The organism is Sporosarcina obsidiansis, assembly GCF_009651005.1.
GTDB classification, from domain to species: Bacteria; Bacillota; Bacilli; order Bacillales_A; family Planococcaceae; genus Sporosarcina; species Sporosarcina obsidiansis.
Map to the genome: position 1 here is coordinate 1 of NZ_WHVW01000016.1, position 55,975 is coordinate 55,975.

Sequence of the window (55,975 nt, forward strand, 5' to 3'; positions counted from 1 at the left end):
GTTTTTTAATTTCCGAATGTGAATTCACTAAATTGAAAAATGTCGTTTCAAACCTTTGCCTTTCCATCGTTATATACTGATCATTTAGTGCTTGCGTAGTTTTCTGCAATTCTTCCCTTTGTAACTGCAATTCTTCTCTCTGTAGTTTAAGCTCATTTTGATTCATCAGATTAGCTGTTATCAATAAAAGAAATGCGGCAGCTGAAACTAATGGTGTTGAACTATCACCAAAAGTACTTGCAAATGTATCACTAATGAAAAACGGCACTATAAAAGCGCTTACCAATAATAAAAAGCCTAATACAGTAAGAACGCCTGTCAAACTGAATTTCTCTTTCAAAACTCTTCCCCTTCTTCCCTCCGCATTCGTCGTACTTTCCCCTGATGCGTCACAATTTTATATTCACCGTGCTCTGGTAATTCCCTCACTTTCGCCACACCCTCCGAAATCACCACAACACAGTTGATCGGTAGTTCCATTATATCAATATTTAGCATTCCTTGGTCATTAATCGACAAATTTTCCATATTCACCAGGACCCCTCCTATGTGGTATACTTTGCTTGTCTAGGGCAGGAGGAATCCTGTCTTTTTATTTATTCACTTAGCCGAATACACTCAATGTTGTTTACGCGAAAATATTTCGGCATATAATCGTGCTTGTCCATCCACTCAAACAATACTTTATTCAACTTATCTTCTAACTCGCTTGAATCTTCCTTTCGGACGTCATCCAAATAACATTCTGCAGCCTCGCCTACTTCGGAATACACATTTTCGGCAATGTCCTCAATGATATAATCGACATTTACACCAGGCACAAGATTAATATTACTGATTTGCCCTACGTAAAATTGATAGCGATTCCCCTCATACTCATCTTTGCCTGCCTGGATAGCCTCTTCTTTCGTATCGTAAGAGCCGCAATTCATCCAAACCTCTTCATTGGTGTTGTAAATCCACTGATTTTCATTCATAATGATTCTCCTCTCATTTCCCAAACAATCCTTTATCCCGCTGCTTGATATAACCTTGATCAGCCTGATCCAATACAAGCAACGCGGTACTTAATAAATTTCTTCCAAACACTTCAGCAATATCCTCAATTGAAGCACCTTCACGCCATAACTCCCGAAATCTGATCACTTGATGGCCATCCCAATACCATTGCACATCTGCATTTTCGAGTAAGATATGGGCCTCTTCTTGCTTCAAACTGTTAACCATTCCTTTTCATCCTTTCGGCTACATTCTTTGCATACCGCAACTGCTGAAACATATACGGCGCATCATAGCTACCTCCGCCTGCCAGCCAATCGGCAATGCGCTTGTGTAAATCTTGTACCACTGGTAACGGCAGATCATCTGCCAGTTTGTTGATCTCGTAAATCGGATTTGTCATCATCTACTGCTCCTGTTATCGTTTTTTCGTTTACTCTTTTCTCAATCAAAAATTAGTTGTATGCTTGCTCCATATCAATCGTAATGGAGGCTTCAATCATGCGAATCAAGCGAAAAATCTATAAAGATGAGTTAGAAGAAATTATTTACAAAGTCTCAAGTCTGGAAGATAATTTGCGTATTCTTCGCGAACAACTCAAGTCTGGAAAAATTGACGTTCGCGAGATTAATGATAATTTGTTTATAATGGAACACAATTCTCAAAAAGTTATTCAACTAACCTTGGAAGCTGTTAAGAGTGTTGGTAAAGAGCTGAATTGACGATCTCATTTTCAACGTCATGCGTCCATAATTTACTACGTTTATTAATAGCCCCTCACGCTAAAACTGCAGCTACATCAGAAATGGTGAGTGTAGGCCGCTCCGTGCGGCCATAATTTTTTCATGCACTTCATCAGCGTAATGTTCAGTACCTCAATAGTTTCAAATCGTTTAGAATTTCATCGTAAATGCAATTTTCGTTAGCATATCTTTCTTGTTCGGACTCGAAAAACTTGAAGTCTTTTTCGTTATCAGAATGATTCTTTAGTCTACTAGCACGTTGAGCTTCTTCATTCGACTCATGCCGTTTTGTTGTGTACTTAAAGATTAATGCCTCTAGATTCATAGCTGTCACTCCTTATTGCGAACTTTTTCGATTAAGGGGATGAATTCGCTATGGTAATCCATCTCGACTAAGTCATCACCATATCCTTTGTAAAGGTTAACTGCACCTGCTTCACTTATGAGAAAGTCGTACTCATCGCGTAAGATAACAACACGATTAAATTCACCAGTTACAGACTCACTTGTTATTTCTGCGTTCTGAAAAATAGCCTCAACATTCATTTTTAAAAAACTCCCTCCTGCACATCTTCCGTCAAAACCGCATCAATACTCCCTACGCCTACCAAGCCTTTTGCCCTCACGCTTACCGTCCAATCGACCGTGATCATACCCAGCGTTTACCCCTGCTGCATATCCATTACTGCGACCGATCCAATAAAACAACATGGAAATGGTTAGAGCAGATCCTATAAATAAAATGTCGTACATTGCTTTCACTCACTCTCTTTCATAAATACCAACCAATGTGTCTTGCTCCGTCGGTTCCCGAATAACGGAGTTTGGCCAATTGCTCGCAAAACCTCCGGCAACGTCACTTGGTCCTCATTCCACTTGAAAATTAATGTACCGTTTGGCTTGAGCACCCTCATGCACTCATAAAATCCTTGACGAATATCGAACTGCCATAAGTCGTCGAGTCTGCCATACTTCTTGGCTAACCAAGAATCTTCTCCCGCATTAATTAAGTGAGGTGGATCGAAGACGACTAAGAAAAACGATTCATCCTCAAAAGGCATGTCTCGGAAATCTGCAACCACATCAGGTGAAACGATCAGTTGTCGACCATCGCACAACTCTTCGCTGATCTGCCGATTGTCCATGTACACAACATCTTGATTTTCTTTGTCAAACCAGAACATCCGACTACCGCAGCAGGCGTCTAATACTCGCTTCACCCCATCACCCCCAAATAATCCAAAACATACCCACGTTTACTTTTAACCGATTCACACATCGACTGGAAAGCGCCTATCGGAATAGACTTCCTGCCGCCCTTCTGCGCGTCCTCCCAATGCATCTCTAGGACTTTAAAAGAGAGAAGGTATACTTCATCTAGTTTTGTGAACGAGACTAATAGGAATGCCTGCGCGCCTTTCTGGTGCCATGATTTTAATAAATCAAACTGATGATCTGAAATGTTGTTGAGCGGAAAGCTTGTCTTGTTGGATGTCTCCTTTGCATCGAAAATGACTGCTCTGCCATCAAACACGCCTGAATAGTCCACCCATTCACCTTTTTGCGTGTATCCCGTAACCTTTCCACGAATATTGCTTTGTATCTGAACAGGAGTAGGCACTTTTCGAATGTCCGCTACTCCTTTATTGCGGTATTGCTGATTGGTCATGTCTATTAGTCTTTCAAGGACCGCTCCACGATTAGCGTGCGATCTGCTGTATGGTTTTCTCATCGCGCCACCTTCATCTGATAAGCCATTTCTTCATCTAGCGTGATCTGGCGTTTGAGAAATTCAGCTTCCGCAGCATCATGTTTCTTTTTGCAGACAGGACCATAACCATCATCGATACTCTTCTGAGTTTTCAGCTTCTTACCACATAATTTGCAAGTACTCATCAGACCACTCCTTTCACCTTGCGAATAGGTATACCGTGCTTATTGACTTGCGGATTGTGTTTCTCGCGCCAATGCACACGGTAACCTTCACTCCGTAGCTGTTTGATCTCCTGATTAGACAAATGCCCGAAAGCAACGAGCGGCTGTTTGTAATCGTCTTTTATCAGCATGGATAGCATGGCATCAACCGCTTACTAGGTCTGCGGTTTTCACAAATACCCCATTCCGCATTCTCCTAAAAATCTTTTTTTCGATAATCCCGACCGAACATTTTCACAATCGTTGTATTCTCCATCATGCGGGAGAAGTTCCGCGGATTAACTTTAGCTTCAAGTTCTGGAGCTGATAGGTTGGTCGTGTAAATCGTGCTCTTACCAGATCGGCTGTCAATCACTTCAAATAGTTTGGTCCACGTCCAGTTGTCTCCATCATTTTTCAAGTTGGTGTACTCTGCTCCCAAATCATCCAAGACGAGAAGATCCACGTTCGCAATATAATCCAGTAAATCGTTTTCCGAGAACTGCGCTTTCGAGTTGTAGGTGTCTTTAATCTTCGTAAGCAATTTGGGAACCGACAAGAACAACGCCGTATGCCCAACCTCGATCAACTTCTTTGCTGCCGAGAAGGAAAGATGACTCTTGCCTGTGCCGTAAGTGCCTGTCAGCAATAGGTTGTTGCCTGCTGTCGGATCAAACTCTTTCACAAAAGCAAACACGTCTTTTCTCGCTCGATCTAGTTCCGCAGAAGTTGGATAAAAGTTTTCAAACGTTGCTTTTAACAGCGACTGATTAACGAGCGAATTCTGGTCAAACACTTCTTTAGCTCGGTTCATTTTCGCTTTATGCTCGTTCTGTACGACTGCTAGTTCAATGGGTTTGTCCTGGCACTTACAACCAAGCGTAAAACGTTCCAGTTTTCCCTTTTCTGGCCCACCCATGATCGGCATCTCCACTAACCGAACTCCTGATTCACCACAGTCTTCACAGTCATATTCGTCAAGGATGTTCATCGTGAATTGCTGATTCATTACTTCCTGAATGCTTTTCAATTTCATCCCTCCTAGAATCCGTAGTCGTATTGGTAACCGTCTTGCTTGGGTTTAAACTGCCGCACATTAGCAGACGTCGATTTAGCTGTTTGACGTGCAGTTTCAGCAGCTTGCAAACGTTCAAAGTGATCAGCAATGTACTTTTCACAGTAGACAAATGACTTGATAGCCCCATTTGGTTCGCGCTGGTTATGTTCCGAGAAACATTGTTCTAGCAATTGGATTGTTTGTGGTAACGGCATACCACGGGCGACAATCCGGGCGATTGCTTCGTAGTCTTTCATATTCGGATGCGCTGGACGACCTTCATAGGCGGTTCGCAAGTCGCTGAATCTGTTTGCGATTTCGTCAACCGGATCGATTGCTGAATCCGCTGTAGAAGTAGTAGTAATATCTTGTTTAGCATTAATAACATAGTTCTTATTGTTCCGTTGCTGTTCCGTAGCCGTTCCGTTGCTGTTCGTTTGCTGTTCCGTAGGTGTTCCGTTGCTGTTCCGTTCCTGTTGTACTTCGTCTTTCTTATATGCTTCAAACCCTTGATAATGCTGATAATTCACAACTGTAAAGAGTGTTCCGAGCTTCGTTTCTTCTACAGTCAAAGCACCCTCTTTTGTAAGTTCATCAATCTTGTTCTTTATGGTGTGGAGAGAGTAATATTTCTCGGCATTCTTTTCGACATACAGAAGATCTTCTCGGATGTTTCGATAGGAGCGAAGGTATTGCCCCCTCCCGATGTGAATGCCGCCTTTTGTTACTCCTCGTTCTGAGAAGACGGCATTTCCGACGATGTAGAAGAAAATCCTGAACTTTGCTACGTCTTGCCAAATCTCGTGACCGAATATTTCTCTCGACATCAGAAATGCGCCACTCATTATTTCACCTCAATCTCTTACGGCACGTACACCAGCTTGCCAGTGGCAGCCTGTACCGCCTGTTTAAACTCTTGCTCATTACTATTCGAATCCGAAAGATGTAGTAAATGAATCTCCTGAACCTTTGATAGATCGTTAGCTTTCAAGAATTCCAGAACATTTTCTAAACTGAAATGTGACTTCATAACACGTTTCTTTAGAAAGCCCGGAGTACGTCCGCTGTTTACATTTTCAGAAAGAATTTTATAACTGTAATTACACTCAATCATTAAGTGTGTAATGCCTTTAAATTTGTATCTGCAATAGTAAGTGTCTGTGAGGAAAAGTAACTTTCCACCGCTCTGACTTGCCAACAAGAAGCCAAATGGTTCCGCTGTATCATGTTCTGTGTCAAACGGAAGAATGGTCCACGTACCAAGCTGAAACTGCTTCTTGTTCTCCACCGCTCGTATACGGTGATGCTGTATGCCGAGAGCTTCTTTTGTGCCAGGACTCATATAAATGTCTAAACCACGATCTGCAACCTCCTGGACAGCCTTGCAATGGTCCTTATGCTCATGGGTAACCAATACTCCTTCAATGTCACTTGTACGGAAATTCAACGCTTTCTGAATCGCTTTGAAAGATATACCGCATTCTAGCAGGAGGGAGGTGCTACCGTCTGATACCCAGTAGCAGTTCCCGGTCGATCCGGTTGCGAGCGTATTGATTTCGATCATCAGAAGCCAGGTCCGTTTCCAAATAAGTCAGCTTGTCCGCTTTCTTCCGGCGCAGCAGTCACTGGCACTTCTTCCGGTTCGTTCTTGACCTCTCCGGTTTCAGCATCAAATTCAGGAGCGTTCACATCGCTGTATTCAGCGTCAACGAACTCTCGTTGATTATTAGTCTTTTCAGCCGGCTGCTCTTCCGGCTCGATGTCCAGCAACTCCTGATTAGCATGCTGCCGAACCTCTCCCATATGTTTCGCAAAGCTTTCATCTTCCGCTTGGTCATATGTCATCTCAACAAACGCATTCCCGAAGTCTTTTGGAATCTTCTTTACGATGTTGTTCCGCATTTTCCGGATAATCATGGACTCCCTACTTTGCGGATCCTTCCACGCTGGACTGATGTATTGCTGTAGGTCTTCATCATCTAATGCAGCCATACCTAATTCCTGTACCTTTTTCAGAATTTCACGCTTTTTGGCATCGATCTCACCCTTCTGTTTCGCTGTTGCTTTGAAACGGCTTTCCGCAATGCCAAACGTCTCGTTCATCAGGTTATTATTGATATGGGCAATCAGGTTCCTAGAAACGTCCTCGCGCTCTGTAATATGGTATTCCACTTGACCACTAGCTTTTGTGATCGGATAAACCACTCTCACGACTTCGCCACGTCCTGTCGGCTCCCATTCAGGAGGAGACATTTCAATTCCTTTAAACTTCGGATACTCGAATTTATCTTCTGAACGGACCAACCAATATTGATGCACTTCCTTCACACCACGTCCGAAGTTGGAGAGTATGGCGTCGTTGCCATCCCCCTCAATCCCCATTTCGATCTGTTTTGTCCAAACATCTCGACCGTCTACTTTCCTTTTCACATTGCGCATTTGAAAGTACACTTCACGTGGATTAGCAGCTGAATTGAGTTTTAACGATGCGACTGTTAACAAATTTTGCGTGACATTACTCTTGTCTAGTTGTGGGTCACTCCATGAAATATTTTTTGAATCCAGTACCGCATTAATAGTCGAGATTGCGCTCATTACACATTGCTTTGCGTAATGATCCATGTTTAGCCCGTTACCTGTTAGTTGCTGCTCGATCATCGGGAAAAACGTGTTGCTGATTTTTGTAAGGGCTGTAGAATAGGTTTGTTTTTGTTCTGCTATTTGGTTAGTCATATTAGATAGCCTCCTTCATATCATTTGACTGGCTTTCAATCCGCAACTGCTTGTAATTGCTTTCCCAAGCTTCTTTAGCTTTTTCATAGCTGCCATGTTCGGAAATGAGCATATCCAATATGTTCTTTGGAAAATTATCAAAGCTTTGTGGAACAACCAAACTGATAAGCTGTGACTCCGTGTCTGCAATCTTCGTGACTGCCTCAGCGTTGTCAACAAAGATAGGGGCGCGAATCCCAAAGTGTTCTGTCAGCGTGTTGATGATGTCGATGCCTACATTGATACGAGCTGCATTATTTAAACCGCTTGAATAAGGCACACCTTCGAATGTCGTTTCACACACTTCTTTCAATCCACCATTAATTTGAGTTTCAAAAAGTTTGAAGCGAGCATATTTGAACTTGCTGTTGATCTTGCTTTCCAATAATTCGACCTTTGAACGGATAAATGACTCAGTGAGATACAGTTCCTTCTCGATATTCTCAAACTCCTTAGCGAGTTCAGCCTGTTGTTCTTCCAGTTCAGCAATTCGCTTCTTACTAGCTTCTGACTGTGTATGTTGGGCAATACTGGCATTCAATTCAGAGCGATTGGCTTTCAGTTCAACTATTTCTTTTTCAATAGCTGACACCGCTTCATTAGCGCTTGATTTCAGGCTCTCGATTTCATCTTTAACCTGCTGTATCTCCTGCTGCTTGTCCGTGTATTTTGGATCCTGACGTGCGTCTTTTATGGACTCTCTCAACTGTTGCAATTCAGCCTCCAACTTCTCAATCAGCTTTTCTTTTGACTGAATATCATCGGTGTGAGTTGGAAGTCGTTTTTCTAGCTTCTCAATTTTTTCGAGTAGTACAGCTTTTTCTTCTTTATAGGAAACACCGAGTTTGCTGATGTTTTCTAATTCGCTGGACTTTTTAAGGTTGAATGCTTCTAGTGCCTTATTACGAGCCTCTTGCAACTGTTCTTCTGGCAACGACTGTCCACACGTCGGACACTCGCATTGTTCTGTATGATGAAAACTCCCTGCATCCACAATCGTCCAAGATGCTCTCAAATCGTTCATCTTTTCATCCAGGCGCTGCACATCTTTCTGCAGAATGGAAACTTGATGCTTTGCGTCATCTGCCTTACGTTGAATGATGGAGATGTTAGATCGTTCTTCCTGAATGCGAGCCTGCACCTTGTGGCCTTGCTCTGTTGCATCAGCTTCTAACTCACGTTTAATCGATTCAAGATCCATTTCCAACTGGCGCAGTTCATTCTGCTTTGCCGTGATAGCTGATCCGTTTTTGATATTGTTAATTTGCGCAGAGGAAGCATCAATCTCTTTTTCTACTTTTGCAATTTCCACCTCTATTGAAGAGATATCTATAATTGCGTCCGGCAAAGAGTTATTCAGTTCATCAATTCGGACTGGAATCCGTTCCAGTTCTTTGTTGATTTCCGTCTTCCTCGCTGCAATCATTTTCCGATGATCCTCAATGGCTCGTCCTTTTAGAATGGCTGGAAGGTCTTTAAGCTCTTCGTTAAACGCCAGGACATCCTCAAAATCTATGTCGCCGCATACCTCGAGCAGTGTGTTACGGCGCTCATCCATTTTGGTCTGTTCGTTAAAGTAAAGTGGATTGGTTAAAAGCTTGAATACCTCTTCTTTTACAATCGAGCCGACCTTTTCTTCATACTCTTTTTTCTTTACTGGCACACCGTCAATAGAATGATCTGTTTCATGTCCAGTGAATTCAGGTATTGGAGCACCACGTTTCTTTGTCCAGGTCTCTTTGTAAACTTTTCGGAGTGTCAGTGGTACACCGTCTACAGCGAATGAAGCAGATACCTCGTGTTCTAGGTTGTTAATTTCCTTGCCGCCCTCCAATGTCTTAATAGAGAAATTCGTTTTGTTGTTACTGTCCTTGTTAAAAAGTAACCATAGGAAACCGTCAAAGATGGATGTCTTTCCAGTCGCATTATCGCCATACACCTTTAGGTCATTGCCTGATGCATCCAATTCGAGTGATTTGATACCCTTAAAGTTTTTGAGTGTCAGATTGAGTAATTTAATATTTTTCATCATTTTTCCTCCTCGCAATAATAAATGTCTTCCAATGGCAGGTTATTTTTAAAGAATCCTTCCGATTTGTACATGTCCCACTCTGCTTGCGTGTACTGAAACGCCCAATCCCGACCATGAATTTCGAACATCTTGTCTTCTGCTGTGTCTGGATAACTTGCATAGATAATTTGATGCCGACCAAATAACGGGTGACCTTGGCCAAATGTGAATAAATACTTGTTCATGATGTCCCTCCTTGTCATTTGAGGGGTTCTGAGTTAAAATGAACGTAACTTAAATAATCAGAACCCTGAATCCGCTGCTACCAACAGCGGGTTTATTTTGTTTTGTGTACCAATTCAATGGCACTCACAATCGTATCTACCTTCGACTTTTGAAGATCATAAGATTGTTTTGCGCATACCATCTTTTCAACCGATGAAGTTTGCGCGACATCATGAGCAAGATCATCAAGGATTTCCTGTTCATCTGATTTCCATTGCAGAAGCTTTTCAATCACCTGTTTCAAGTCATTCACCTCTTTCTTGTTCATTTCGCATCCCTCTCTTTCCGTAACTGATGGCTAGCTTCGTTCCACAAAACGCCCAAACCAAATGCGACGATTGGCAGTAAAAATGTTAGCACTAACAAATTGCCGTAGTCTGTCATCTTGTCAGCTCCTTTCTATAGTTGTCGCAAGCGGACGCCTAACACCGTTCGGCATTGCCGTTCCGCTTACGATCTGATGGTTTGTGAATCCCATCGAGTAGCCCAGGAACAAGAGTAGTATTTACCAGAAATAAAATTGGGAGGAAATTATTCGTTGGTAGATCCTGGACTACTCGACAGGAGCCAAAAGCTCCGTCGTGTGTTATAATAAAAACAATCAAATATTCTTCGCACAGCTGATTGACGTTACCGCGTCGATCGGCTTTTTTATTGCCACAATGTTGATTCCTGCAAGTTGCATTCTTTCTACAAACAGCGGTAGTTCTTTTCTAAGTTTGTCCGACTGCTTTTCAGTTTTCATGATTGCCTCCTATAGTAAGAAATTAATGAACCCACCGATGATGCCTGTTCCTGCTGCAGCTAAAATGTTAGTCAAGATCGCCATACCTTCCATACCAGTAATAAATGCGACCATTACGTCTGTTGAGTTCGTCGCAGCTGTCCATTTCTGCACCAGCGACATCAGTGGTTCTTTTCGGTCGTTCTCAATCCGCGAAATGTCCGCCTGCTCGATATGCAGGGCTTCTGCAAGGTCCTCTTGCGTCCACCCCTTCCGTTTGCGGCACGCTCGTAATATTGCGCCATATCCCATGTCCTCACCCCCTCTCGAGCGATATGTCAAATTGACATACTCTTTATCTCTAGGGTGTTGTATTCTAGTTGTAGACCCACTCTTACACCTCGTGTTACACTTCGCACTGCACCCTCTCAATCTAGTGGAGCAAACCCCTCCGCTCCGCTAGATCACATCCATTCAGTCATAATAATTTCTTCCAGTACCTTCGCTGTCGGCTGCCTCAACCAAATTCGCTTCCCGCCTTTTTCTCTTCGACGTTCATAGCGTCGTATACGCGGATCATTTAAGATATGATCCTCCAGCGTTTTTCGATTAAATGTAGTAGCCCTTATGATGTCGTTGATGTCCCAGAAAAGAATGATCGGCTGGGCTGCTTTATCAACCATTTCACCAAGCTGTTGATTCAACTTTTCTGCTGTGATGCCTGACATTTCGAAGAGCGTTTGAATCACTGTGCTTTCTGTTGACATGGTGTCACCTCCTATCCGACTTCTTGTTCACCTCTAGTTAACTCGTTATCTAAAAAAATATAGTCTGGATTTGACTTGAAAACAGCAGCGATTTTAACAGCTTGAGAATATGTCAACCCTCGCTTTCCGTTCTCAATCATCCAGTAATGTTCTTTTGAAATGCCTACTTCATCAGCAACTTGCTGGTATGTCATACCCTCACTTTCTCTAGTTTTTTTTAGTTTTTCTAAAATCATGGCTCTCGCCTCCTTTTGTTAACTTGAGGTTAACCATAGTATAGTTTACATATAGTTAACTTGTCAACTGTTTTATCTTAAATAATTCCCTTTTAGTTAACTTTAACTTTTCGCCTTCAAGTTATCTATTAGTTAACTTATAATGAATGTATAGAGAAGAGGTGGTAATTGGTGCTCGGAGAACGTCTGAAGAAGTTAAGAACAGAAAGTAAACTAACACAAGACGAGTTAGGTAAAAAAATAAATGTAACCAAAGTTTCTATTTCTGGTTATGAGAACGGCAACAGAAGTCCTGACACAGAAACACTTCAAAAAATAGCTGACACCTTCAATGTGACCACTGACTATCTTCTCGGCCGTTCAGACAATCCACGGAAAACAGCCGACGAAGAATTCGAAGTATTTGCCAATGATCCTGAACTCGAGCGCTGGTATCGAAAATTGCCTGAATCAGATGAAGAAGATATACGGAAGCTTCGTGAGATGTGGGATATTATAAGAAGAGATAAGAAATAGGTTATATAATTACCACGGTTTCTGACCGTGCTAATTTTTACATAAGTAATGGTAATATCTCACTAAGTTGTGGTAATGAGACAAATAGACGAGGAGTGGTTATATGCAAAACAAGAAATTATCCGTTTTCATTATCGCTTTGTTTTTACTTGTCAACCTCCCTATTGCAAACGTGTCTGCAAAAGAATCAGATCAAGATATGGATGTTTGGTTAAAAGAAGAAATGAATCCTCGGATTATTAAGATAGTTGGCAATTACAATAAATCATCGCAAGAAAACTGGAATGTAAACCTATCACAATATCTTATAGAAAAAGATAAGAAACCTGCTGCGAAAAAACTTAAGGCTTTTCGTGATGAGTTAAATGATCTAAAAAAAGAAGTTAAACAAATAAAAATTCCAGATACCGCTGACAAAAAAGAACGTAAAAAAATTAAACAGATTAAGAAGAATCTAACCAAGACACTAAAACGTTCTGACAAAGACGCGAATCGTTTAATAAAGAAATTTGACAAGGATAAGAAAGTAACTTCTATTGCCGCACGCAAAGTTGAAAAGAAAGCTATTTCAAAAGCAAGTGACGCCTTCGTATCGCTAAATGAATTTAATGATATGAAAGTGGATCCGTTAAAAATTGGTTTTGCTGAAAATATAGATCAGAAGGAAGCGGAAGCGATCCTTATACAACATGATGCTGAACAAAAAAAGATTGCAGAAATGAAAGAGAAGAAGAAAAGAGAAAAAGAAGAAAAGAAGGCTGCTGAAGCTGAGAAACAATTAATTGAGGAAGAAAAAAACAAAGCAAAACGAGAGGCGGCAAAAAAGGAAGCTAAGGAAAAAATCGATAAAGCTGTTTCTGAACTTATTTCAATGGGAGATGGATCAATTAAGAATATAAGACCAACGTCGGGTGACGACTGGATTGCCGTCTATGTCGAAGTGGATAACACATGGCATCTGTTTAGCCAGGAAGAACAAAAATATATGGCCGAAACGATTGGTCCTGCTGTAGAAAGTTCAATCGTAGAAACAGGTATTACAGATTATTGCGATGTTCATTTTATAGACGAGAATGGAATGACGGTAGCTTCCCCTAAATTTTTGGGCGGAGGTTATAAAATCAAAAATTAACACAGCCCTACTTGGGCTTTTCTTTACAACTCTAAAAGAACATACGTTTGTAAGGTGGTTATTTTATGTATCAAAACAGTCATTTAGAGGATTACATCCAAGAACTTTATTTCGGGTGGAACATTAATAGTCCGGAGCAGTTAAATAAATATATTATTGCAGATCAATCAAATATCGGTATCTATCTAACAAGTAATACCAGCGAGGCGTTTTATTGGGATGGTCGCTACTACATTTTTATTGATAGGAAACAAAATGATAGACAACGCTGGCAAGACTTCGGTCACGAACTTTGTCATGTCCTTCGTCATAGCGGACATCAAGGGCGCATGCCTCCCTTATTTCGACAGTTGCAAGAATGGCAAGCGGATAACTTTATGTTTCACTTCTGTGTACCGACATTTATGTTACACCGAATACGATTACCACCAGACCAACGAGCAGCTGTTGCTTTGATCTCTGAAACGTTTAATGTGGACTATCGCTTTGCGGAGATAAGACTAGCTCGCTATGTAAGTAAAATTAATCGTTCTATTAAGGGCTTTTCTTTTAGCAACCAAATCGAACTTACATTCTGATAAAGGAGAAGATTTCATGGCTCGCGTGAAAATGACCAAAACGAAAAAAGATAGTATTTATTCGTACAAGCAAGGTGCCACAAAGAAATATGCATATCGATACAAATACTACGATCAAAATGGCGTGCGGAGAGAAAAAAGCAAGCAAGGCTTTGATTCAATTGAAAAAGCCGAGCGCGCGTTAATAGATATTAAGGCTTCTATACTGGATGGTAACACAAGCTATGTTGAAAATGACAAGCTGACCGTCCGGCAGCTGAATGAAATCTATACAGAAGCCAGCGTCACAAATTGGAAGCCGACAACTGAAAGAATCCATACTTATATTATGGAAAATTACGTATTGGTCACAATTGGCCAAAAAAAGATTAAAAATGTGAGCAATATGACAATACAAAAAGAATTGATGGATCCTTTAATAAAAAGAGGATTTAAGGAAGGAACGCTTATCTCTGTATATAGACGTTTAAATGCCATTTTTACATTCGCAGTAAAAAATGAAATGTTAGACCGAAAACGTTTTTCGGCGCCTAATTTGAAGGGTGCCAGCGAGAGTATGAAGCGGAATGCACTCTCCGTCCGCGATGTGACAAGAATATTGGAAATCGCACGAACAAAGTATAAAATTACCCACTACACAGCGTTAAGCCTTCTATTTTTGACAGGCATGCGTGCAGGCGAATTACGAGCATTGATGTGGGAAAGCGACATCGATTTTGAAAATAACATAATTCACATTCGCAGAACCAAAGATCGCTTCGGACCGAGAACCCCGAAAACTAAAAATAGCTATCGAACATTTCCCATGTCCGAAAACATTAGGAGTCTTTTACTCGCCTATAAAGAGTGGTACGACCAAACCATGGCGTCCTACCAACATCGGAACCCTATTGGCTATGTATTCGTTACTTACGCTGGTGAGCCGCTTGGAGAGCGTTATTTAAAGCGTATTATTGACTTGATATGTGAAAGGGAGAAAATACCCCACTTTACCCCCCATTATCTTAGACATACATTCGTCACGATACAACTATCCAATAATATCCCGATATCCACTGTCGCCGCATTAATTGGAGACACCCCGGAAACAATTTACAAAGTATACGCCCACTCATTTGAAAAAGATGAAATTCAAGCATCTAACTTAATGGATCAAATTGTCGTTTTAAATTCATTCGAAAAATAAAAACGTCGGATTTGGGGTACAAATTGGGGTACATGGTATTTTGTCCGTTTGTATAAAAAAACACGCTTGATAAATACGCTTCGCTTCAACCTGTAAAACGTTGACAAACCAACGTTTAGACAAGAAAAAACACCCGTTTTCACAACGAGTGTTTCAACATTTTTAGGACAACCATTTCGGCGGTGTGTTTTTACTCCAATAAATATCACCTAACGTATGGTGTGCGGTAAATCCATCATCCGCCGTGTGATAATGGAAATTGTAGAAATAGCCGTCTTGTGGACGTTTTTCCGTGCGTACGTGAAAACGAATGACGTCCTGCTCTGCCGTTTTATCATACACATGAAAAATCTTTTCTGCGTAGTCGCCAGATGGTTGTTCAGTAATCGCTAGACGACGTTCCGCTGCATTATGTAAGGTAGTCTGAATCACCGCTTCTATTCTTGGGAAAATCTCCGTATCAAATTCATCCTGAATGACCGGTCCAATGCGTTGGCCAAATTTTTCATAAGTCAACAGACGCGCATGATCCAGCAATTGGTCTTCATCCGAATGAATGGGATAATCCGGTGTAGATAAAATATCTGATGGCGAATCGTCTAATTCAATGGAATACTGTGAATCTCCTGTCGTCGAATCCGTCTCATTCGGCTCATCTTTCGACTGGAAATTCAACCAAATTTCATGATTCGGTGTAATGGCCCCAAGCGTCAACACCGCGACCGATGCGATCATAAACCGCTGCAACCATTGCTTCATACTATCACTCCCTTCAAAATTTCGTCATACATCCTACTAACCTATACGAAAAGCTGGACAAAAGGTTTCTTCTTTCTGTAATTCATTGTACAATAAAGTGAAACTTCAATCAGCATTTTCACAAAAAGTTCGTTGATTGCAAGTTAAGCGGAATTCAACCAACCAACACGCAGGATAAAGGAGGTCGCACCAATGGACGTTAACTTCCTACTAGGAATCGGAATGCTCTTACTGACTCTATACTTGAGCTCCTTGAACTTCACACATTAATTAAGAGCTCGACTCATGCGAAAAAGACTGTACAAGCTACTATGGCTTGTACAGTCTTTTTCAATTGCTTATTTCTCCAACACACCGTAATGTACTTTCGTATATGGACGGATTTGCTGAATGAAGCCAAAACGCGCAAACATGGGCGATTGGTAATGATCTTTCAATACTACACGCCGCCTACATACACGCAAAGCCTCCGCCACCCATTCTTCCGTCAAACTATACGATGCCCCGATCTCGCGCAACGTTTCAAAGTTGGAAGACTCTTCAATTGGCGTCGTAAACATCGGATCTAAAAACACTACGTCACGCGAACTAGTCGGGCAAGATTTTAAAAACTCTACAGCTTCCGAATGAATCACGTCAATCCGCTCCATCGCTTCCTGCAGCAAAGGGAAATCAATTGGAAAACTACGTAGCCCTGTCTTCGTCAAAAAAGCCACAACCGCATCTGCTTCGATTCCCTCTACCTTGCCGTCTGCTCCTACCACACTGGATGCAATGATCGCATCCGATCCAAGACCTAACGTACAATCTAGAAACGAATCACCCGCCACTAACGCTGCTGCTTCGATTAACGGGTCTGTTTCTCCTTTTACTAGACGTTTCAGACGATATGTCGCAGAATTCGGGTGAAAAAAGAACGCTTCATCGGTGCCACGACGATAAAACGAATAGCGGTCCTTCCCCGCTACGAGAACATCACTTTCATAGATGCCCTGCAGTTTGGAAATGGACCGCTTGTTTCGTTCGACAATAGGGGCCTGTAAACAGTCTGCCGCCTCTTGCAACAAAACTACAGACTGCTCATCAGGTCTCCCCGCTGTCGTAATGATCACGTTCACTGACTCACAACATTCGTCAAGACATCGACGAGGTGATCTTTAATTTGTTCTTTCTCAAATTTCTCAATTTGTTCACGTGGCACGAAGTAGACCAACTTGCCTTGATCCCAAATCGCAATCGATGGTGAACTTGGTGGAATTTCTGGGAAGTGCGCACGTAATGCTTCCGTCGCTTCCTTATCTTGTCCAGCAAATACCGTTAATAAATGATCTGGCTTCACTTCCGCAACTGCTTCGCGAACGGCTGGGCGTGCCAAACCTGCTGCACAACCACAGACTGAGTTAATCACGATGATGGCCGAGCCTTCTAACTCTCTTAGTGTATCTTCTACTGCTTCTGCTGTTGTGAGTTCGGTGAAACCTGCATTTGTTAGTTCTTCGCGCATGGGGGTTACGATTCCGCGCATGTATTCGTCGTATGCGTTCATTGGTGATCTCCGCCTTTCTTGGGGGTGAAAAATATTTGTTTGGTGCTTCTTTTTAATAGTATAGGATTGGGGGGATTATTTCACGTGATTGAGATGGTGGTACTGATTTTGTGTATAAAGATAATAAATATCTTGAGGTTTATACACTTTACATACGTTAAATAAGAAATACATTTGTTAGGGTAATCATTAATCTCAAAAACTTTAGGTACGTGTTATTGAGATGCAGCTTTACGTGCGATACGTCAAATATTATGTTATAATTAGGTATATATTTTGGTCCCCACACCGACTATAAGCATATAGTCAAAAGAGGTGATAGCATGAATTGGGATAATGAATACCAGTCCAGTAACTCGAATAATGAACGGCAGAATGGAGAAGATTACATGGTCGTAAATGAAAAGGAGTTGCAAAATATGAATAAGATTAAACAAAAAAAGGATAAGGATAAAGTTCGTGAAGCACTAATTCAAGCATCTATCAAAGATAATTATGAACTATTAAAGCGTCTTTCAAAAAACTAATCGATGATGAATGAAATTTTATATTTAGACAAAGAAGATATAATCGAATCACACTTGGCTGGTTTCCGACAATTTGGCGGAAAAACATATGGAATCGATGAATCATGTGTTGAAAAGCGTGTGATTGAACCACAAACATCATACTGGGGAGAAGAGCAATACCCAGGTCTATTCCGGAAAGCAGCTGTGTACATGTACCGAATTACAATTTCCCATTGTTTTTCAGACGGTAATAAAAGGGTAGCGTTTCTTTGTACTGACTTATTCCTAAGATATAATCAATTTAAATTCTCCGCCACCACTGATGAACTCTATGATTTTTGTTTGCGAATAGCCAATCATGCGACTAGACCTGATCTTGATATTATCGAGGAATGGATTCGATCTAATACAGTTCCATTTACTTTAGAAGAACCCTACAATTAACTTTTGACTGAACATTAGTTAATTGTAGGGTTCTTCTTTTTTGGTTTACGAACGTACGCTTGTGTATCATATTTTCGTTTGTTACTTACATAGGTACTTAATTTTCCTGCAGTTCATCATTTTTTTTAGAGGAAAGAAAAACAGATTACGTAAAAGCGATAGATTTACTAATAACTATTATTATTATTATTATTTCAAGACTTGATACTATACACTCTTCTAACCCTTTCATTTAATGGTATATTATTACCAGATCTTTGATTTGTATGAAATTAACAGCCTTCGCTCTTTAATCTTTCATAAAAATATTCTAGACCTTTTTCAGTAACAAAAGTTTGATGACGCGGATATGACCTACAATCCCTAGCGATAACCTCTTCTGAAAAGTATACTAGATACTTATGCTTTACTGCTTTGTTAGTTGGAAGTTTTATATCACCGCTAGTTACATAGAGTAACCCCCACTCCAGTAACTTTTTACGTAATTGCTTTTGAGTGATCTTAAAACCTCTTTCTGTAATTTGTTCCACTACTTCTTTGAATGTTAGGAAATTATATTTCTCCAAACGAATCGTCTCCTTTTCCTAATAGTTGATATGGGTGTTAACAAACTCTTCTACCTTTGCTAATAAAAATCCAATTCTAAATAAATTTCTTTTTGAACTCATGTTAGTCATGAAATAAAGCAATTTAACTAAATATCTTCTCCTAAACCTTGATAATTGGTAGATAATCTTAGTTCTATCATACCATCATTTGGATTCTTTTTTTATATTAATAGACAAAATTTACAGACGCATCCTTTTATGTAATTGAAATTAAAAAATAACCCCTATTTATGTCAACTAGCAATATAAATAAGGGTTATTTGAATGTAGAGTGCCATTAATAAAAAATCATAAATATTCATCACGCAAGTATTTCTTTCACAATGTATTTCTGCTTCAGTTTTAATAAGAACATACGTTTCTTTATTATATCATTTCCCCAGCTAGAATGGTATAATTAATAGACAGTGACATATAGCGGATGGGCGGTTGGCACTCCCTTTTGAAAGGGGGTGTTTATATGGTGACATACGAAGCAATGAACATGTTATTCCAATTTGGGATGTTCCTCGCGACAGCGGCAACAGCCATTGTAGCGATGATTGCTTTATACACCAACAGAAAAAAGTAACCACCCACCGCTGACGACCATGAAAGCAGGGTAGTTACTTCTTATGAAAACTCCTTGATCACTGGCCAACCGCTCTTCTAGCGGGTGTCAGCTGTATTGACTGGGTGTTGTCGCACCCGGTCTTTTTTAGTATATGTTCAGTTTATCACATTTATACGAATTCTACACCTTGGTAAACTTTTAAAATTTATATTTGCGAAAGTAGATAAGGAACCATCGTAGTTCAATAAACAAATATACTAATTTTCCACGATTATTAACTTTCATTCACTTTTAGCAAAGGAAACTTTTGTTTCGTGCGTTTAGATTATCATTATACGATGGTACCTTCAATTGGTGTCACTAGCTATCCCCTTTACTTAAACAGTCATGATTTTTTCTTACCTTTGCCTACCTGCTCCTGAAAGTTTTCTTTATCCTTTCTTCGTTCGTTAAAAAACACCCATCCAGCGAACACTGTTACTGCAATCATAAACAGGTAAACAAACGATTCCCAGAATAGGAGTGTCTGGATCACATCCCATATAGAAGCACCGCGGACAAATACATCGTATGGATCAGCGTTGCGATACACGATAGGCAGCTTGTCTCCGATATCGTATTGCTGATAGGTATGTCTCGTCACGTCTTTTACCAGCTGAATATTATGCCCTGCCTGATCTTGGAAGGAAATGGTCAGTTCATAAATCGAATCTTCATATTTGCGATAACTAGTATCTGAAAACCGATCGAAAATCATGGCTTCCGTCTCCGTTTTTCCGATGGGCTGCAATTTTCGAATGAAATTCCATAAAAAGCGTCCGAAGAAGATTGAAAAAATCAGGAGCACGACGCCTACAATCCGCCACGCTCTTTGTTTTTCATTCCCTTTTCTTTTCCTTCTTCTTTTCTTTTTCCGTTTCTTCTGTCGTTTCCCATATGTCTTTTTTTCCAACCGATCGAATCCAGGAATAGATAGCACCAATGCAACTAGGCAACAAAAAGCTAGGAACCCGAATATGGAAATGGCGAACAGGTAAAACAAACTATCAAAGATAAAATCACGGATCGTCGAAAAGTTTTTCGAGCCTGTCGAGTATCCGCTGATAGAATCTCCAATTTGGATCTCTTCGATCTGACTTTTGGAAATTCGGTTGAGGTAAGGGGATTCCTCTCCTCCTGGCAGTATGACCCGCACATAATACGAGGGGGGCCTAAATAAGCTCTTTGCTCCTGATTTCTCAACGACGATTGCGTTTTCCGGTTCAGCCGAAGAGATATCGTACTCTTCCATGTACGAGTCCACCATGATCCATGTAAGAAGACTAAATAATAAGGTGATGGCCGCCATCCCTGCTAATTCTTTTACACTTTCCATATTCACACTCCTCGAACTCTAAAGAATATAGGTGTAGATTAGTAGATACCTAACTAGCTACTTTATAATAATATACCTGGTCCTTACACAAATTTGAAACATTGCACGTCCTACTTCTTTTCCACACTGGCAGAAATATCATTTTCATTTAAAATAAAATTTTCGACTTGGACTTGCCATGCATGTAACATGATACGCAAAAAAGTAACCATCCGCCGCTACCCAAGTAGGTGAGATGATTACTTTTTAAAACTTTTCTTCTACTAGCCAACTGTGTTTTCTATTGTTGCGAGCATAATTATATTTTTTCATTTATTCTAGAATTTGAAATGTTTTTTTGCGCATCTTGAGTTCTTAATTTATTGGAAAATACTTGTTCCGCATAGCTTGGATTTGTTAATTGTTTGTATCGATCTGTAGCTGCTGAGGTGGATTCATTTATTTTTTTATTGTTTCTAATTGGTTGGAAATTCTTCAATGCGTCAGAAACTGTACTTGAACCGAAAAATTTAAGAAACATCTAAATCCGCCTCCTTTCTTATTATTGTAACAAACTATCTAGCATTAATAAAATGTGATCTTCTGAAGGTATTACACGCTTATCAATAATCGTATGTAAAATAAAATCAAAATCCCCTTCTGCCTCGCAGATAAGTTTAAAATGTAGGTCTACGTATCGTCTATGTTGCTTTTCCTTATGCGTGTTAATATAGTCTTCCATATAAATATTGTTTGAGTTTATCTTCTCTATATGTACTGTTTTAGCGTTTTTTATAAAAATATTTAGAGAAGGCACTTTATAAAAAACGGTTGAATAATGAACAGATTTAAACAGCTTCTTTTTTTGTATTTTCACTTTCCACTTTCCGATAGCTTCACTTATATTTTGTTCATACCACTGGTTATTTTCACCTTCATACTTTTCACGATAATAATTATTAAAGTAGTAAAAAAACATTTGCGCTGTATATTTGTCCATCTTCATTTGATTTAATTTATTAATGTCATACCCTACATTAACATTATTTATATTAGCTATAATATTTTTTTGTATCCACTCATCTAATACTATGGGTACTTTAATTTTTGTTGGAGTTAATTTATTGATTTTTGCGTACTTAGAACGCACATCAAAGACCATATTAAATTCATACAAACTATCTTCAGCTATCGTATGTCGTTCAATCCTAAATAAACGGATCCCAATAATCCCATCAGTGCTTTTCAACCGACTTTCTGCTTTTCTTTTTAGTTTATGAATTACTTGTGCAGTTGGATCATCAAATTCATCCAAAAACTTATATTTAAACCGAAACGTAAAAAAGGGTTCTACTAATATCACACCTAAGATAATCATCGTTCCAGCAACAAAAAATCCCAAATAAAACGATTTAGCGAAAACTGGGGTTACACTAATCCAGTTCACAATAGACGCTGTTGCCATCCCAATTATCAATAGTAATATAAAAAATGAAATCGAGGCTTTCTTTGAATTGAAAATAAGTAAACGTACTCTCTCCCACATTTTTTATTAACTCCAATGCTATGTTGAATTTTTTCTTAACTACTAGTTGAACGCATAATCCACCTTCAGACCCGTAAGCCGTTACAGTGCAATCCATTTTACTAAACGTGATGCAGAATCCATCTTCTATCTCGAATTCTATTAATTTTATTGTATCATTTGTTTAGACCATACGAGAGAATAAATTCTCACTGTTCCAACTGAGTGTAGTTCAGATGGATGTGATTCGTCAAAACAGGGAAATTGAATTATACTCGAGTACAGAGTCGATAGGTATCATGATGTTGTTAGGGAAAATTGAATTTTGCTAGCGATTTTGGGGAAGAAAATGAATTTTAATAGTAACTGTTTAGACGTAGTCATGTCCTTGAAAGCTTTTAAAAAAGAAAACGCTCCCTTATGCATTCAAGTAACTCCTACAAAACCGATGAATCCGCTGTTTCGTTCATAATTTTTCACCACCTGAATTGCCTTTTGAGGATTTAGGATTTAGTATTTAAAATACTATGATAAATATCTAGACGTAAAACAACCCTGATTGTTTATACTTTCATGCGGTTTCTCATGCTTTAAATTAAAATTAAGGTACTAGGTCCCGAAACAATTCAGAATTGTGCGGGGACCTGGTACCTTATGAATTCTACTTACTATCTAAGATAGGCAGATTATTTTTTATTATTTGCTTTTCTTCAATACCCACTAACTCGAAAAACTCTTCATTATTCGATTTATATTTCTCATTATTCGCGGTCATTAATGTAACTAGTACTCCAAAGATTACGGATAATAATACTCCGATTGGGCTAATGAAATGCATTGGTAGATCTATCAGAATACCAATAGAACAATAAACCAAACCTACTATCATTGAGGCGATAGCTCCCATGCTATTATACTTTTTCCAGTACAAGGACATTAGAATTGGAATTGCTACCATTCCTGTAAATGTGGAAAGGAAAAGTAATGAACTTTGAATATTTCCAATGAACATAATCCCTAAAAGCAATGTCGACAGCGCAATTAGAAGTAAAAAAACTCTAGAGATGTATATTTTATATCTGTCTCCCTTGTCTTTTGCCCAATACCTACTTACAACATCATTCACTATTATAGATACTGCTGAATTCCATACCGCAATCATTGTGCTTATTCCAACCATTAACAGTGTCACAAGCAAAAAACCTTGAATGACAGGGCTTGCATAACTATTTATAAGAAGTGGTAATGATTGTTCGGGGTTTGCCAAATTAGGAAAGACAACTCTCGAAAGCATAGTTGCAAGTACAACTATTCCATAAAGAGCAACGATAAAGAAAGTGTTTAGCAACATTGCTTTGTATGCGATGTTTTCATTTTTAGCTGAAAATATACGCTGACCGTACCAAGGGGCAGCAATATATAGAAAGGTAATTTGAAGTCCCCATGTCATCGCTGTTAAAAAGTTAACATCTGTATCCATAACTGGAGCCATAGAGAGTAACTTGGGTTCAAAAACTTGCGATAGACTCCCGAAGCCCCCTGATGCATTATAGGCAATGAACAAAATAGTTGGTATACCTAGTAATATTAAGATAAAGGCAACGACATCTAGACCTATCGCGGTCATTAGCCCACCTGTAATGCTCAATATTAAACATACTAATACTAGGGCGACTGAGAAAAATATCGGATCTACTCCGAGTAGCACGCTGCCGATTACAGTAAGCCCTGCTAAATATGAGGCAGGAGCCAACCATGTATAGAATAATGTAATGATTGCACTGAAAAACCGAATGACCTCACTGCCTTTTTCGTCTTTAAATCTTCTATCAAAGTACTGAGGTATAGTCGAAATATTCAGTCTCCTATATTTCTTAGCTACCGTTAGCGCGTACACTAAAAATACTACTATAAATATTATAGATGTATACCACATACCAACCGTTCCAAATAAATAAGCAACGGAAGCTCCACCGATTAGTGTCGCGGTATTAAATTCTGCTGCAACCAGTGTGCCTGTAAGTGCGAATAAGCCTGTATTACGACCTGCCAAATTATAGTCCTGATAACTTTTCATGTTTTTCAGTGTCGCGATGGAGACCATTACCAGTATACCGAGAAATAATAAAACCATAATATATTTTATAACCATAGAATCCCTCCATTTTTTTGTAAAGAAAAAGCTAGTAAAGAGGAAGTTTACTAGCCTTTTCTATTTCATTCATAATCTACTGTTCATTTTAGTCTAGACTGACCCAGATACTTTTGACCTCTGTGTAATTTTCCAGAGCATAAGATCCCATTTCTCTTCCGAACCCCGAATTCTTATATCCACCAAAAGGTGATGCAGGATCCGTTGCATTATAACAATTAATCCATACAGAACCTGATTTTAATCTATTAGCCATGTTATGAGCCCTAGTTATATTTTGAGTCCAAATGCCAGCACCTAAACCATATGCAGAGTTATTGGCACGTTCTAACGCTTCTTGTTCACTTTCCACTTTAGAGACCACCAATACGGGACCAAAGATTTCTTCTTTTGAAATTCGCATATCGTCTTTTACATCCGCGAAAATTGTAGGTTCTACAAAGCATCCTTGATCCAATGCTTTACCGCCGCAGATAAGTTTAGCGCCTTCGGCTTTTCCTAATTCAATATAGTTCATCACTTGGTCTTTTTGCTCTTGTGACACAAGCGAGCCCATAGTATTACCTGATTGTAACCCCGAACCTAATTTCACATCTTTCGTTAGAGAAACCAGTCTTTCCATAAACTCATCATAAATACTGGAGTGCACATAAGCTCTTGATCCAGCACTACAAACTTCGCCTTGGTTATACATAATACCTGCAAATACTCCGTTTGCAGCTTTTTCTACATTTGCATCATCCAAAACAATATTCGGGGATTTTCCACCAAGTTCCAAAGTTACTCGTTTCATTGTATTCGCTGCTTCTTTCATAATAATTTTCCCTACTTCAGTAGAACCCGTGAAGGCAATCTTGTCTACCGAAGGATGTTTCACTAATGCGGAACCAGTATTTTCTCCATGTCCATTTACAATATTTATTACTCCTTTAGGGAAACCTGCCTCTTGAATTAATTTAGCTAAATAAAGTGCAGATAGCGGTGTCTGTTCTGCCGGCTTTAATACTACTGTACAGCCTGTTGCAAGGGCTGGCGCAATTTTCCACGCAGCCATCATGAATGGGAAATTCCATGGTATGATTTGTCCAACTACACCAATGGGCTCATGCCGAGTATAATTCAAAAAGTTACCATTAACTGGGATGTGTTGCCCAACCAATTTACTTGCCCATCCGCTGAAATATTTAAATTGCCCAATAGCATTTGGTAAATCATTTTCCAAGAGCTCAGACATCGGTTTACCATTATCTAAGCTATCGATTTCGGCAATATATTGTTTGTGTTCTTCAATTAATAAAGCGAGTTTATATATCAAATCTCCGCGTTCCAGTGGGGTCATCGTAGACCATGGACCGTTTTCGAAAGCATTTTTAGCAGCTTGTACAGCTCGATCTATATCTTTTTCGGAAGCTTCATGAATATCTGCTAAGACTTCATTGTTTGCAGGATTTAATGTGTGAAACGTTTTCCCATCAGTGGAAGAAACAAATTCACCATTAATAAACAACTTTTTTTCTTCTTTAAGAAAATCTGATACTACTTGAGATAGCTTAATTGTTTGTATAGTATTCATGAAAATCTCTCCTTTTATTTGGTTTATATAGCCTTATTCAAAATTGCTACTATGTCCTTTTTAGTGGCGCGGCGCGGATTCGCTCCCATATATAGTTCATCATTAAATGCAATATCCGTTAGAACGTCAATGCTCTCCTTACTTACACCGATTTCACCTAGTTTCTCAGGAATTCCTACTTCTTTAGTTAATTCTTTTACTCTTTTCACGCCAGCTTTGGCAGCATCCTCAGTAGACATTCCCGAAGTATTAACACGTAAAGCTTGAGCGATATCTGCAAATTTCTTTGGATTGGCAATCCAATTGTATTCAAGAACATAAGGGAGAAGTATTGCATTTACAATCCCATGGGGAGCATCATATTGTGCTCCAATAGCATGAGAAATACCATGGACCAGTCCAAGACCCCCGTTCGACATACCAATCCCTGTTGTAGTGCTAGCTTGGATCATTCGATTCATAGCAGAAGTATTGGTTGTATCCGAAGAAGCTTCTAAAATAGCTTCACTGATTACACGAACCGCATGAAGGTTTAATGCGTCTGTTATGATAGATCCGTTGCGTGAAACATATCCCTCAATAGCATGTGTCAGAGCATCCATCCCAGTTGAAGCAACAAGCGAACCAGGCATGCCTACTAATAATTCACCATCTAGAATTGCCGCCTTAGGAAATAACCCTTCACCGAAAACCAATTTTTTTGTTTTCAATTCGCTATTGTCTACAGTAATAACACTGGCATGTCCACCTTCACTGCCTGTTCCAACTGTTGTAGCAACAGCGAATACTGGAAGTGGTTCATTGGTATAAAGATCAAAGCCGAAATATTCGTCGATAGATCCTCCATTTGTGAAAAGTACAGCCAATGCTTTTGCTGCATCCACAACACTGCCTCCGCCTACTGCGATAATATTCTGAATACCGTCATTCTTATATTTCTCATAAATTGCGTTTGTTCCAGTTACGTTTGGATTAGGTTTAATATCATTAAAGATTTGTGATTTACTTTCTATATCCGGAAGACTATCAATAACTTTCTGAAGAATACCAGCTCCTTCTATACCTTTATCTGTCACGAATAAAAAGTTTCCATCTAAACCATATTTCTTAATCGCGTCCTTCAAAGATTTTAAACTTCCTGATCCTGTATAAAGTGTCGTTTTCGCCATAAACTCCATATTGTTAAATTCATTCATTGATCTGCATCCCCATTTCCTTTATTATTTGACTCTCTTGATATAAATCTACTGCTTTAAGATAAAATTTTACGGATTTCTCTAAATCATGAATTGAAATAGATTCATCAGGTTGGTGTGCTAGGGCTGTATCGCCAGCTCCAAAGATTAAAATGGGACAATCAAAATGTTTTCTAAAAATAGAACCATCTGTGTAATAGTTAGCACCTTTACTTTCCATTCCTTTTCCATACATTTCTTGATTTACTTCCTTTAACTTCTCAATGAAATCGCTTTCATTTTTGTTTTTTAAAGGTTCTATATTATGAAGAATAGTGTAATCTGCTTTAAAACCAAGCTGTTCTTTTGACAAGTTTTTTAAAACACTGTCAATTTTATTCATGATGGAATGATTTTGTTTAGCTGTCACTGTGCGAAAATCTAAATTAACCGAACAAGAGTCGGGTATTACATTTGTAGCAACACCACCATTAATTATATTAATACTTTGAGTCATGGTTCCCAATAATTCATCTATATCATTTAATTTCAATTGTTTTATTTTAGTTAGAATACTGATCATTGAATCAATCGCATTAATGCCTTCGCTTGGCATGGATCCATGAGCCGTCTTTCCATATGTCTTAATTTCAATCCATAAAGCACCTTTATGCGCAACATATAAATCTAAACCACTCGGTTCGGCAATTATAATAGCTCCAGGATCTTCAATTAAACCTTGTTTGACTGCCGCTTGGGCACCCAGACAATCAACTTCTTCTCCGACCGTACCTACGAAAACAATATCTTGTTCTAAATTATAATTACTTTCTTTCAAAATTATCATCGTTTCAAGAAAAGCTGCAATTCCGCCTTTCATATCCGTTGTACCCCTGCCATAAATCCGACCATCTCTAATTTCTGCTCCAAAAGGGTCGGTTGTCCAAGGCTGTTCACCGATTGGCACTGTATCTAAATGCCCGTTGAAATAAATCTTTTTTTGCGTTGGGTTTCTTCCTCTTAGGATCACGACAATATTTGTGCGATCCTTTTCAACTTGATACAATTTGCATTCCAAACCATAAGTTGAAATTGTATTGCAAAGTAATTCTGCTAACTTTTGCTCATCGCCTGGAGGATTAACAGTGTTGATCTTCACCATATCCTGTAAAAGGCTGACCATCCTATTAGAATTCATATAGCAATCAACTCCTAAATTTCAGATAAAATAAACTAATTAATCTATTTACCTGTTAGACACACTATATATCAGCTATAATTGTACATGTCTACAAAATTAATGGATTTCTATTGTGTTTATGAACAAAGAGGTGAAGACAATGCTATTTAAAGAACTTATAAAATTAAATTCACTTAAAGACTCTAAGGTATTAACTATTTGTCCATTAACTTCTTCTATACAAAATGTGACTTTTATTGATTCACCAGACGGAGATCGTTGGATTAAAGAAGGAGACTTTGTCTTAACAACTGGTTATTTTGCTTCTGGAACGGATGATTGGGAAGATAAGTTTTACGAGTTTATTAAAAAACTAATAGGACATAAAGGGTTTGGCTTAGGCGTAAAAATCGGTAGACACATTCCTTACCTGCCTACTAAAGTCCAAAAGTATGCGATAGAACACAATTTCCCGATTTTTGAGCTGAATAATGAATTAGCATGGTCGGATTTTTTATGGGAGATCACTAACGCTTTATCTCAAGCGAAAGATCATGAAATTCATCAATTAAATACTATTTACGAAAAATTTCATAAACATTTGAAATGTAAAGGTACTATCCAACAGTTAGCGGAGGTTCTATTTAGTATTATTAAAATTCCATTAACTATTTATATTAAGAGCATGAATGTAAGAATTGATTACCCAAACGAACCTACCCTGAAAATAAATTTAGATTATTTGATTAGTACAGCTTTTTATGGAATTAGCAATGACATCCAAACAGTAAAATACGACGAAAATATCTTTACAATCAAATGGATTAATGAAAAAAATATATTGGAGGGGGGTATATTTATTTGGTCAGAAAACACTAAAATAACCCCTAAGATCAAAATTGCCGTGGAACAAACGGCAATTATTGCAAACTTAGAAGTAGAAAATCAAAATATAGTAGCGGCTTTGGAACAAAGACATATTAATAATTTTATTTTAGAGCTTATAAATGGTACATTTGAGTCAAATTACTATGTAGAAGATAAAATGAAAAAATTGGGTTTTGAGATAATGAATCAATATCGTTTGATTTTAATTAATATTGAACATGACAATGAAACCTATAAAGAGAACCTGATGAAAGAAGTGAAACATCTTAAAAATATTAATTTTAATTTGATTTTAGTAGGGAGAAATTACGACAGTGACTTTACCATGCTTATACCCGAAGAGATATTTGATGTTTCTGTTAAAGAACTCTTATATTTCGTTAATACTAGATATTCAAATATTGAAATAAGATGTGGTTCAAGTCGCCCCTACCCTTTACTAGAACTTTCGAAAGCAAATAGAGAAGCTAAAGTATCTGTCTTGATATCAAAAGAAAATAAAACACATGCAAGTCGTTTGATCTTCACGAGATTTGAAGAACTGCATTTAGAAAGAATCATATTTTCAGAATCTCCAATTGAAGAGGCCAAACAAATATATGACGAAACACTTGAGAAAATAAAAATTCACGATCAAGTTTATAACACTGATTTACTACATACATTACATTTATATTATAAATGTGATCTTAATATAGAAAGAACTAGCCAAATGTTATTTATTCATAAGAACACAGTAAGATATAGATTAAAATCTATTTCAAAAATTCTAGATTTAAACTTAGATTTAATTGATACAATGCTCCTTCTCAAAATCGCATTTACATACTATCACTTTAAGGGCAACTATAATTAATTTCAACAAAGGTATTAGGTCCAAATTTCAAAGTACCAGGTCCCGAAACAATCCTGAATTGTGAGGGGACCTGGTACCTTTAATTCCTTAAATATTTTTTATTGTATTCACTACCTTGATTGCCAATAAGGGATTTTGAATATAAAATACTATAACAACTCCCCATGTTTATACATTCGCAAAGTTTCTCATACTTTACATTAACATTCGTAAATAGAAACGAATACAGGAGGAATGGCCATGCAGGTTGTAATTGAATGGACATATAAATCACCAAAGGGAAAAATCACGGTCTTTCAGTCGGAAGAAATGCCCGCGGAAGAGGCGGTTTTGATTGCGGAGGATGTAGAGAAGACCGGTCGTGTGAAGCACCTATCTTTTGTCGATCAACATGACAGTTCGTGGTCGCTAAAGGAATTGAAGGGTTATTTGAAAGGTATTGAGACTACTCCGCACAACATTACGGTCTATTTTGATGGAGGATTTGATTGGGAGCAGAAGATGGCGGGTCTCGGCTGCGTCATTTATTACGATCAAAATGGAAAATCGTACAGAGTAAGAAAAAATGCAGCTGTCCATGGATTGACATCGAATAATGAAGCGGAATATGCTGCTCTTCATCTCTGTTTGCAGGAGTTGGAGATTCTCGGAGTTCACCACTTACCTGTTCGGGTTCTTGGAGATTCGCGAGTCGTGATTCATCATGTAACGGAAGAGTGGCCAGTTATTGAAGAAGAGCTATATAGCTGGGCCAATAAAATCGAGGCAAAAATGGAGGCGCTTGGACTCCAGCCGCAGTATGAACTCATTTCCAGAAAAGCGAATGGTGAAGCAGACAGACTGGCTACACAGGCGATCGCTGGTGTAGAAATCATGGCAACTATTGAAAAATGAGCAGGAACGATAACGCAAAAAAGAGTTCTAATCAACCTGAACCCTGTCGATTAGAACCTTCATGTGAAAGTGGAGTTAATTATCATCAGTTGCCGTAATAGAAACTCCGCGTTCTGCAAATACTTTTTGTGCAACAGCTAACGCATTCAGCACACTTGGGAAACCTGTATACGGGATCAGGTGCATGATGCAGCCGATGATTTCGTCAGGTGTCAATCCGACGTCGAGACCCGTCTTAATATGCATTTGAATCTGCGGCTTTCCTTGTGCAACAAGTGCCGTGATCGTTGTAAGGACTTTTTGTTTATTGTCTAGTCCAGGACGCGAATAAATATCTCCAAACGCAAATTCCACAACATATTTGGTTAAGTCAGGCGCCACATCCTTAAAACTCTCACCAATCTCCATATCCCCCGCTGGATTGTCTTCACCGGATAATGTAAGTTCCATTAATTTTTCTAGACCACGCTGATAACGATCTTCTGCCATATGTAATAACCTCCCTGATAGTTTGATTCGCCATTTTGTCTACTATGCAGAGCTTTCTATGGTGAGGTCAAATGGCGTCAATACTATTCATTGTAACAAAGTTTGCTAGAAACCCAAGTGTTGTGATCATTCTTACTAGGAGGCACGATGTGGACATGGTCCTATACTGAAACGGTCCGTAAGAACTGAATTCATTTCCGAAAGTCGTCACTTCGTTTATACTTGAATTACATGATGAACAATGGAGGCTAGCACTTTGGATTACAAAAATATCGATCAACAAATTATCCAGAAATATAAAGAGGACGAGACACTGATGATCCGCCTGTTTGTAAAGTGGTGCGCGAATCATCAGCTAGAACCACAAATATTGTACCAAAAAGCATACCCATCGCAATCGGTAAATTCTGCCTTGATGGAAGTCGTGGAAAGTGATGATGGATTTGAGGAATTGCACATAGACAACGAAACGATGTTGGATGTCTTGCAATTGTTTGGAAATGACGATTTGGCGTTTGTGGTGGCTGATGAAATAGAGAATTTTAAAAGCATATAAAAAAGACCCTACCAAGTAGGGTCTTTTTTTAGCTATTATTAAGCTTTTTGAACGTTTGTAGCTTGTAGGCCACGTTGTCCTTGTTCAATGTCAAATGTTACGCTTTGACCTTCGTCTAAAGATTTGAAACCGTCGCTTTGGATTGCTGAGAAATGTACGAATACGTCCTCTCCTGCTTCACGCTCGATAAAACCAAAACCTTTTTCTGCATTAAACCACTTAACTGTACCTTGTTCCATAATTGTTGCCTCCTAGTGCGGATCTCCACACATTATATTACTATCCCTGCTCAAATACCTTAGACGAAAAACAAAATCTTTTCTCAATCTGAAACGAACAAAAATAATTCTTCTTTAGAATAACAGATATAATTTTAAATAGCAACTAATATGATTCTTACTTCTAATAAAACTTCTAATAAAGAATGGCCTTATGTAGATAAAGTGCAATTCCTTGTTATAGAATTGCGCCCGATCGCTGATCAAATTGACTAGACATACTCCCATAAGCCAAAGTATGTATTACATTTTATTAAGAAGAAAGAAAGTATGATGGATAGCGGTAAAATAATGAGGAACTGTATTTTATTTTTTGGAATGATAAGTAATAAAACAACTATCATGAGTAGATATATCCCCATAAGCCATGGTATTAAATAATAATGAGTGTGAATTGGTAAGTAGGCGTTACGTAATTCTACCCCTTCTGACAGTAATACTGTGATGGGAAGAGCCAACATGATGTTAGAAAAAAATCCGCTTTCACGCGAATACCACATCATATACGCACAAACAGGAGCTACAGCCGCACACATGCTCCAAAAAACAATTTCTCTCGCAGGAAAAAAATTCAAAAACAGTACGGTGTACACATAATAAACCGTCAGCACCGCCCCGAAAAAAGCGAATACTTTTACAGCCGCTAACTTGGGGGAATAACTGAAAACCGATAAAAGCGTGGCAACAAAAATCCAAATACCAAGACGATCCCCTATATCCGTGAAACCCAAGTCAATATAATAAGGGTTATCCACAATCTTTGCCAATAAACCTAGAATACCCCCGATAATAAGTGCATTCACTATTGAAATTACTTTTTGTTTTGTGGTTGTTTTTTTCGTAATTCTAACCCAAGTTAACTTTTTATAAATTTCCATTGTACCCCTCTCATTTTTCACCCTATGTATATCAAAAAATCATGTTACATAGGCTCGCACGATGCGGCGATCTTCGTCTGTCTTCTTCATTATCAAGGGACTGCCAACCGCCCATGCATCCATACTCTTCATCAGTATAACGTTACAAATTTAATTAAATGTAGTTAACTCTTCTGAAACTGAATGTAAGAAGTCTTTCTCAAACGTAATATAGTATCGTTCATCTATCAATTCATCTTTCATTCCATCGATTAATGATACCGATTGTATCGAGTCCAGTTCCATTTTATTCTCTACTAATTGTTCAATTGGCATATTGCCTTCTATTTTCGTAGTAAATTGTGTTAACTGTGGTTGCGGGATTTCGTTTTTTGTTTTATTCATAACCGTACGAATGAGGTGTAATAGGTCATCTTCATCCAAGCTTCTTCCCACTGTAGCATCCATCAGTAATGCCAACACCTCTTCGCCATTCAAACGATTCGTTCCCTTTTGGAATTCAAATGCCACTTTTGTTATAGCTCTGACTCGAATATCCTCTGACAATTCGTAATCTATCCCATTCACTGAATCAATCATTGTAGAAAAAGTTTCTAAATCCATCACCGTATAATAATCAATTGGTATATCAAATAGCTTAGAAACTGTTGTTTTTACACTTTCAGCTCCCCCTGAACCGTTACCATATGCAAATGTCAGTTTATCATATGAAGTAGTGCCCTTCGTATCCACTATCGGCGCATACGTATCACGAGGGATAGATAGAACTTTCATCATCTTTTTTTCTTTACTATACGTAAGTAAAAGGTTAATAGGTACTCGATTATCTTCATCTTTCACTGTAAATAAAGCAGTAAAATCTTTGTCGGTTTGAGACACCACTCCATGTGAATTAGTTCCGTTATTTTTGGTAATAATGTTACCTTGAAGAATCGATGGGATAAATAATACGATACACAAACTTACCATTACCAAGGAAACTGCAAGTGGAACTAGTTTACCAAGCCATTTCTTTTGGGGATGAAACTCTTCCTCCATTTTACGAATTTGTTCAAACACTTTATTTCGATCTTCTTTCGTAAAGGTTAGTTCATGATCTTCCTTATTCGTAAATTTTGCTTTTACTCGTTTATCTTCCATTGAATTCTTCCTCCTTTATCACCGACTGCAATCTTTGCTTTGCTCTTCTTAATCGGGTTTTCACTGTATTAACTGAAATATCTAGAACCGTAGCAATTTCTTCTGAATTTAATGATTCATAATAGTACAGAAACACCACTTCTCGATATACTTTTGGAATTGAAGAGATGGTGTCTTTCATTTCATCGCTATTGTATTTATCCATAACCGTTTTCTCTACGGACGGAGATATGGACCTTGCCGTTTCATTTATAAAACTTTTTACTTGGACCATTTTGTAATTCCAACTCTTTAAGTAATCTTTACATTCATTAATGGTAATACGATAGAGCCATGTTTTAATTTTTGCGTCATTTCGATACGAGTCTAGGTTTTTGTAGCATTTAATAAACGTATTTTGAACCATGTCCTTAGCAGTCTCGGTATCTTTCACATAAGAAAATGCCAATCGTACCAAATCATTACCATATTCAATCATCACTTTTTCTAATATAAAATCTTTTTCTTCTCTGTCCAATCTACTACCCTCCCTTTCCACCTACTTCAAATTCTGCTATTAGACGATTAGCAAATCATAATAGGTTCAAATTTTCGAAACTAGTTTTCTATGATTCATTCCCCTAACATTTTACAAAGAAAAAAGCATCATTTTAGATGCTTTACTTTGTGAATATTTGATACTCTACCCTGCCGTTTTAGGTTCAATATTCAACAAAAGCGTTCGTTTGTTATACATCCTTCTCTTGAATTTGTCGTTATATTTTGGTTGTTTCTATACTTGGTTTCTCAAATGTTCTCAGTAGGGATATGAAATATTTCATAATAAAATTCCCAAAACAAAATAGTGATACATACAATAGCCTTTTAAATCAACATTTACACGTTCAAAGATATTTCGTTCCTTATAAATTTCATTCCATTTTAGCGACCCACATGTTAGTGCTGTATAACGTCTAAGGTCATCAGCAATTTTCTTTTTATAGATTTTCTAATATAAACTGTCGTTCGTCATTGAAAAGTCCTTACTTTCGTATGATCGTGTATTTTCCAACGTTTTGTACTTGGCATCGAATCTATCCTAACGATAGGAATGTTCATAAAAAGTGTTTGGCTAAAGAACGAAACATTTCGACTATAGATCCATATACTAGCTTAGAATTTGGAATGGAGGAAATTTTTTTGACTTCTACTATGCAAAACGGTTTTGGAAGCAATCCTATGGGAATGAATATAAGTAGTGACGCTCATTTAATAGAAGACGTTTCAAGAGCTATTATTTTAGAAGTTCAAGCTTATAATTTTTATCAAAGATTAGTTGAATTAACTCCCAATGAACAGTTTCGACAGATTATTTTTAGAATACAGCGAGATGAAATGAAGCATTATCATTGGTTTACAATGATTTTAAGGATGATGGGTGGACAACAACCACAAATTCCTTTTGGAGAAATACCAAAAGATTTTACAGAAGGTGTCCAGAAAGCAATTCAAAAAGAGTTAGAAGCCTCTTCTTATTATCAGGATATTTCGTCAAGAGCAACCACTCATCCTGTTCAAATGCACTTCATGCACGCCTCACATGATGAACAACGACATGCAACTTGGTTTCAAAATATGTTACTGATGGACAATATGGAAATGAATCATTCAAATTCAAATGCAGTTCCTAAAGGTTTAAAAGTAGCTGAAAATCCCGCTTTCCCAATAGGAAGTAAAGCTATTATCAATGCTGACCATATGCCTAATATGAAGGGTGCAGAAGCTACAATTGTAGGTGCCTATGACACAACTGTGTATATGGTCAATTATACTTCTACTACAGGAGAAAAAGTGACAAATCATAAGTGGTTAATAGAAAGTGAACTATCAGCAGAATAATTGAATCATATTCTAAGATTGCGCAGAAGGCTTAATAATTGATAAAAACCCCTCTCAAAAAGAAAGGCTTTAATCAATTATTAAGCCATTTTCAACACATTTACGATAAAGTTTTGCACACTCTTGGCAATGTGTATCTTGAAACTTTTCACAATCAACAGCATATGCTTCGCAAACATCTGCAACTACGCTGATTGCAAATTTAACTCTGCGTCGCTTATTTACTTGACGAGACAATACTTACTGTATAGATAATGACTGCTGACACGATTACTGCCGTGTACACATACCAAATTTCTAAATGTAGCAGTGTTGTGATGAAACAGCCTGTGAGCACAGTTGTTCCTCCACCTACTATATGTCTGATCACTGACGAGGGTAAGAATCGGCCCCCTGCTTGATACACTAAAAAACCGACAACTGCACTGATTATCGCTGAAAATACAATCACCGAAAAAGTCGTGAAATATATAAACATAGAAACACTCCCTAGTAAGTTGTAATTCTAGGCTTGCGGCTACTGTGGCGTTTCGACCACTAACCGCCCTTTTTGTTTGGCCACATTAAATGAGACGTTTTTACCGTTTTCTAGGTCAGCTGTAATCGATTCTTTTGGATAGCGTTCATCTGTATAGATAAATACATAGCCAGCTTCTTCAACCACAATGAATCCTTCGTGCTCCCCTTGCTCCAATTGCAATAATCCGTACCCCTCTTTAGAATAATTGAATACCGCAATGGCGGGCGTGTCATTAATAGTCAGTGCAAAGACTGTTAATTCACCTTTGATCCAAACGTCATCTTTCGTTATGTGTGCGTTCTCTTTATCTAATGAATACGGATCCCCATGAATAAACTCTACTTCCCGCCAAAGTTCTTGCTGTGTTGGATACCCACGATTTGACCAGGTGGCTGTTTGCGTCACTTGTCCTTTTTTATCAACACGTAAGGTGACGCCCATTGTTGGTGTATTTCGATCATTCACATCAAATTCACCGACACTGATACCATTTTCATAATGCTTAGGTGAAATTTGAAATTCTCTATTGGGATATGTTTCTGATAGATATTCAATAACTTGTTCATAACGATTAGCATGCGTATTCGTTTTTAATGTAGGATAATATAAGTAGGATCCCACATACCCAATCACCAACAGGCCAGTCAGCGTAATCGCCAGCTTTTTTCTTTTTCTAAGTATCAGCCAATTCAGTAGGATCACCACTGCTAGTGCCATGCCGATTAGTAAATACATAATAAGTTCACCAGGATTCATAGAATACCTCCTAACTTGTCGTTGACTTTTTTTATCACTTAGTAAACATATTAGCTATTTTCCTATTTTCTAAATAATTCCGCAACCGAAAGGACGTTACTTGATGTTACAAAAACAGCGCTATGCCAACTTACAGGATGTGGACAATCAAAAGTCCCTATTTGATCTGCTCCGCTGGCAGAAAGAACGCATGAAAAATAAAAAAGATCTCAGTATCCTGATCGAACAGGCACCATCCAAGCAAATCGAACAACTGCATACCAATCGGACCGATGCTTCCATCACCTGGATCGGACATTCGACCTTTTTGATTCAGTTGAACGGGCTAAATCTGATCACGGACCCGGTCTGGGCTGCACGCATGGGTTTTCAGAAGCGGTTGACGCAGCCTGGCATCCAGTTGAACGATTTGCCGGAGATTGATGCAGTATTCATTTCCCACGGTCACTATGATCACTTGAGTTTCGGAACGATCAAACGACTGAAAGGAAGGCCGACGTACTTTGTTCCCGTTGGATTAGGCCGACTTTTCAAAAGACGTGGCTATCGAAAGGTAATCGAAGCAGCATGGTATGATTCATTCGTACTGGACGACATGACATTCACGTTTGTTCCCGCGCAGCATTGGACAAAGCGTACACTTACTGACACGAACAGTTCCCACTGGGGCGGCTGGATCATCGAGAGTAAGGAGCATTCTATCTATTTCGTTGGAGATACCGGCTATTTCAGTGGTTTTCAAGACATTGCTGCGAAATTCATTATTGACACCGTGCTGATGCCGATCGGTGCCTATGAGCCGGAGTGGTTTATGAAAACGGACCACATTAACCCGGAAGATGCGGTGAAAGCTTTCATGGAGCTGAACGGAAAGACATTTATTCCGATGCATTACGGTGCTTACCATTTGGCAGACGACACTGGACCAGAAGCGATGGTAAGACTGGATGCAGAGTGGCGCAGACTGGGTATAGACACCTCTCAATTGAAGAAACTGCTCATTGGGGAGACGTATTGGCTATCAAAATAAGGGTGCCAGTTCCCAAAGCAATTCTGAATTGTTTGAGGGGCTGGTATATCACTTTTCGGAAACGACGAATTGGCGTTTGTTGTGGTACACGAAATACAGAATTTCAGACTACTATGAGTTCACTATATTTCTCATTTCAAATTGGTACTTAAAAAAACATTCAAATAGTTAGTAAGAGGCACAGTAGTTAGTTCTTTCTGAGCTTCGTTCCATTCATACAGTGTTACGTTAGAATTTAGCAAATGTGATAGGTTAGGAATCGTTTCTAACATTTCTAATACAAGTTCATTTTTCATTCGGCTTGACCTAGAATTTTGGGTGTTATTTTGAATAATCGTTCTAATAATACCTAACATAATATCAATAAATTCAATGCCAAATTCTTTACGTTTTAACAAATAGCTCACTTCTCTAATTCTGTAACGTTCCCCCCTATATAACGATTGAATATTGAGTTGTTCAAACATTGTTACTTTCAAGTCTTTTTTATTTGAAGTATGATCGGTGGAGTGAGTACTTTTTTGAGTGCCCGAATAACTAGTATTATGTTCAATAAATACAGAAGCATCGATATATGTATCTTGCCCATATTTTCGGACTAAACCATAAACTACACGCTCAGGGAGTTTCGTATAAATTGTGTGGTCGGTAATTTCTGAATAAAACGATTTTATTGGTTTCGCCATTTCCTCGAATTTGTTCATTTTGTATGAAATAACATTTACTTTCAACAGGTGCTGATAAACCATAAGTTTTTTTACCAGAGTTATTCTTCTTCTTTTAGCGCTACTGTCTCCTGTATAATCAGTCCAATGAATTGGCTTTTTTCCTTCTTTAATTAAGTCGTATAAATCGTTTAAGCTGTCTAACTCATAGCAGGCAGTTGGAATTAAAACAGCGCCCATTAAATTAGGATAATCTTTATCTTTTCTGCTTTCATCAAAGAATATTTTTATTTTATGTGGATGATCTTTTGACATAACTTCACCTCAATGAATATATATTTGAAGAATGCTACATACTTTGTTATAATAAGCATACATCAAAGTTATACAACATGGAATTGACCACGCTATTGTAGTCTGTGAAATGTTGTGAAATGCTCACTATCGACCGCGCTTATGTAGTCTGTAGTGACATTGCTACTAATGTATGCTTTATTTTGAGAATTTTTTTATTAATAACTATAAGGTACCTGATCCCAAGACAACTCAAGTCGTCTGGCAATCAGATACCTTTTTTATTTGCTCATCCACTTTTTAAATCAACTTCAATTGGCGATTCACATATTCCTTATGAAATTAAGTGCGAGAGGACCAGGTACTTTGAGCTAAAAGGAGTCGACGCTCTATAATCTACCTTTAAGTCCATCAAACGTTCCCATGGTAGCCGTTTTAATCCACGTCATGTAGAATCCATCCTCTTCTACCTCGAATTCTGTTAATTTTATTGTATCATTTTTTCAATTCATAGGAGGGAATACTATTCGCTGTTACAATTGAGTGTAGTGGAGCTGGATTTGATTCGTCAAAACAGGGAAATTGAATTTTGTTTCGGTACAAAGTGGATTGGCATCACGTTGTTGTTTGTGAGAATTGAATTTCGCAAGCGATTTAGGGGGAGAAAATGTATTTTAGGAGTTTATTATTTGATTGTTTTTCACACAGATACCTTTCAAACTAAAAAGCACCTCATCCCTACTATATCAGCCAGGAACAAAGTACTTTTCTCTTTGCATATCTTCAAAAAATCTCCATGAATCTTGATGAAGTGTACCCGTGCAAGAAACTATCGTGGAAACAGGTCCCCATCATCTGGGAATCTCAACCCCTAGTTCTTCTAGCTGTTTTTGTGCTTCTTCCCAAGTAATAGTTCCTTCTCTTTGTTCGTCCATAATGCTTTGGACTTTAGTTCTCGTTTTCTCATCCAGATTAGAAAATATCTCTTCTCTATTTCCTTTTCCCTTTGGCGGTAATTGGCCGTCATTTGGAGCTTTCATCCCATCTGGTTTCTCCATACCCTTCGGTGCTCCCATTCCACCAGGACCAGATTTTTTTGCAGTGGTGATACCAGATTCATCAAGCCATGTCACTGTGTCTGAAATTGTGAACTCCACTACTTTCGTTCCACCTTGATAGTCACTATCTTCAAAAAGACCATCACTTTCTTTACCAGATGTTGTATCTCCTGAATAAAGTGTATAGGAAGCATCTTTCGTCAGTTTTGGAGAACTAATGACAACCGATTGATAGTCTTTTTCGGGCGCAAATGTCACAATTTCCTTTCCTTCACTATCTTCTAGATGCAGTATAATTCCTGCAGATTGTGTTTTCGGATAACTCATCAAAATCGTATTCTGCGATGAGTTTTCTGAAGTGGCCATCGCCATACCAGAACTTCCGGCAGCGATGAGAACACCGCCACTTATTTCAAAGTCTTCGTCATAATCCAGCGCGCCATTCCCATTATTCGTTGGTCCATTTACAATCACTGTGCCGCCTGTCATGGATATAGAACCATTTGAATCCAGACCATCTCCAGCTGCGTCAACATAAATATAGCCACCATTTATTGAAAGCAGACGATCGTCCGTTTGTTCAGTAGACGTGTCTACATTATCACTGCCTCCGCTAATGTTAATGCCATCATCATTCGCTTTAACATGAATTTCTCCGTCCAAGATTGCGATCGAACCACTCTCTATCCCCTCATAACTCTTGGTAATGTCGATATTTCCTCCTTTGATCAGAATGGATGTATCAGCATGAATTCCATCATCACCGGTAGCCACGTTTAACTCCCCACCCGTTATCGTGACAGAGTGGTTGCTGTGTATCGCATCATCTAATGAATCCAGTGTAATGCTTCCCCCGCCAATTGCCACTTCTTCATTTGCCTTAAGCCCTTTGGCACTAGCTGTCTCAGAGCTAGTGTCAGCTATGCTTGTATCCATTTCACCAGGGGCCGACCTCCCCATTTCGACATTCGCTATGTTTTCAGGGCTGCCGCCTCCAGATGAAATGTTGAAATCTCCGTCTGCAATCAGAAGGTACGTCTCCGCCTGAATGCCATCATTCACTGACTTAATATCAAAACTTCCTCCTTCAATGGCAATGATCCCTTTTGAAGCATCTTTGTCATTCATGGACTTCATCCCGTCGCCACTCGCTTCGATACGGACACTTCCCTCTTTAACAGCAAGGAGATCACGTCCGACTATTCCGTCATCAGCTGAATGAATTTGGATGGTTCCTCCTGTAATTTTCAATTGGTCTTTACTGGTGATTCCATCGTTATAATTGCCTTGCACGACTAGTTTCCCACTGCCGTTAATGGTCAGATCGTCTTTGCTAAATAACGCTGCATTCGGCTCGTCTTCCTCTGAATTCTCATAAACATACTTTGCTCCATCTGATAAAACGTTTTCTGTTCCTTTTTCTAATGAAATAATCGTTTTTTCAGCTTGTTTCACATAGATTGCGGAAGTAGTGGAAGAATGAATGTCCGCACCATTCAAAACGAGTCGTACGATGCCATCGTCTTCTGTATCCACAATGATTTGCCCGTCATCCAGCTTTCCTTGGATTGTATACACACCTGACGTTTTTATCGTGATGATGTTTTTGTCGATGACGACTTCCCTATCACCTTCAAAGCTTGCACTACTTCCATTCAACTGAATAGACGTTGCGTCTTCCCATTCATTATAAAAGTCTTCATCGGAATAGGTTACATGCTCGCTAATCACACTCGCTACTTCTTGACGTAAGCTCTCCGCTTCTGCAGTAGACTCATTATGGGTAGGTACATTTTTTGTATCATTACTGCAAGCGAACAACAATGCGGTGCATAGAAGAGAGGCGCTTACTTTCATAAATTTAGAATGTTGTCTTTTCATTTTAAGCTCCTTATTGCAAAATGAAATTTCATCCATTTAGTAGATGATGTTTTGCTATGATCCCTATTATTCAGGACGAACCTTAAACGAAGCTTAAAAAAAGACGTTTTACATTAAAGTTTGCTTTTATGTCAATCGGTCCTATAATCTATCGTAAACCATTAAAAATTTGCTACATGATACAAAGGGGGGCACGTCATGAAATTACTACTCATTGAAGATGACAAGTATCTCTCTGAATCAATAGTTGAAACAACAAAGGAACTGTTCGAAACCGAGCAGGCTTTCGATGGAGAGGAAGGACTGTTTCTTGCGCAGCAAAACATTTTCGATGTCATTATTTTAGATATCATGCTTCCGTATATGAACGGTTATGAAGTGTTAGAAAATTTAAGAAAGCAAAACGTCACAACGCCAGTCATTATGCTGACAGCCAAAGATGGAATTGATGACAAGATTAAGGGTTTTAAAGTGGGGGCAGACGACTACTTAGTGAAACCATTCCATCGAGAAGAACTAGTCGTGCGGCTAGAGGCAATAGTAAGGAGAACAAGTGGTTTAGTAAAGGAAAATATCCTAACTTTTAAGGACCTCCATTTGAATATTAAAAATAAAACCGCGGAAATTAATGGAGAAGCACTTAAGTTGAATGGAAAACAATTTGATTTGCTGGAGTATTTGATGAACAATCAAAACGCTATCTTGACCAAGGAACAGATTTTTGATCGAATATGGGGATTTGAGTCTGATACGTCTACAACAGTTGTAGAAGTGTACGCCAGTAATTTACGAAAAAACCTTAAGAAGTTTGGGTATGACCAACATATCAAAACCTTCCGGGGGTTAGGTTATATGTTGGAAGACCATGGTGAAGGAAATGTTTAATAAACTCATTTTCAAGAAACAGCAGCTAAAGTTTATGATTTTCAACCTAATCGCTTTTACTGTGATTTTCACGATCTTTAGTATTATCATTTTCAGCCAAGTTCAACATACATTATTTTCAAAGACAGACGAGGAACTGTTATCATTTAAAGACATGATAACAGATAACAATTCAAAAGATTTACGACGACCTCTTAAAGATGGGGACTTGGAACGGCCTGTGCCTGCTGACGAGAGAAGGAAAAATATGCCGAATCCCCGGATGATTGTGTTGCATTGGGATAACGCAGGAAATATACGGAATGAAAATGAAATCGGAACTTTATTTTACGAAAACTACTTACAAGATTATAAGTTGGATAAAACAACTATGAACACGATTACCATGACGAAAATCAGTGATCAGTATCACTTCAGATATATTCTTTTCGAAGATCCTAATGGTGAGACCGAAACTGCCTATACACAACTGATGATCAACGTGGATGCTGAACAAACCATCATTTCCAACTTTGAGAAACTGATCATTATCTGCTCGGTACTCTTCATTGTCCTCTCTATTTCCGCTAGTTTCATCTTATCTAAAAAGATGATGAAACCGATTATTCATTCTTGGAATAAGCAGGCGGAGTTTGTTGAAAATGCATCACATGAACTTAGGACGCCGTTGACGATCATTCAAAATAAGCTGGAGTTTCTCCTAACGGCACCGCAAGAGAGAATTTCAGATAGATTTGAACATATCGCCCTGAGCTTGTCTGAAACAAGGCGGTTGTCCAAACTCACTTCGGATTTATTGACCTTGGCAAGAGCAGATTCGGCAGAAACACAGATTGTGAAGCAATCCATTCATATCGATACATTCATCCAAAACGTTTGCAACCCGTATAAGGAAATTGCTGAGTCGCAGGAGAAGCACTTTTCGCTAACTTGTCAAAGCCCTTTTACTATAGAAGCAGATGAAACTCGGCTACATCAACTATTGGTCATTTTATTGGACAACGCTTTAAAATATACGACCGAAAATGATAGCATTCGTGTGAAAACATATGCCGAGGATCAGAAAGTTGCAATTGAAGTGAGCGATACGGGGATCGGGATCAAAGAAGAAAATATCCGTTACATTTTCGATCGCTTTTACCGAGAAGACAAATCCCGAACTAGAGAAACTGGAGGTATGGGATTAGGCTTGTCTATCGCCCAGTGGATTGTATCCATGCACAATGGAACGATTCATGTAATCAGGAACCAGAATAAAGGAACCACTTTTATCGTCAGACTTCCAAAGTAAGAGATCACATCATCGTGGTCTCTTTTTTGCTGTTGAATCATTCTTTTAAGGTTTATTTAAGGTTCGTCTTTTAGTATGTAATTCATAATGCGATAGAAAAAAGGAGTAGATACATATGGCGATTGAAATCTTCAGTCGGAAAGAGCTAAAGTATTTAATCACTCGCTGCCAATATGACGAACTTGTGGAACGAATCGGGCCTGCGATGCGAAATGATAAGAATGGCGTCGATGGAAAATATTCAGTCACTAGCCTGTACTTTGATAATGCGGAGAAAGGTATTTACTTCGAAACAAAAAACAAATTGAAATATCGTCAGAAGTTGCGCTTACGCGTATATGACGATGCCGATCTAAACAGCATGGCATTTTTTGAAGTGAAGCAGAAACATAAAAAAGTCGTTAATAAAAGACGGATGCTTTTGCAGCTAGCGGAGGCGTACCGCTATTTAGATGAAGATGGTCAAGCGGGGTTGGAACACTACAAAACGTCCAATTCACAAGTCATGAAGGAAATTGATTACTTCCGTACGTTCTATCGGTTACGTCCCGAAATGGTCGTGTCGTATAGCCGTCACGCATTGCATGGTATCCATGATTCAGAACTGCGTATCACCTTCGACTTCGACTTGCGTTGCCGGAAAGAAGATCTGCATATCGAGAATGGTCCGTATGGAGAGTATTTCATCGATCAAAACCTCGTCGTGTTAGAAGTGAAAGTCGATCACAGTGTGCCGCTTTGGTTAGCTCGTATTTTACAGGAGCTACAGTGTGAGCAGCGTAGTGCTTCAAAGTTTTGTACGAGTATGGAGCTACTAAATGGAGATATATTACCACAGGCAGGATATTTTGAACCGAAATTATTAGAAGAACCACTAACAGGAGGAATAGAAAATGGATCAGATCACGAACTTGTTTACATTTAATGGATTAGAAAGCGGCACGCCCACCATCTGGATGAGTATGACTGCGATGGCGTTAGCGGCTATGCTTAGTCTACTCATTACAAAGGTTTATCAAATTACGTTCACAGGAGAGCGATATTCACAAGCATTCGTTCATACGATTATTATGATGAGTGTCATCGTATCAGTCGTTATGAATGTAGTGAGCGGCAATGCGGGTGTAGCATTTGGCTTGTTCGCTGTCTTCTCCCTCATCCGCTTCCGAAGTGCCGTGACGAACGCCAAGGATATCGCGTACATCTTTTTCGGATTATGTGTCGGGATGACAGCAGGACTCTTTCAATTCCCTCTCGCCATTGCATTAACAGTATTCGCAAGTCTCATTTTCTATATTTTGTACAAAGTGGACTACGGTAAAGGAAAAGATACACAAATTCTAAAAGTGACGGTTCCTGAAAACCTAAATCACGAAAATTTATTCGACGATATCTTAAATGAAAAAACTGAATCCTTCCAACTTCGACAAGTTGAAACAACGAACTTGGGAACGATGATTCTGTATACATTTGCCATCCGAAGCAAGACCGATACGAAAGATCAGGACTTGCTGAATGAAATTCGTGTACGGAACGCGAATTTGAAAGTATCCTTATCTTATTTGGAGATGCGGGATTAAAACAGAAGACTGGATGATCGATCGGAGTACCTGTGCGAGAAACTATTTTTTTGTTTAAATCATAATGAATATCTGTCACGCATGTACCTTTTAATGTATACTCTGCTACTAGTTTTTCTCTGATTCTGTTTAAAAACTGACAGGAAGGGAAGAAAAAAAGCAGACTATAAAAGGATGTGATGGCATGAAAGCAGTGACGTTTCAAGGAAAAAAGTCGATGGTGACGAAAGAAGTGAAAGCGCCAAGTATTCAAGAAAAAAGTGATATGATTATCCGCATTACGACAAGTGGAATTTGTGGATCGGATTTGCATCTTTATCATGGCGGGATTGTGCCAGAACAAGATTATGTAGTTGGCCATGAACCGATGGGTATTGTCGAAGAGGTCGGTTCCGAAGTGAAAACAGTAAAGAAAGGCGACCGTGTCGTCATTCCTTTTAATATCGGATGCGGAGAATGTTATTTCTGCGAACACCAGATGGAGAGTCAATGTGATAACTCGAATCCGCACGGAGAAGTTGGAGGTCTGTTCGGTTTTGGAGAACCAAACGGAAATTATCCAGGCGGCCAGGCCGAGTACTTGCGTGTTCCCTATGCAGACTTCACATCCTTCAAGGTTCCGGAAAATAGCGAATTAAAAGACGAACAAATCGCACTGCTTTCAGATGTGATTCCTACAGCGTATTGGAGCGTCATCCATAGTGGATTGAAAAAAGGAGATACAGCTATTATTCTAGGCTCAGGTCCGATTGGATTAATGGCTCAAAAATTTGCATGGATGCAAGGTGCTAAACGAGTGATTGCAGTAGATCATGTGGATTACCGTTTGCAGCACGCCGAAAAAACAAATAAAGTAGAAACCTATAATTTCAAAGAGCATGAGGAGATTGGTCAGTTGTTGCATGAAGAAACGAACGGTGGCGCAGACGTCGTCATTGATTGTGTCGGGATGGATGGAACCGTTCAACCAGGTGAAACATTCGGTTCCAGTGGCGATAACCAATTCGGAACGATCAGCCCAATCGTGACAGCTTCAGAAGTTGTCAGGAAATTTGGTACTGTCCAATTAACAGGTGTCTATGCGACGGAGGCCAACAACTTCCCGCTAGGTGATTTTTTCACTAGAAACGTTTCCCTTAAAATGGGACAAGCTCCTGTTATCCACCTGATGCCTGAGCTGTATAAAAAAATCGAAGCAAATGAATTTGATCCAACAGATATTATTACACATAAAGTAAAATTGGAAGATGCTGCGGATGTCTATTCCATTTTCGATAAGAAAGAAGATGGCTGCATTAAAGTATTATTCCAACCGTAATCGAATAAGAGTGAATGAGTAACACCTGATCTCTGACATCACATTTCGTAACGAGATAGTAGACTTTTGAGCCCTTGAGAACTCTAGTAAGAGTTTCCGAGGGTTCTGTGTTTTAGTGATAACATTTGGCCTATCGGTTAGTTATTCCCATATCAAGGGTATCTGTGCAGGAACCTTCCGAATTAGTTTACACACGCATGATTATGTATCACGCAGATCTCTCTTCACTCTTCATTTATGATGCAGTTTTTTTGAATAGTAAGCACTATTTGTTTATCAAGTTTTGTAACTTCAGCAACCTTCTCTGCTTCCATTGCCATTGCTAAAAGACTTTAATCCATTTGTTTCTTTAGTTTCATTCCCTCTTCATGAGCTTTCTGTTCAGCTTTCAGGGTTGCTTCCTGCACGCGCAATTCCGCATTCCTCACAGCTGCCTCTTCATCCATAACCCGCTTCATCCTAGATTCATAAGCAAAAATTTCTTCCGACGTGCCACTTAATGCTTCCCAGCTTTTAAAAGCCGAGCGAAGTGTTTCATCATTCATGGCGATCTCCTCCAATTGTCTAAAGATTCATCATAAATTTCCTCATTCCGTTGATCGACAATGCCCAGCAGCAACTATTTCGCTAACACATCGTCTGAAGGATTCAACTTCTCCTCATTCCAATCTCGAATCAACTTATCCATTTCGATAAAATGAAACTCCATGATATCGGTTAACTTGAATCGTTCCTCGTCTTCATACAAATGATAGGTCGTATGAAACTTTTCCGTTTGGCTAAAGAGACCGAAATTCAATACGTTAATCGCAATCACGGGATGTAATTCCTTATAACCCATTCTTGGTTTCATCGGCTTCCGGTAGACACCTGCCCAATAATAAATAGACCGATTCACCATATCGTATTGATTTGTAAACTGGATCTCAACATTCATCCATTCCTCAGCATCTGTCACAACTAATAAATCCAGCCGTGATTGCTTATCCTCTTCGTATTCACCCCCCGCTTCAGTAGTAGAGAAAGAAATATCTTGTATTCGATCTCCATCCGTTCGTTTCAGGATCGCATTCAGAAAGACTATCGTAATCTTTTTATTATGTTCACTACCAAACAATCGTTTGAAAGCGTAATCTACCTTTAGGTCCATCAAACGTTCCAATGGTAGCCGTTTTAACACACGTAGTTTAGAATCCATCCTCTTCTACCTCGAATTCTGTTAATTAGATCATATCATTTTTCAATTCATTTTTGTGAATATCACTCACTGTTTTCACTAAGTGTAGTGGAGATACATTCGACTCGTCAAAACGGTGAAATCGTATTTTGTTCGGGTACAAAGTCGATAGGTATCACGTTGTTATTTGTCAAAATTGAATTTCGCTAACTATTTTAGGATGAAAAATGAATTTTAGGAGTTTTTATTCGGGATGTGTAGGTATCTCCCAAACAAAAAAGCACCTTATCCCTTTAAGGACAAAGTACTTATCTCTATTACCAATCAAATCTCCACGATCTGTATCTCATATATTAAACACCAACATTTGAAACCAGTTCAGCACGTAATACAGACCCTATTTTTGAGAACCTACCTCGATTGCTTATATTTACTTAGCATTTCATCTGGAATATGACAATAATCATTTGGACATCTAGTTAACCGATCTTGATGCTCTTCTGCACTTCGCACATAGTTTGTAAGAAGCCCTATTTCAACGACTATACGATCATAATCATTTCTCTCCGTAAGAAATGCCTTCGCCTCTGTTAAGTGTTCAGGATCTTCACTATATACACCTGTTCTGTATTTCACGCCAATATCCTGTCCTTGTTTATTCAAACTATATGGATCAATGATTTCAAAAAAATATCCCATTAATTCTCTGACTGTTACTACCGTCGGATCAAATTCTGTTTTTACACATTCAGCATACCCATCATACTCACCTTCAAGTGTATGACTTATTCCATTAGCTCGTCCTGCTTCTGTAAACATAACGCCAGGTAACGTTTTAATAAAAGCTTGTACTCCCCATAAACAACCACCTGCAAAATAGATGACTTCCATATGGACACTCCTCTCTAAGACCCAATTTTTATAGGAATGATGACACCCATTGTAAACCTCTCTTCAAGACAGCCTTAATCTTCTTTCCTTGAAGATTCAAAATAAAGTGCTACAAGTAGAGAAAAAGATTGGAATCAAGCCAACATATTTCTAAGTGCTGACTGCTTCTGAAAATAGTACGCAATGGGTATGAAACTACTCGTACAGATCAGCATAGAGAACAAAGATCGTTTAGCCAAACCAAATATCACGTAATAACACCCATCAAAAATGAAGCACACCAAAGTAGAACAAAAAATCAACGCCAACATTTAAAACGATTGCTATTAACTTTAGTATCGTCCTACCGCTACCCATTCCTTTATCCGCCTACTGTTTGAAAATAAGTTTCCTCACCATTAGTAAAAACTCTCATGTATTCATATTCCTTATCCAATTTGATCTTATATAATCTGTAGTTCTCAGCAGGCTCCGTAACATCAGGTTCTTCAGTTAAGTAGATACTCCATGTGCTATCATCTGTCTTAATATCCAAACTTCCAAAACCCTTTCCACTTTCCAAAAAATCTTGATCAAGATACAAATAGCGCTGATTTGCTGTATGTTGAAATATATGAATGCCATTACTATCTGCGGAAGGCACTCTATTTTCAATGAATTTTTTCACATCAGTTGTCGCTTGACCTAGATGTATTTCAGAAAAAGACACTTCCTTTTTACCACATCCGGATATAATACTAGATATCAATACAATTAGCACTAGAAATCTTCTCATGTTTTTACACCTCCTTTAAAAGATATATAGAATACTTAGAGCTGTTTCTCAACAAGGAAATTCCCCTTATGTTGACTACTATCCCATGTGAAATCCTTACCTGCATCAAGTTTTTCCATAATGGTTTCTCAATCATAATATTCATCGTCATAAACAAATAGCTAGCCGTTATATTTAAGAATGACGCACTCTTCACGTTCTCCTTGTTTAAGCTATAGTCCTTACTTGAGTAACTAAATAATGCAAGGGCAGGTGTTTTATCAATAGTTAAAGCAAAGGCTGTGAACTCACCATCGATCCATTCATCTTCTTTTGTGTTGTCTCCAATCTCTGAAACTAACGTATAGCGTTCCCCATAACTAGTTACAACTTCTCGCTAAAGCTTGGACACTCACCGGGTGAACAAGTATCTATTTTCGCCATCTGTCGTTTTTTAATATCTCAACACGTAATGTCCATTGTCGGTGTCTCTACATCATTGACTGTAAACTCCCCAACAATGTATCCATTTACATCATGTTCAGGTGAAATAGTGAACTACCTAAATGGATAAATTCCAGCTAGATAGTCAATTATTAGCTCATATCGCTCAGCATGTGTGGTTATTATTAACATAGGATAATATAAATAGTACCCTATATAGCCAATGACCAGCAAAGTAGTTAACGAGATGGCTAGCTTTTTTCTTTGTCTACATATGAGTCACAGAAATAGAATGACAACTACTACGGCGAATCCTATTAGAAAAAAGTAGTTAACTTCTACTGGATTTATGTGGTAGCTCCCATCTCATATAAATATTTCAGGACAAAAACAGGGAAATTGAATTTTGATAGTGATTTACGTGGAGAAAATAATTTTTTAAAGTTTTTATTCAATATGTATATGTACCAACCAAACCAAAAAAGCACCTTATCCCCACTATAAGCCAGGGACAAAGTACTTTTCTCTTTTACCAGTTATCACTTCAAAATTCTCTCTATTGGTAACGTTGCCCTACTACAGTAACTGCGGCTGATAAGAAAATGACCTCAACGACTTGTCTCACATGTGATTGGAACAAACGATAATCAATTTCCTTTTTTAATAGTCCCAAAAATTCATCATCTAAATTTAATTCATAGGCTTTTAAATAAGATGTAATTAATTGTTCATCTGATAAGTGTTTCATGGCTTTCCACTATTTCTCCTTTTCTGAAAGTTGTTTTATTGCATATAAAGTCTATATATTTCGGCACATGTAAAGCGGTCTTTTTAAAAGCCTAGCAATCTTCGGTATCATACAAAGGAAAGATTTAAACCCTCTTGTAAAGTTTCAAATTCTTGATTTCTTTAGCAACGCACAGATTGATAGAAAGCGCGTTGAGACCTTTTACATGAACATCTTCTACAATGTACCATGCTTCATATTAAAAGAATGTCGTAATTTGCAGGAAATACCCAGTTGTCATACTTTGTTCACATATTTAGGGTAATCATGGTATTTAGGCAAGATAATTGTAGGTTTTAAGACCATCAAGACATGGATAAGTAATTTAATTTTACATTCCTCGTCTTTTCCTACTTCCAAACTTTCCATACAAAAATATTTTCAACCAATGGATTGAGCATCACCTAGTCAACTACCTACTTCTTTTTTTGAGAGCATAAATCCAACTACTTATGTCCTTCAATCAAATTATTATCACAGGTTGGATGAAGAAAAAGGGTCTTCTCGTTTGTTTCATTAATCAGTAGCAAAAGATGTAGTAAATTCATTCACTTCCTTGCTCATTTCTTCAGAACGAGTCCAATGAAGATAATGATGACCGTCTAAGGGAACTAGTTTACTAGCAGTGGAAGGCGTTAGCTGTGTTTCATAAAAAGTCACGTTGTTTTTACCATCCTCTGTTACCTGATCGTCTTTTGTCGTGAAGAGTAAAACGGGCATAGTAGAGGGAAATTTCATAGCAACGGTTTTGTCTATAGTATTTTTTATTTCATTTGCTTCAGCAATAACGTTTTTGTTGTACCCTTTCCAAGCTGAGATCGCCTTTGTCATTTTTATATTTTCTTCGGAATAAGTACCCTCAGCAGTAATAGGTAAATAACTTTCGGGATCGATATATAGTGCTAATCTCGCAATTCCTGTGGGTGCCACATAACGTAAAAAATTTGGAATGGTCGGTGCAGATTCATTAAAATATTCCAATGCCTGTGGCAACGTGGGATCTATTCCAATAATCGCTTGGACTTCCTCTGGATAGGTATTGGCATAATACATGCTATAGATTCCTGAAATGGAATGCGGCATCAATATGAATGGCCCTTGGATGTTTGATTTTTTCAGAGCGGCTCTAGTTTCCTCTACTATATTTTCCACAGTTCGTTCTTTGTTGGTAGTATCGCTCCATCCGTATCCAAAAGGCTCCACCACGACTACTTGATGGTTCTTTGCCATTTCATTGATCAAAGGTTCAAAATCTAGAAGAGGTGCTGTTGTTCCCAAACCACTTAATAAGACGATTGTGTTATCGCCCTCACCTTTTGTATAAATGTGCATGTTTTTTCCATCCACTTCAACGAATTCCCCTATGGGTGGATATTTTTTCAGCTCATATGTAGTCATGACATTACTGAAAATGATCCAAATTACAAAAGCTGAAAGTATAGATAACAGGATATTTCTTACTACTCTCCGCAATCTACTTTTCTTTTTAACTTTCACTTTCTTATTCACCCCTCTAGCGTTTCTCCATTCCACTTTACCGTGCGAAACTATTCATCGGAATGGACTTTGGGAGTATTGTAATATAAGTCTTAAGGCTGAGTGAATTTTTCGATTTCTTAATTCGAAATAAATCCCTGCATGACTATGGTGTCTGTGCAAGGATCTATTGTTTGTAAAAACTCAGGTACCTTTTATGACTCTTGTAAAATGGGGGCAATACGATCAATTCTATTGGTCCAAACACCACCGGAATAATTAGATGGCAGCCTCTTCACATCCTCAGTTGTATCAAAACCTTCCGACCATCCACCGTTACCTGCAACAACAAACACATGTGTCCCTGCATTTTCTAATCGCTGAATAAATTTATCCGACCATCCCCACATCCATGGAGCATAGGTCTCCGGAATGTGAATTTGTGTATTGTGACATGCGGAGGGAACATATCCTGTCCATCCTACGGCAATATAAGGAAGCATACAACTTTTCATGGTCGCCATTGACATGACACGAAGTTCTGGGAGATGCTCTTTTACTGTTTTAATCGGTCGATCTCCACCATACACAGTGAGTTGTCGTAGACGCTGTTTTGGCAGTTTAGAGAGAGTTTCTGCAAGTTGGTTACCTTCTTCTGGCTCATCGCTTTTTATATGAATCAAAAATGATTGGTCTGGAAAATAGGACAAAACTTCTTCAAGTGACGGCATAAGCCCTACTCCTTTTCCTCTAAAAGGATAGGTTTTCCCATCATCTGCCGTATAACCATACCCAATATCTAGTTTTCTCAATTCATCCAGTGTGTGCTCCCTAGTAACTCCCTTGCCGTTTGTTCTGCACTCAAGTGTCCAATCATGAAACACAGCAAATTGACCATCTGCGGTAGGTTGAATATCAAACTCTACGATGTCAGCTCCGGCTTTAAAGGCCGCTTCCATCGAAGGGATGGTGTTCTCTAAATAAGGATGTTCTGGCTCATAGATCCTCTCAGCAGTACATGTATCCCCAGTGATTCCTTCCATATGGAAAGTTTGTGCCATTCCACGATGTGCGAGCAACATAGGTTCTGTCTGACGATCTTTTGTGAACAATGATGTGTTATTCAGAAAGATGAATGCTACCAAAATAAATAAAAATATAAAGAACCTTTTAATAGTTCGCCTAAACTTCTTCATATTTCCTCCAGTCGATATGTATGTACTCGTGTAATTTCAATAGTGTAGCATGAAATACCCTTTTATGGCTCATTTACTACGAAACTAATTTATAGCTCTTCTCATGTAAAAAGCACAATTCTCGCTCCAGAAAAGCGTCCATTAATTTACTAAGGATACGAAATATTTCTTGTTGCCTCGGGGCAAGAAATGACGTAAAAATGGTCTAAATCAATATAAGCAGCAATAGAATAAATTTCAAAAAGCGGGCGATGTTTTTGCTTGCTTCTCTTTAATAATTACATTTTTCAAAAATGGATTTCTATCAGATACAGAATGTTCTTCATTCATACAAACATATGTTAACTTTCCTATCCAATTCAATTTATGATTCTGATTCTGTTTAATAGACGATTTCAGGCACAACACTTCTTCGGCAACTGTGCCCGTTCGTTTAATTTGTCAATCCCAACAATTAAAAATAACTTCTCCATTTGTATTCGGCCTCCAATGTTTTTCATTTTTTAATTCACTCTCTGATAAATCATGAGAATTCGGAGTAAAGGGCGCATTTAAAAATGCGGCATCTAGAACCGTATAATATGGCTTCAACTCTGTCATTACATCTTCATGATCAAAAAAATGTATGTGAAGCTCATCTTCATATGAAGCGCTTGCAATATAAGGGAAATATTCATGAAGTAAAATGGACATTATGTTTTCACCTATCTTTATATCTAAGCGAAAATAATTTAATGGGTAACTAGGTGGAAAATAGCCAATTACTGTACCATTTATCTTTCTTGCAATTTCATATCCTACCTGTTGAAGTAGGTATCCATCCATTTGATGTAATTCAATATTGTTAGTTGTTAAACCTGTAATATTCATTGGTAGCCGCATGTGATACACCTCGTTTCTAAAAACACATATGCTTCGTAACGTAAATTTTTAAATGGAAACTAAAATATTTTCTATTTGTACTTCTGAATTGTTATTGTTATTCGAAGATGAAATCACATGCACGTTATACTCATCAGCACTTTCAAAAATTAATTTTTGGTCATTCTCTAAATAAATGATTACTCCGTTGTCTACCGACTTTTTAGTTTTAAAAATGGTATGGATGAGCTCAAAGTCAGACGCAGTAAATGGTCCTGTTATGCAAATCTCTTTTATTCCGTTGATTCCTTTATCTCTAGCATTAGGCACCATATACTGACGCATAAATTCAACTGATTTTTCATCTTTCATCTGTTGTAGTCCAATCTGTAAAGGAATTCCTTCGAAAAATGGAAAATAACTGTTTCTCCATGGCATTGTTCTCGTAAACAATCCAAATCCCCATTTGAATTGCAGATACGTAGGCTCTGTTATGTTTATCGAATTCGTATTCGTCAACTCATTGTAAATTGTATCTAAATCATCAACATCAAGCATCAAACAAATTAGTCCTCTATGCCCCCTATTATACTTTTCTACCCATTCCAATTTCCACCCTCCACCATCCTCTTTTAATAGGCGGATCATCTCAAAATATTCATTTCCAATCCAAATATTAGATGCTTTAAATCCCCTTGTTCCTTTTCCCCATTTGGGTTCATAAGGCAAACCGGCATCCCGTATTGACTCAATTTCAACCGAGTCCTTCTGATATTTCTGATCAACATTTACAACTAAGTGATCAATTTTCAAGATGTTCACTCCCCATAGAAAAGTCGATGAATTTTAAGCGCATACTAAAAAAAGACTGGGTGTTGCTAATACCCAGTCTATGTAGCCGCCATCCTTATGTAGCTTCTTATCCCATTCTACCATTTCAGCGAGTGGAAAAGAG

General features: G+C 38.4%; 67 protein-coding genes and 2 pseudogenes. 18 read left to right on the plus strand and 51 right to left on the minus strand.

The window, feature by feature from the left end:
- From GD002_RS12665 to GD002_RS12685, 5 genes and pseudogenes are all read right to left on the minus strand, one after another.
- Positions 1 to 340 (minus strand): annotated as a pseudogene (locus tag GD002_RS12665) (hypothetical protein); the annotation flags it as partial.
- Positions 337 to 528 carry an XtrA/YqaO family protein gene (locus GD002_RS12670; protein ID WP_153732804.1) on the minus strand — a complete coding sequence of 64 codons (192 nt, stop codon included), beginning with the start codon at positions 526 to 528 and terminating at the stop codon, positions 337 to 339. The pseudogene GD002_RS12665 and the gene GD002_RS12670, both read right to left, overlap by 4 nt.
- A gap of 68 nt (positions 529 to 596) precedes the next feature.
- A complete protein-coding gene (locus GD002_RS12675) occupies positions 597 to 977 on the minus strand; it encodes a hypothetical protein (RefSeq protein WP_153732727.1) in 381 nt (126 codons plus the stop codon).
- Positions 978 to 990: 13 nt separating this feature from the next.
- On the minus strand, positions 991 to 1,227 hold the full coding sequence (locus GD002_RS12680) for a helix-turn-helix domain containing protein (protein WP_153732728.1): 237 nt from the start codon (positions 1,225 to 1,227) through the stop codon (positions 991 to 993).
- Positions 1,220 to 1,402, minus strand: a complete 183-nt coding sequence (locus tag GD002_RS12685) for a DUF6877 family protein (RefSeq protein WP_153732729.1) — start codon at positions 1,400 to 1,402, stop codon at positions 1,220 to 1,222. The genes GD002_RS12680 and GD002_RS12685 overlap by 8 nt, the downstream gene beginning before the upstream one ends.
- Positions 1,403 to 1,500: 98 nt before the next feature.
- On the opposite strand from GD002_RS12685, the gene GD002_RS12690 reads away from it, so the two are divergent.
- Positions 1,501 to 1,722 (plus strand): hypothetical protein, encoded by a 222-nt coding sequence (locus tag GD002_RS12690; RefSeq protein ID WP_153732730.1) that lies wholly within the window; start codon positions 1,501 to 1,503, stop codon positions 1,720 to 1,722.
- 145 nt (positions 1,723 to 1,867) lie between these two features.
- Here the strand turns inward: GD002_RS12690 and GD002_RS12695 are convergent, their stop codons facing one another.
- From GD002_RS12695 to GD002_RS12770, 17 genes are all read right to left on the minus strand, one after another.
- A complete protein-coding gene (locus tag GD002_RS12695; RefSeq protein WP_153732731.1) occupies positions 1,868 to 2,068 on the minus strand; it encodes a hypothetical protein in 201 nt (66 codons plus the stop codon).
- A gap of 5 nt (positions 2,069 to 2,073) precedes the next feature.
- A complete protein-coding gene (locus tag GD002_RS12700) occupies positions 2,074 to 2,289 on the minus strand; it encodes a hypothetical protein (protein ID WP_153732732.1) in 216 nt (71 codons plus the stop codon).
- A 212-nt stretch (positions 2,290 to 2,501) separates the two neighbouring features.
- Positions 2,502 to 2,963 (minus strand): class I SAM-dependent methyltransferase, encoded by a 462-nt coding sequence (locus tag GD002_RS12705; RefSeq protein WP_194841594.1) that lies wholly within the window; start codon positions 2,961 to 2,963, stop codon positions 2,502 to 2,504.
- Positions 2,960 to 3,475 carry a Holliday junction resolvase RecU gene (locus GD002_RS12710; protein ID WP_153732733.1) on the minus strand — a complete coding sequence of 172 codons (516 nt, stop codon included), beginning with the start codon at positions 3,473 to 3,475 and terminating at the stop codon, positions 2,960 to 2,962. The genes GD002_RS12705 and GD002_RS12710 overlap by 4 nt, the downstream gene beginning before the upstream one ends.
- Entirely contained in the window at positions 3,472 to 3,639 is a 168-nt protein-coding gene (locus GD002_RS17810) for a DUF6011 domain-containing protein (protein ID WP_194841595.1), read from the minus strand. Before GD002_RS17810 ends, GD002_RS12710 begins: the two co-directional genes overlap by 4 nt.
- On the minus strand, positions 3,639 to 3,818 hold the full coding sequence (locus GD002_RS12715; protein ID WP_153732734.1) for a hypothetical protein: 180 nt from the start codon (positions 3,816 to 3,818) through the stop codon (positions 3,639 to 3,641). The genes GD002_RS17810 and GD002_RS12715 overlap by 1 nt, the downstream gene beginning before the upstream one ends.
- A 56-nt stretch (positions 3,819 to 3,874) precedes the next feature.
- Positions 3,875 to 4,687, minus strand: a complete 813-nt coding sequence (locus tag GD002_RS12720; RefSeq protein WP_228548372.1) for an ATP-binding protein — start codon at positions 4,685 to 4,687, stop codon at positions 3,875 to 3,877.
- A gap of 11 nt (positions 4,688 to 4,698) precedes the next feature.
- On the minus strand, positions 4,699 to 5,559 hold the full coding sequence (locus tag GD002_RS12725; protein WP_153732735.1) for a hypothetical protein: 861 nt from the start codon (positions 5,557 to 5,559) through the stop codon (positions 4,699 to 4,701).
- A 17-nt stretch (positions 5,560 to 5,576) separates the two neighbouring features.
- Positions 5,577 to 6,278, minus strand: coding sequence for an MBL fold metallo-hydrolase (locus GD002_RS12730; protein WP_153732736.1), 702 nt, complete (start codon positions 6,276 to 6,278; stop codon positions 5,577 to 5,579).
- On the minus strand, positions 6,278 to 7,447 hold the full coding sequence (locus tag GD002_RS12735; RefSeq protein WP_153732737.1) for a hypothetical protein: 1,170 nt from the start codon (positions 7,445 to 7,447) through the stop codon (positions 6,278 to 6,280). Before GD002_RS12735 ends, GD002_RS12730 begins: the two co-directional genes overlap by 1 nt.
- Position 7,448: 1 nt before the next feature.
- A complete protein-coding gene (locus GD002_RS12740) occupies positions 7,449 to 9,515 on the minus strand; it encodes an AAA family ATPase (protein WP_153732738.1) in 2,067 nt (688 codons plus the stop codon).
- Entirely contained in the window at positions 9,515 to 9,742 is a 228-nt protein-coding gene (locus tag GD002_RS12745) for a hypothetical protein (protein ID WP_153732739.1), read from the minus strand. The genes GD002_RS12740 and GD002_RS12745 overlap by 1 nt, the downstream gene beginning before the upstream one ends.
- 92 nt (positions 9,743 to 9,834) lie before the next feature.
- Complete coding sequence (locus tag GD002_RS12750) at positions 9,835 to 10,050, minus strand: hypothetical protein (protein ID WP_153732740.1); 216 nt, start codon at positions 10,048 to 10,050, stop codon at positions 9,835 to 9,837.
- A gap of 333 nt (positions 10,051 to 10,383) precedes the next feature.
- The gene (locus GD002_RS12755; protein ID WP_153732741.1) at positions 10,384 to 10,527 is read right to left on the minus strand and encodes a hypothetical protein; all 144 of its coding nucleotides are present in this window, start codon (positions 10,525 to 10,527) and stop codon (positions 10,384 to 10,386) included.
- A gap of 9 nt (positions 10,528 to 10,536) precedes the next feature.
- Positions 10,537 to 10,818 carry a helix-turn-helix domain-containing protein gene (locus tag GD002_RS12760; RefSeq protein ID WP_153732742.1) on the minus strand — a complete coding sequence of 94 codons (282 nt, stop codon included), beginning with the start codon at positions 10,816 to 10,818 and terminating at the stop codon, positions 10,537 to 10,539.
- A gap of 152 nt (positions 10,819 to 10,970) precedes the next feature.
- Entirely contained in the window at positions 10,971 to 11,273 is a 303-nt protein-coding gene (locus tag GD002_RS12765) for a hypothetical protein (protein WP_153732743.1), read from the minus strand.
- A gap of 11 nt (positions 11,274 to 11,284) precedes the next feature.
- The gene (locus tag GD002_RS12770; RefSeq protein WP_099687318.1) at positions 11,285 to 11,509 is read right to left on the minus strand and encodes a helix-turn-helix transcriptional regulator; all 225 of its coding nucleotides are present in this window, start codon (positions 11,507 to 11,509) and stop codon (positions 11,285 to 11,287) included.
- A 171-nt stretch (positions 11,510 to 11,680) separates the two neighbouring features.
- On the opposite strand from GD002_RS12770, the gene GD002_RS12775 reads away from it, so the two are divergent.
- The 4 genes from GD002_RS12775 (at position 11,681) to GD002_RS12790 (ending at position 14,921) form a co-directional block, all read left to right on the plus strand.
- A complete protein-coding gene (locus tag GD002_RS12775; protein ID WP_153732744.1) occupies positions 11,681 to 12,025 on the plus strand; it encodes a helix-turn-helix domain-containing protein in 345 nt (114 codons plus the stop codon).
- A gap of 103 nt (positions 12,026 to 12,128) precedes the next feature.
- Positions 12,129 to 13,157: a hypothetical protein gene (locus tag GD002_RS12780; RefSeq protein WP_153732745.1), complete on the plus strand. Its 1,029-nt coding sequence runs from the start codon at positions 12,129 to 12,131 to the stop codon at positions 13,155 to 13,157.
- Positions 13,158 to 13,222: 65 nt separating this feature from the next.
- On the plus strand, positions 13,223 to 13,735 hold the full coding sequence (locus tag GD002_RS12785) for an ImmA/IrrE family metallo-endopeptidase (RefSeq protein ID WP_153732746.1): 513 nt from the start codon (positions 13,223 to 13,225) through the stop codon (positions 13,733 to 13,735).
- Positions 13,736 to 13,751: 16 nt separating this feature from the next.
- Positions 13,752 to 14,921 (plus strand): tyrosine-type recombinase/integrase, encoded by a 1,170-nt coding sequence (locus GD002_RS12790; protein WP_153732747.1) that lies wholly within the window; start codon positions 13,752 to 13,754, stop codon positions 14,919 to 14,921.
- Positions 14,922 to 15,083: 162 nt separating this feature from the next.
- Here the strand turns inward: GD002_RS12790 and GD002_RS12795 are convergent, their stop codons facing one another.
- From GD002_RS12795 to GD002_RS12805, 3 genes are all read right to left on the minus strand, one after another.
- Positions 15,084 to 15,680 (minus strand): YpjP family protein, encoded by a 597-nt coding sequence (locus GD002_RS12795; protein WP_153732748.1) that lies wholly within the window; start codon positions 15,678 to 15,680, stop codon positions 15,084 to 15,086.
- A gap of 338 nt (positions 15,681 to 16,018) precedes the next feature.
- A complete protein-coding gene (locus GD002_RS12800) occupies positions 16,019 to 16,792 on the minus strand; it encodes a class I SAM-dependent methyltransferase (protein WP_228548373.1) in 774 nt (257 codons plus the stop codon).
- A 2-nt stretch (positions 16,793 to 16,794) separates the two neighbouring features.
- Positions 16,795 to 17,226, minus strand: a complete 432-nt coding sequence (locus GD002_RS12805; protein WP_153732750.1) for a BrxA/BrxB family bacilliredoxin — start codon at positions 17,224 to 17,226, stop codon at positions 16,795 to 16,797.
- A gap of 323 nt (positions 17,227 to 17,549) precedes the next feature.
- On the opposite strand from GD002_RS12805, the gene GD002_RS12810 reads away from it, so the two are divergent.
- Positions 17,550 to 17,753: a hypothetical protein gene (locus tag GD002_RS12810; RefSeq protein ID WP_153732751.1), complete on the plus strand. Its 204-nt coding sequence runs from the start codon at positions 17,550 to 17,552 to the stop codon at positions 17,751 to 17,753.
- Positions 17,754 to 17,759: 6 nt separating this feature from the next.
- Positions 17,760 to 18,179 (plus strand): type II toxin-antitoxin system death-on-curing family toxin, encoded by a 420-nt coding sequence (locus tag GD002_RS12815; protein WP_194841596.1) that lies wholly within the window; start codon positions 17,760 to 17,762, stop codon positions 18,177 to 18,179.
- A gap of 272 nt (positions 18,180 to 18,451) precedes the next feature.
- Here GD002_RS12815 and GD002_RS12820 read toward each other — a convergent pair whose 3' ends face one another.
- A complete protein-coding gene (locus GD002_RS12820) occupies positions 18,452 to 18,745 on the minus strand; it encodes a phage antirepressor KilAC domain-containing protein (protein ID WP_194841597.1) in 294 nt (97 codons plus the stop codon).
- A gap of 502 nt (positions 18,746 to 19,247) precedes the next feature.
- Here GD002_RS12820 and GD002_RS17920 point away from each other — a divergent pair.
- Positions 19,248 to 19,358 carry a putative holin-like toxin gene (locus GD002_RS17920; RefSeq protein ID WP_228548374.1) on the plus strand — a complete coding sequence of 37 codons (111 nt, stop codon included), beginning with the start codon at positions 19,248 to 19,250 and terminating at the stop codon, positions 19,356 to 19,358.
- Positions 19,359 to 19,725: 367 nt separating this feature from the next.
- Here the strand turns inward: GD002_RS17920 and GD002_RS12825 are convergent, their stop codons facing one another.
- The 7 genes from GD002_RS12825 to GD002_RS12855 all read right to left on the minus strand — a co-directional run bounded on the left by GD002_RS12825 (position 19,726) and on the right by GD002_RS12855 (position 28,317).
- On the minus strand, positions 19,726 to 20,715 hold the full coding sequence (locus GD002_RS12825) for a DUF3592 domain-containing protein (RefSeq protein ID WP_153732754.1): 990 nt from the start codon (positions 20,713 to 20,715) through the stop codon (positions 19,726 to 19,728).
- A 298-nt stretch (positions 20,716 to 21,013) separates the two neighbouring features.
- Positions 21,014 to 21,235, minus strand: coding sequence for a hypothetical protein (locus GD002_RS12830; RefSeq protein ID WP_153732755.1), 222 nt, complete (start codon positions 21,233 to 21,235; stop codon positions 21,014 to 21,016).
- A 21-nt stretch (positions 21,236 to 21,256) separates the two neighbouring features.
- A complete protein-coding gene (locus GD002_RS12835) occupies positions 21,257 to 22,240 on the minus strand; it encodes a hypothetical protein (RefSeq protein WP_153732756.1) in 984 nt (327 codons plus the stop codon).
- A gap of 640 nt (positions 22,241 to 22,880) precedes the next feature.
- Positions 22,881 to 24,371: a sodium:solute symporter family protein gene (locus tag GD002_RS12840; protein ID WP_194841598.1), complete on the minus strand. Its 1,491-nt coding sequence runs from the start codon at positions 24,369 to 24,371 to the stop codon at positions 22,881 to 22,883.
- An 88-nt stretch (positions 24,372 to 24,459) separates the two neighbouring features.
- On the minus strand, positions 24,460 to 25,944 hold the full coding sequence (locus tag GD002_RS12845) for an aldehyde dehydrogenase family protein (protein WP_153732757.1): 1,485 nt from the start codon (positions 25,942 to 25,944) through the stop codon (positions 24,460 to 24,462).
- A gap of 23 nt (positions 25,945 to 25,967) precedes the next feature.
- Entirely contained in the window at positions 25,968 to 27,140 is a 1,173-nt protein-coding gene (locus GD002_RS12850; protein WP_153732758.1) for an iron-containing alcohol dehydrogenase, read from the minus strand.
- Positions 27,133 to 28,317, minus strand: a complete 1,185-nt coding sequence (locus tag GD002_RS12855) for a M20 family metallopeptidase (RefSeq protein ID WP_153732759.1) — start codon at positions 28,315 to 28,317, stop codon at positions 27,133 to 27,135. Before GD002_RS12855 ends, GD002_RS12850 begins: the two co-directional genes overlap by 8 nt.
- A 142-nt stretch (positions 28,318 to 28,459) precedes the next feature.
- On the opposite strand from GD002_RS12855, the gene GD002_RS12860 reads away from it, so the two are divergent.
- Both GD002_RS12860 and GD002_RS12865 read left to right on the plus strand, forming a co-directional pair.
- Positions 28,460 to 30,043, plus strand: coding sequence for a PucR family transcriptional regulator (locus GD002_RS12860; RefSeq protein WP_194841599.1), 1,584 nt, complete (start codon positions 28,460 to 28,462; stop codon positions 30,041 to 30,043).
- Positions 30,044 to 30,283: 240 nt separating this feature from the next.
- A complete protein-coding gene (locus tag GD002_RS12865) occupies positions 30,284 to 30,937 on the plus strand; it encodes a reverse transcriptase-like protein (protein WP_153732761.1) in 654 nt (217 codons plus the stop codon).
- Positions 30,938 to 31,012: 75 nt separating this feature from the next.
- Here GD002_RS12865 and GD002_RS12870 read toward each other — a convergent pair whose 3' ends face one another.
- Positions 31,013 to 31,426 (minus strand): carboxymuconolactone decarboxylase family protein, encoded by a 414-nt coding sequence (locus GD002_RS12870; RefSeq protein WP_153732762.1) that lies wholly within the window; start codon positions 31,424 to 31,426, stop codon positions 31,013 to 31,015.
- Positions 31,427 to 31,682: 256 nt separating this feature from the next.
- On the opposite strand from GD002_RS12870, the gene GD002_RS12875 reads away from it, so the two are divergent.
- Positions 31,683 to 31,982, plus strand: coding sequence for a hypothetical protein (locus tag GD002_RS12875; RefSeq protein WP_153732763.1), 300 nt, complete (start codon positions 31,683 to 31,685; stop codon positions 31,980 to 31,982).
- A gap of 38 nt (positions 31,983 to 32,020) precedes the next feature.
- On the opposite strand, the gene GD002_RS12880 is transcribed toward GD002_RS12875, so the two are convergent.
- The 4 genes from GD002_RS12880 to GD002_RS12895 all read right to left on the minus strand — a co-directional run bounded on the left by GD002_RS12880 (position 32,021) and on the right by GD002_RS12895 (position 34,795).
- Positions 32,021 to 32,221 (minus strand): cold-shock protein, encoded by a 201-nt coding sequence (locus GD002_RS12880; RefSeq protein ID WP_153732764.1) that lies wholly within the window; start codon positions 32,219 to 32,221, stop codon positions 32,021 to 32,023.
- A 251-nt stretch (positions 32,222 to 32,472) separates the two neighbouring features.
- Entirely contained in the window at positions 32,473 to 33,138 is a 666-nt protein-coding gene (locus tag GD002_RS12885) for a DUF6518 family protein (protein WP_153732765.1), read from the minus strand.
- A 150-nt stretch (positions 33,139 to 33,288) separates the two neighbouring features.
- Positions 33,289 to 34,278, minus strand: a complete 990-nt coding sequence (locus GD002_RS12890; RefSeq protein ID WP_153732766.1) for an LCP family protein — start codon at positions 34,276 to 34,278, stop codon at positions 33,289 to 33,291.
- Positions 34,268 to 34,795 (minus strand): sigma-70 family RNA polymerase sigma factor, encoded by a 528-nt coding sequence (locus GD002_RS12895; RefSeq protein WP_153732767.1) that lies wholly within the window; start codon positions 34,793 to 34,795, stop codon positions 34,268 to 34,270. Before GD002_RS12895 ends, GD002_RS12890 begins: the two co-directional genes overlap by 11 nt.
- Before the next feature lie 1,097 nt (positions 34,796 to 35,892).
- On the opposite strand from GD002_RS12895, the pseudogene GD002_RS12900 reads away from it, so the two are divergent.
- Positions 35,893 to 36,144, plus strand: a pseudogene (locus GD002_RS12900) (YdhK family protein); the annotation flags it as partial.
- Positions 36,145 to 36,373: 229 nt separating this feature from the next.
- On the opposite strand, the gene GD002_RS12905 reads toward GD002_RS12900, so the two are convergent.
- Positions 36,374 to 36,634, minus strand: a complete 261-nt coding sequence (locus GD002_RS12905) for a hypothetical protein (RefSeq protein WP_153732768.1) — start codon at positions 36,632 to 36,634, stop codon at positions 36,374 to 36,376.
- A 39-nt stretch (positions 36,635 to 36,673) separates the two neighbouring features.
- Positions 36,674 to 37,432: a hypothetical protein gene (locus GD002_RS12910; RefSeq protein ID WP_153732769.1), complete on the minus strand. Its 759-nt coding sequence runs from the start codon at positions 37,430 to 37,432 to the stop codon at positions 36,674 to 36,676.
- Between the two features lie 103 nt (positions 37,433 to 37,535).
- Between GD002_RS12910 and GD002_RS12915 the strand changes: the two genes are divergently transcribed.
- Positions 37,536 to 38,462, plus strand: a complete 927-nt coding sequence (locus GD002_RS12915) for an MBL fold metallo-hydrolase (RefSeq protein ID WP_153732770.1) — start codon at positions 37,536 to 37,538, stop codon at positions 38,460 to 38,462.
- A gap of 131 nt (positions 38,463 to 38,593) precedes the next feature.
- On the opposite strand, the gene GD002_RS12920 is transcribed toward GD002_RS12915, so the two are convergent.
- On the minus strand, positions 38,594 to 39,442 hold the full coding sequence (locus GD002_RS12920) for a hypothetical protein (protein ID WP_153732771.1): 849 nt from the start codon (positions 39,440 to 39,442) through the stop codon (positions 38,594 to 38,596).
- A gap of 830 nt (positions 39,443 to 40,272) precedes the next feature.
- A complete protein-coding gene (locus tag GD002_RS12925) occupies positions 40,273 to 42,360 on the minus strand; it encodes a carbohydrate-binding domain-containing protein (protein WP_153732772.1) in 2,088 nt (695 codons plus the stop codon).
- 198 nt (positions 42,361 to 42,558) lie between these two features.
- On the opposite strand from GD002_RS12925, the gene GD002_RS12930 reads away from it, so the two are divergent.
- The 5 genes from GD002_RS12930 (at position 42,559) to GD002_RS12950 (ending at position 47,434) form a co-directional block, all read left to right on the plus strand.
- Positions 42,559 to 43,245 carry a response regulator transcription factor gene (locus GD002_RS12930; RefSeq protein ID WP_153732773.1) on the plus strand — a complete coding sequence of 229 codons (687 nt, stop codon included), beginning with the start codon at positions 42,559 to 42,561 and terminating at the stop codon, positions 43,243 to 43,245.
- Complete coding sequence (locus GD002_RS12935) at positions 43,238 to 44,536, plus strand: sensor histidine kinase (protein WP_153732774.1); 1,299 nt, start codon at positions 43,238 to 43,240, stop codon at positions 44,534 to 44,536. The genes GD002_RS12930 and GD002_RS12935 overlap by 8 nt, the downstream gene beginning before the upstream one ends.
- Before the next feature lie 115 nt (positions 44,537 to 44,651).
- On the plus strand, positions 44,652 to 45,461 hold the full coding sequence (locus tag GD002_RS12940; protein WP_153732775.1) for a polyphosphate polymerase domain-containing protein: 810 nt from the start codon (positions 44,652 to 44,654) through the stop codon (positions 45,459 to 45,461).
- Positions 45,430 to 46,116, plus strand: a complete 687-nt coding sequence (locus tag GD002_RS12945) for a DUF4956 domain-containing protein (protein WP_153732776.1) — start codon at positions 45,430 to 45,432, stop codon at positions 46,114 to 46,116. Before GD002_RS12940 ends, GD002_RS12945 begins: the two co-directional genes overlap by 32 nt.
- Positions 46,117 to 46,300: 184 nt before the next feature.
- Positions 46,301 to 47,434, plus strand: a complete 1,134-nt coding sequence (locus tag GD002_RS12950; RefSeq protein ID WP_153732777.1) for an alcohol dehydrogenase catalytic domain-containing protein — start codon at positions 46,301 to 46,303, stop codon at positions 47,432 to 47,434.
- A gap of 332 nt (positions 47,435 to 47,766) precedes the next feature.
- Here GD002_RS12950 and GD002_RS17925 read toward each other — a convergent pair whose 3' ends face one another.
- The 9 genes from GD002_RS17925 to GD002_RS12990 all read right to left on the minus strand — a co-directional run bounded on the left by GD002_RS17925 (position 47,767) and on the right by GD002_RS12990 (position 55,833).
- Positions 47,767 to 47,979: an Rpn family recombination-promoting nuclease/putative transposase gene (locus GD002_RS17925; RefSeq protein WP_228548375.1), complete on the minus strand. Its 213-nt coding sequence runs from the start codon at positions 47,977 to 47,979 to the stop codon at positions 47,767 to 47,769.
- Positions 47,980 to 48,053: 74 nt separating this feature from the next.
- A complete protein-coding gene (locus tag GD002_RS17930; protein ID WP_228548376.1) occupies positions 48,054 to 48,632 on the minus strand; it encodes an Rpn family recombination-promoting nuclease/putative transposase in 579 nt (192 codons plus the stop codon).
- A gap of 390 nt (positions 48,633 to 49,022) precedes the next feature.
- Positions 49,023 to 49,502 carry a peptide-methionine (S)-S-oxide reductase gene (locus tag GD002_RS12960; RefSeq protein WP_153732778.1) on the minus strand — a complete coding sequence of 160 codons (480 nt, stop codon included), beginning with the start codon at positions 49,500 to 49,502 and terminating at the stop codon, positions 49,023 to 49,025.
- A gap of 361 nt (positions 49,503 to 49,863) precedes the next feature.
- Entirely contained in the window at positions 49,864 to 50,277 is a 414-nt protein-coding gene (locus tag GD002_RS12965; protein WP_153732779.1) for a hypothetical protein, read from the minus strand.
- Between the two features lie 979 nt (positions 50,278 to 51,256).
- Entirely contained in the window at positions 51,257 to 51,448 is a 192-nt protein-coding gene (gene sda / locus GD002_RS12970) for a sporulation histidine kinase inhibitor Sda (RefSeq protein WP_153732780.1), read from the minus strand.
- 555 nt (positions 51,449 to 52,003) lie between these two features.
- Positions 52,004 to 52,984, minus strand: coding sequence for an alpha/beta fold hydrolase (locus GD002_RS12975; RefSeq protein WP_228548377.1), 981 nt, complete (start codon positions 52,982 to 52,984; stop codon positions 52,004 to 52,006).
- A gap of 194 nt (positions 52,985 to 53,178) precedes the next feature.
- Positions 53,179 to 54,159 (minus strand): glycerophosphodiester phosphodiesterase family protein, encoded by a 981-nt coding sequence (locus GD002_RS12980; protein ID WP_153732781.1) that lies wholly within the window; start codon positions 54,157 to 54,159, stop codon positions 53,179 to 53,181.
- Positions 54,160 to 54,600: 441 nt separating this feature from the next.
- Entirely contained in the window at positions 54,601 to 55,029 is a 429-nt protein-coding gene (locus GD002_RS12985) for a hypothetical protein (RefSeq protein ID WP_153732782.1), read from the minus strand.
- Positions 55,030 to 55,089: 60 nt separating this feature from the next.
- Complete coding sequence (locus GD002_RS12990; RefSeq protein WP_153732783.1) at positions 55,090 to 55,833, minus strand: hypothetical protein; 744 nt, start codon at positions 55,831 to 55,833, stop codon at positions 55,090 to 55,092.
- Between the last annotated feature and the right edge of the window lie 142 nt (positions 55,834 to 55,975).

What these genes read in the sequence shown, in the direction of transcription:
- GD002_RS12670 (WP_153732804.1), bottom strand. Translation starts at nt 528, where the DNA reads ATGGAAAATTTGTCGATTAATGACCAAGGAATGCTAAATATTGATATA.
- GD002_RS12675 (WP_153732727.1), bottom strand. Translation starts at nt 977, where the DNA reads ATGAATGAAAATCAGTGGATTTACAACACCAATGAAGAGGTTTGGATG.
- GD002_RS12680 (WP_153732728.1), bottom strand. Translation starts at nt 1,227, where the DNA reads ATGGTTAACAGTTTGAAGCAAGAAGAGGCCCATATCTTACTCGAAAAT.
- GD002_RS12685 (WP_153732729.1), bottom strand. Translation starts at nt 1,402, where the DNA reads ATGACAAATCCGATTTACGAGATCAACAAACTGGCAGATGATCTGCCG.
- GD002_RS12690 (WP_153732730.1), top strand. Translation starts at nt 1,501, where the DNA reads ATGCGAATCAAGCGAAAAATCTATAAAGATGAGTTAGAAGAAATTATT.
- GD002_RS12695 (WP_153732731.1), bottom strand. Translation starts at nt 2,068, where the DNA reads ATGAATCTAGAGGCATTAATCTTTAAGTACACAACAAAACGGCATGAG.
- GD002_RS12700 (WP_153732732.1), bottom strand. Translation starts at nt 2,289, where the DNA reads ATGAATGTTGAGGCTATTTTTCAGAACGCAGAAATAACAAGTGAGTCT.
- GD002_RS12710 (WP_153732733.1), bottom strand. Translation starts at nt 3,475, where the DNA reads ATGAGAAAACCATACAGCAGATCGCACGCTAATCGTGGAGCGGTCCTT.
- GD002_RS17810 (WP_194841595.1), bottom strand. Translation starts at nt 3,639, where the DNA reads ATGAGTACTTGCAAATTATGTGGTAAGAAGCTGAAAACTCAGAAGAGT.
- GD002_RS12715 (WP_153732734.1), bottom strand. Translation starts at nt 3,818, where the DNA reads ATGCTATCCATGCTGATAAAAGACGATTACAAACAGCCGCTCGTTGCT.
- GD002_RS12725 (WP_153732735.1), bottom strand. Translation starts at nt 5,559, where the DNA reads ATGAGTGGCGCATTTCTGATGTCGAGAGAAATATTCGGTCACGAGATT.
- GD002_RS12730 (WP_153732736.1), bottom strand. Translation starts at nt 6,278, where the DNA reads ATGATCGAAATCAATACGCTCGCAACCGGATCGACCGGGAACTGCTAC.
- GD002_RS12735 (WP_153732737.1), bottom strand. Translation starts at nt 7,447, where the DNA reads ATGACTAACCAAATAGCAGAACAAAAACAAACCTATTCTACAGCCCTT.
- GD002_RS12740 (WP_153732738.1), bottom strand. Translation starts at nt 9,515, where the DNA reads ATGAAAAATATTAAATTACTCAATCTGACACTCAAAAACTTTAAGGGT.
- GD002_RS12745 (WP_153732739.1), bottom strand. Translation starts at nt 9,742, where the DNA reads ATGAACAAGTATTTATTCACATTTGGCCAAGGTCACCCGTTATTTGGT.
- GD002_RS12750 (WP_153732740.1), bottom strand. Translation starts at nt 10,050, where the DNA reads ATGAACAAGAAAGAGGTGAATGACTTGAAACAGGTGATTGAAAAGCTT.
- GD002_RS12755 (WP_153732741.1), bottom strand. Translation starts at nt 10,527, where the DNA reads ATGAAAACTGAAAAGCAGTCGGACAAACTTAGAAAAGAACTACCGCTG.
- GD002_RS12760 (WP_153732742.1), bottom strand. Translation starts at nt 10,818, where the DNA reads ATGGGATATGGCGCAATATTACGAGCGTGCCGCAAACGGAAGGGGTGG.
- GD002_RS12765 (WP_153732743.1), bottom strand. Translation starts at nt 11,273, where the DNA reads ATGTCAACAGAAAGCACAGTGATTCAAACGCTCTTCGAAATGTCAGGC.
- GD002_RS12770 (WP_099687318.1), bottom strand. Translation starts at nt 11,509, where the DNA reads ATGATTTTAGAAAAACTAAAAAAAACTAGAGAAAGTGAGGGTATGACA.
- GD002_RS12780 (WP_153732745.1), top strand. Translation starts at nt 12,129, where the DNA reads ATGCAAAACAAGAAATTATCCGTTTTCATTATCGCTTTGTTTTTACTT.
- GD002_RS12785 (WP_153732746.1), top strand. Translation starts at nt 13,223, where the DNA reads ATGTATCAAAACAGTCATTTAGAGGATTACATCCAAGAACTTTATTTC.
- GD002_RS12790 (WP_153732747.1), top strand. Translation starts at nt 13,752, where the DNA reads ATGGCTCGCGTGAAAATGACCAAAACGAAAAAAGATAGTATTTATTCG.
- GD002_RS12795 (WP_153732748.1), bottom strand. Translation starts at nt 15,680, where the DNA reads ATGAAGCAATGGTTGCAGCGGTTTATGATCGCATCGGTCGCGGTGTTG.
- GD002_RS12805 (WP_153732750.1), bottom strand. Translation starts at nt 17,226, where the DNA reads ATGAACGCATACGACGAATACATGCGCGGAATCGTAACCCCCATGCGC.
- GD002_RS12810 (WP_153732751.1), top strand. Translation starts at nt 17,550, where the DNA reads ATGAATTGGGATAATGAATACCAGTCCAGTAACTCGAATAATGAACGG.
- GD002_RS12815 (WP_194841596.1), top strand. Translation starts at nt 17,760, where the DNA reads ATGAATGAAATTTTATATTTAGACAAAGAAGATATAATCGAATCACAC.
- GD002_RS17920 (WP_228548374.1), top strand. Translation starts at nt 19,248, where the DNA reads ATGGTGACATACGAAGCAATGAACATGTTATTCCAATTTGGGATGTTC.
- GD002_RS12825 (WP_153732754.1), bottom strand. Translation starts at nt 20,715, where the DNA reads ATGGAAAGTGTAAAAGAATTAGCAGGGATGGCGGCCATCACCTTATTA.
- GD002_RS12830 (WP_153732755.1), bottom strand. Translation starts at nt 21,235, where the DNA reads ATGTTTCTTAAATTTTTCGGTTCAAGTACAGTTTCTGACGCATTGAAG.
- GD002_RS12835 (WP_153732756.1), bottom strand. Translation starts at nt 22,240, where the DNA reads ATGTGGGAGAGAGTACGTTTACTTATTTTCAATTCAAAGAAAGCCTCG.
- GD002_RS12840 (WP_194841598.1), bottom strand. Translation starts at nt 24,371, where the DNA reads ATGGTTATAAAATATATTATGGTTTTATTATTTCTCGGTATACTGGTA.
- GD002_RS12845 (WP_153732757.1), bottom strand. Translation starts at nt 25,944, where the DNA reads ATGAATACTATACAAACAATTAAGCTATCTCAAGTAGTATCAGATTTT.
- GD002_RS12850 (WP_153732758.1), bottom strand. Translation starts at nt 27,140, where the DNA reads ATGAATGAATTTAACAATATGGAGTTTATGGCGAAAACGACACTTTAT.
- GD002_RS12855 (WP_153732759.1), bottom strand. Translation starts at nt 28,317, where the DNA reads ATGAATTCTAATAGGATGGTCAGCCTTTTACAGGATATGGTGAAGATC.
- GD002_RS12860 (WP_194841599.1), top strand. Translation starts at nt 28,460, where the DNA reads ATGCTATTTAAAGAACTTATAAAATTAAATTCACTTAAAGACTCTAAG.
- GD002_RS12865 (WP_153732761.1), top strand. Translation starts at nt 30,284, where the DNA reads ATGCAGGTTGTAATTGAATGGACATATAAATCACCAAAGGGAAAAATC.
- GD002_RS12870 (WP_153732762.1), bottom strand. Translation starts at nt 31,426, where the DNA reads ATGGCAGAAGATCGTTATCAGCGTGGTCTAGAAAAATTAATGGAACTT.
- GD002_RS12880 (WP_153732764.1), bottom strand. Translation starts at nt 32,221, where the DNA reads ATGGAACAAGGTACAGTTAAGTGGTTTAATGCAGAAAAAGGTTTTGGT.
- GD002_RS12885 (WP_153732765.1), bottom strand. Translation starts at nt 33,138, where the DNA reads ATGGAAATTTATAAAAAGTTAACTTGGGTTAGAATTACGAAAAAAACA.
- GD002_RS12890 (WP_153732766.1), bottom strand. Translation starts at nt 34,278, where the DNA reads ATGGAAGATAAACGAGTAAAAGCAAAATTTACGAATAAGGAAGATCAT.
- GD002_RS12905 (WP_153732768.1), bottom strand. Translation starts at nt 36,634, where the DNA reads ATGTTTATATATTTCACGACTTTTTCGGTGATTGTATTTTCAGCGATA.
- GD002_RS12910 (WP_153732769.1), bottom strand. Translation starts at nt 37,432, where the DNA reads ATGAATCCTGGTGAACTTATTATGTATTTACTAATCGGCATGGCACTA.
- GD002_RS12915 (WP_153732770.1), top strand. Translation starts at nt 37,536, where the DNA reads ATGTTACAAAAACAGCGCTATGCCAACTTACAGGATGTGGACAATCAA.
- GD002_RS12920 (WP_153732771.1), bottom strand. Translation starts at nt 39,442, where the DNA reads ATGTCAAAAGATCATCCACATAAAATAAAAATATTCTTTGATGAAAGC.
- GD002_RS12925 (WP_153732772.1), bottom strand. Translation starts at nt 42,360, where the DNA reads ATGAAAAGACAACATTCTAAATTTATGAAAGTAAGCGCCTCTCTTCTA.
- GD002_RS12930 (WP_153732773.1), top strand. Translation starts at nt 42,559, where the DNA reads ATGAAATTACTACTCATTGAAGATGACAAGTATCTCTCTGAATCAATA.
- GD002_RS12935 (WP_153732774.1), top strand. Translation starts at nt 43,238, where the DNA reads ATGTTTAATAAACTCATTTTCAAGAAACAGCAGCTAAAGTTTATGATT.
- GD002_RS12940 (WP_153732775.1), top strand. Translation starts at nt 44,652, where the DNA reads ATGGCGATTGAAATCTTCAGTCGGAAAGAGCTAAAGTATTTAATCACT.
- GD002_RS12945 (WP_153732776.1), top strand. Translation starts at nt 45,430, where the DNA reads ATGGATCAGATCACGAACTTGTTTACATTTAATGGATTAGAAAGCGGC.
- GD002_RS12950 (WP_153732777.1), top strand. Translation starts at nt 46,301, where the DNA reads ATGAAAGCAGTGACGTTTCAAGGAAAAAAGTCGATGGTGACGAAAGAA.
- GD002_RS17925 (WP_228548375.1), bottom strand. Translation starts at nt 47,979, where the DNA reads ATGAATGATGAAACACTTCGCTCGGCTTTTAAAAGCTGGGAAGCATTA.
- GD002_RS17930 (WP_228548376.1), bottom strand. Translation starts at nt 48,632, where the DNA reads ATGGATTCTAAACTACGTGTGTTAAAACGGCTACCATTGGAACGTTTG.
- GD002_RS12960 (WP_153732778.1), bottom strand. Translation starts at nt 49,502, where the DNA reads ATGGAAGTCATCTATTTTGCAGGTGGTTGTTTATGGGGAGTACAAGCT.
- GD002_RS12965 (WP_153732779.1), bottom strand. Translation starts at nt 50,277, where the DNA reads ATGAGAAGATTTCTAGTGCTAATTGTATTGATATCTAGTATTATATCC.
- sda (WP_153732780.1), bottom strand. Translation starts at nt 51,448, where the DNA reads ATGAAACACTTATCAGATGAACAATTAATTACATCTTATTTAAAAGCC.
- GD002_RS12980 (WP_153732781.1), bottom strand. Translation starts at nt 54,159, where the DNA reads ATGAAGAAGTTTAGGCGAACTATTAAAAGGTTCTTTATATTTTTATTT.
- GD002_RS12985 (WP_153732782.1), bottom strand. Translation starts at nt 55,029, where the DNA reads ATGAATATTACAGGTTTAACAACTAACAATATTGAATTACATCAAATG.